The 55369-nt window shown below is 61.3% G+C and carries 60 protein-coding genes, 1 tRNA gene and 2 pseudogenes (2 of these 63 cut by a window edge); 21 read left to right on the top strand and 42 right to left on the bottom strand.

What is annotated here, in order from left to right; all coding sequences use genetic code 11:
- On the top strand, positions 1-565 hold the 3' portion of the coding sequence (locus BerOc1_RS09490) for a hypothetical protein (RefSeq protein ID WP_071545466.1). The gene continues 1262 nt to the left of window position 1, outside the view; 565 of the gene's 1827 nt are visible here — the last part of the coding sequence; its start codon lies off the left edge, out of view; its stop codon occupies positions 563-565.
- A 547-nt stretch (positions 566-1112) separates the two neighbouring features.
- On the opposite strand, the gene BerOc1_RS09485 is transcribed toward BerOc1_RS09490, so the two are convergent.
- The 3 genes from BerOc1_RS09485 to BerOc1_RS09475 form a co-directional block, all read right to left on the bottom strand.
- Complete coding sequence (locus tag BerOc1_RS09485) at positions 1113-2093, bottom strand: SPFH domain-containing protein (protein WP_071545465.1); 981 nt, start codon at positions 2091-2093, stop codon at positions 1113-1115.
- A gap of 2 nt (positions 2094-2095) precedes the next feature.
- A complete protein-coding gene (locus tag BerOc1_RS09480; protein WP_071545464.1) occupies positions 2096-2554 on the bottom strand; it encodes an NfeD family protein in 459 nt (152 codons plus the stop codon).
- A gap of 67 nt (positions 2555-2621) precedes the next feature.
- A complete protein-coding gene (locus tag BerOc1_RS09475) occupies positions 2622-3056 on the bottom strand; it encodes an MOSC domain-containing protein (RefSeq protein ID WP_071545463.1) in 435 nt (144 codons plus the stop codon).
- Positions 3057-3242: 186 nt separating this feature from the next.
- Here BerOc1_RS09475 and BerOc1_RS09470 point away from each other — a divergent pair, with 186 nt between their 5' ends.
- From BerOc1_RS09470 to BerOc1_RS09450, 5 genes are all read left to right on the top strand, one after another.
- On the top strand, positions 3243-3692 hold the full coding sequence (locus BerOc1_RS09470; protein ID WP_071545462.1) for a hypothetical protein: 450 nt from the start codon (positions 3243-3245) through the stop codon (positions 3690-3692).
- Between the two features lie 95 nt (positions 3693-3787).
- Positions 3788-4090 (top strand): ArsR/SmtB family transcription factor, encoded by a 303-nt coding sequence (locus BerOc1_RS09465; RefSeq protein ID WP_071547068.1) that lies wholly within the window; start codon positions 3788-3790, stop codon positions 4088-4090.
- 77 nt (positions 4091-4167) lie between these two features.
- Entirely contained in the window at positions 4168-5250 is a 1083-nt protein-coding gene (locus tag BerOc1_RS09460) for a permease (protein ID WP_071545461.1), read from the top strand.
- A 21-nt stretch (positions 5251-5271) separates the two neighbouring features.
- Positions 5272-5502 carry a thioredoxin family protein gene (locus BerOc1_RS09455; protein WP_071545460.1) on the top strand — a complete coding sequence of 77 codons (231 nt, stop codon included), beginning with the start codon at positions 5272-5274 and terminating at the stop codon, positions 5500-5502.
- A 24-nt stretch (positions 5503-5526) separates the two neighbouring features.
- Positions 5527-5901, top strand: coding sequence for a putative zinc-binding protein (locus tag BerOc1_RS09450; protein WP_071545459.1), 375 nt, complete (start codon positions 5527-5529; stop codon positions 5899-5901).
- An 85-nt stretch (positions 5902-5986) separates the two neighbouring features.
- Here the strand turns inward: BerOc1_RS09450 and BerOc1_RS19530 are convergent, their stop codons facing one another.
- The 13 genes from BerOc1_RS19530 to purD form a co-directional block, all read right to left on the bottom strand.
- Positions 5987-6112, bottom strand: a complete 126-nt coding sequence (locus BerOc1_RS19530; protein WP_504109387.1) for an RHS repeat-associated core domain-containing protein — start codon at positions 6110-6112, stop codon at positions 5987-5989.
- A 13-nt stretch (positions 6113-6125) separates the two neighbouring features.
- Entirely contained in the window at positions 6126-6668 is a 543-nt protein-coding gene (locus tag BerOc1_RS09445) for a hypothetical protein (protein WP_071545458.1), read from the bottom strand.
- A 50-nt stretch (positions 6669-6718) separates the two neighbouring features.
- Positions 6719-8068 (bottom strand): RHS repeat domain-containing protein, encoded by a 1350-nt coding sequence (locus tag BerOc1_RS09440; RefSeq protein ID WP_242652939.1) that lies wholly within the window; start codon positions 8066-8068, stop codon positions 6719-6721.
- Between the two features lie 563 nt (positions 8069-8631).
- The gene (locus tag BerOc1_RS09435; protein WP_071545457.1) at positions 8632-9975 is read right to left on the bottom strand and encodes a glutamine synthetase family protein; all 1344 of its coding nucleotides are present in this window, start codon (positions 9973-9975) and stop codon (positions 8632-8634) included.
- 204 nt (positions 9976-10179) lie between these two features.
- Positions 10180-11025, bottom strand: coding sequence for a DMT family transporter (locus tag BerOc1_RS09430; protein ID WP_071545456.1), 846 nt, complete (start codon positions 11023-11025; stop codon positions 10180-10182).
- A gap of 96 nt (positions 11026-11121) precedes the next feature.
- On the bottom strand, positions 11122-11964 hold the full coding sequence (locus BerOc1_RS09425; RefSeq protein WP_129586518.1) for a substrate-binding periplasmic protein: 843 nt from the start codon (positions 11962-11964) through the stop codon (positions 11122-11124).
- A gap of 49 nt (positions 11965-12013) precedes the next feature.
- Positions 12014-12433 (bottom strand): universal stress protein, encoded by a 420-nt coding sequence (locus BerOc1_RS09420; RefSeq protein WP_071545454.1) that lies wholly within the window; start codon positions 12431-12433, stop codon positions 12014-12016.
- A 102-nt stretch (positions 12434-12535) separates the two neighbouring features.
- The gene (locus BerOc1_RS09415) at positions 12536-13138 is read right to left on the bottom strand and encodes a glycosyltransferase (RefSeq protein ID WP_071545453.1); all 603 of its coding nucleotides are present in this window, start codon (positions 13136-13138) and stop codon (positions 12536-12538) included.
- A 40-nt stretch (positions 13139-13178) separates the two neighbouring features.
- The gene (locus tag BerOc1_RS09410) at positions 13179-13925 is read right to left on the bottom strand and encodes a hypothetical protein (RefSeq protein ID WP_071545452.1); all 747 of its coding nucleotides are present in this window, start codon (positions 13923-13925) and stop codon (positions 13179-13181) included.
- Positions 13926-13928: 3 nt separating this feature from the next.
- Entirely contained in the window at positions 13929-14426 is a 498-nt protein-coding gene (locus BerOc1_RS09405) for a type II secretion system protein M (RefSeq protein ID WP_071545451.1), read from the bottom strand.
- A 1-nt stretch (position 14427) separates the two neighbouring features.
- Positions 14428-14955, bottom strand: a complete 528-nt coding sequence (locus BerOc1_RS09400; protein ID WP_071545450.1) for a hypothetical protein — start codon at positions 14953-14955, stop codon at positions 14428-14430.
- Between the two features lie 153 nt (positions 14956-15108).
- The gene (gene purE, locus BerOc1_RS09395) at positions 15109-15591 is read right to left on the bottom strand and encodes a 5-(carboxyamino)imidazole ribonucleotide mutase (protein ID WP_071545449.1); all 483 of its coding nucleotides are present in this window, start codon (positions 15589-15591) and stop codon (positions 15109-15111) included.
- Positions 15592-15907: 316 nt separating this feature from the next.
- Positions 15908-17185, bottom strand: coding sequence for a phosphoribosylamine--glycine ligase (gene purD / locus BerOc1_RS09390; RefSeq protein ID WP_071545448.1), 1278 nt, complete (start codon positions 17183-17185; stop codon positions 15908-15910).
- Positions 17186-17631: 446 nt separating this feature from the next.
- Here purD and BerOc1_RS09385 point away from each other — a divergent pair, with 446 nt between their 5' ends.
- The 3 genes from BerOc1_RS09385 (at position 17632) to rbp (ending at position 19729) form a co-directional block, all read left to right on the top strand.
- Positions 17632-19140, top strand: coding sequence for an ArnT family glycosyltransferase (locus tag BerOc1_RS09385; protein ID WP_071545447.1), 1509 nt, complete (start codon positions 17632-17634; stop codon positions 19138-19140).
- Between the two features lie 223 nt (positions 19141-19363).
- Positions 19364-19440: transfer RNA gene (locus tag BerOc1_RS09380), tRNA-Met, on the top strand.
- 28 nt (positions 19441-19468) lie between these two features.
- On the top strand, positions 19469-19729 hold the full coding sequence (gene rbp / locus BerOc1_RS09375; RefSeq protein WP_071545446.1) for an RNA-binding regulator: 261 nt from the start codon (positions 19469-19471) through the stop codon (positions 19727-19729).
- A 65-nt stretch (positions 19730-19794) separates the two neighbouring features.
- Here the strand turns inward: rbp and BerOc1_RS09370 are convergent, their stop codons facing one another.
- Both BerOc1_RS09370 and BerOc1_RS09365 read right to left on the bottom strand, forming a co-directional pair.
- Positions 19795-21201 (bottom strand): MltF family protein, encoded by a 1407-nt coding sequence (locus tag BerOc1_RS09370; protein WP_071545445.1) that lies wholly within the window; start codon positions 21199-21201, stop codon positions 19795-19797.
- Positions 21198-22853, bottom strand: coding sequence for a PP2C family protein-serine/threonine phosphatase (locus BerOc1_RS09365; protein WP_071545444.1), 1656 nt, complete (start codon positions 22851-22853; stop codon positions 21198-21200). Before BerOc1_RS09365 ends, BerOc1_RS09370 begins: the two co-directional genes overlap by 4 nt.
- Positions 22854-23017: 164 nt before the next feature.
- Here BerOc1_RS09365 and BerOc1_RS09360 point away from each other — a divergent pair, with 164 nt between their 5' ends.
- Complete coding sequence (locus tag BerOc1_RS09360; RefSeq protein WP_071545443.1) at positions 23018-23188, top strand: DUF8462 domain-containing protein; 171 nt, start codon at positions 23018-23020, stop codon at positions 23186-23188.
- Positions 23189-23434: 246 nt separating this feature from the next.
- On the opposite strand, the gene BerOc1_RS09355 is transcribed toward BerOc1_RS09360, so the two are convergent.
- The 5 genes from BerOc1_RS09355 to BerOc1_RS19275 are packed head-to-tail and all read right to left on the bottom strand — an operon-like array spanning position 23435 to position 26861.
- Positions 23435-23794, bottom strand: a complete 360-nt coding sequence (locus tag BerOc1_RS09355) for a response regulator (RefSeq protein WP_071545442.1) — start codon at positions 23792-23794, stop codon at positions 23435-23437.
- On the bottom strand, positions 23794-24168 hold the full coding sequence (locus tag BerOc1_RS09350) for a NifB/NifX family molybdenum-iron cluster-binding protein (RefSeq protein ID WP_071545441.1): 375 nt from the start codon (positions 24166-24168) through the stop codon (positions 23794-23796). The genes BerOc1_RS09355 and BerOc1_RS09350 overlap by 1 nt, the downstream gene beginning before the upstream one ends.
- 22 nt (positions 24169-24190) lie before the next feature.
- Positions 24191-25069, bottom strand: coding sequence for an ATP-binding protein (locus BerOc1_RS09345; protein WP_071545440.1), 879 nt, complete (start codon positions 25067-25069; stop codon positions 24191-24193).
- Complete coding sequence (locus BerOc1_RS09340) at positions 25057-25923, bottom strand: ATP-binding protein (RefSeq protein ID WP_071545439.1); 867 nt, start codon at positions 25921-25923, stop codon at positions 25057-25059. Before BerOc1_RS09340 ends, BerOc1_RS09345 begins: the two co-directional genes overlap by 13 nt.
- Positions 25920-26861 carry a DUF134 domain-containing protein gene (locus BerOc1_RS19275; protein ID WP_242652937.1) on the bottom strand — a complete coding sequence of 314 codons (942 nt, stop codon included), beginning with the start codon at positions 26859-26861 and terminating at the stop codon, positions 25920-25922. Before BerOc1_RS19275 ends, BerOc1_RS09340 begins: the two co-directional genes overlap by 4 nt.
- A 197-nt stretch (positions 26862-27058) precedes the next feature.
- On the opposite strand from BerOc1_RS19275, the gene BerOc1_RS09325 reads away from it, so the two are divergent.
- From BerOc1_RS09325 to BerOc1_RS09315, 3 genes are all read left to right on the top strand, one after another.
- Positions 27059-27778 (top strand): substrate-binding periplasmic protein, encoded by a 720-nt coding sequence (locus BerOc1_RS09325; protein ID WP_071545438.1) that lies wholly within the window; start codon positions 27059-27061, stop codon positions 27776-27778.
- Positions 27779-27853: 75 nt separating this feature from the next.
- Positions 27854-28297: a PACE efflux transporter gene (locus BerOc1_RS09320; RefSeq protein WP_071545437.1), complete on the top strand. Its 444-nt coding sequence runs from the start codon at positions 27854-27856 to the stop codon at positions 28295-28297.
- Between the two features lie 2 nt (positions 28298-28299).
- Entirely contained in the window at positions 28300-28938 is a 639-nt protein-coding gene (locus tag BerOc1_RS09315) for a LysE family translocator (protein WP_071545436.1), read from the top strand.
- Between the two features lie 659 nt (positions 28939-29597).
- On the opposite strand, the pseudogene BerOc1_RS09310 reads toward BerOc1_RS09315, so the two are convergent.
- A pseudogene (locus BerOc1_RS09310) lies at positions 29598-30083 on the bottom strand (magnesium chelatase subunit ChlI family protein); the annotation flags it as partial.
- Positions 30084-30109: 26 nt separating this feature from the next.
- Here BerOc1_RS09310 and BerOc1_RS09305 point away from each other — a divergent pair.
- Entirely contained in the window at positions 30110-31903 is a 1794-nt protein-coding gene (locus BerOc1_RS09305) for a recombinase family protein (RefSeq protein WP_084641310.1), read from the top strand.
- 125 nt (positions 31904-32028) lie between these two features.
- On the opposite strand, the gene BerOc1_RS09300 is transcribed toward BerOc1_RS09305, so the two are convergent.
- The 13 genes from BerOc1_RS09300 to BerOc1_RS09240 form a co-directional block, all read right to left on the bottom strand.
- Entirely contained in the window at positions 32029-32241 is a 213-nt protein-coding gene (locus tag BerOc1_RS09300) for a hypothetical protein (RefSeq protein ID WP_129586516.1), read from the bottom strand.
- Between the two features lie 77 nt (positions 32242-32318).
- On the bottom strand, positions 32319-32996 hold the full coding sequence (locus tag BerOc1_RS09295) for a thermonuclease family protein (protein WP_071545432.1): 678 nt from the start codon (positions 32994-32996) through the stop codon (positions 32319-32321).
- A gap of 444 nt (positions 32997-33440) precedes the next feature.
- Entirely contained in the window at positions 33441-34823 is a 1383-nt protein-coding gene (locus BerOc1_RS09290; protein ID WP_071545431.1) for a hypothetical protein, read from the bottom strand.
- 14 nt (positions 34824-34837) lie between these two features.
- Positions 34838-35587 carry an outer membrane lipoprotein-sorting protein gene (locus tag BerOc1_RS09285; RefSeq protein WP_071545430.1) on the bottom strand — a complete coding sequence of 250 codons (750 nt, stop codon included), beginning with the start codon at positions 35585-35587 and terminating at the stop codon, positions 34838-34840.
- Positions 35588-35606: 19 nt separating this feature from the next.
- The gene (locus BerOc1_RS09280) at positions 35607-36860 is read right to left on the bottom strand and encodes an ABC transporter permease (protein ID WP_071545429.1); all 1254 of its coding nucleotides are present in this window, start codon (positions 36858-36860) and stop codon (positions 35607-35609) included.
- The gene (locus BerOc1_RS09275) at positions 36853-37563 is read right to left on the bottom strand and encodes an ABC transporter ATP-binding protein (RefSeq protein WP_071545428.1); all 711 of its coding nucleotides are present in this window, start codon (positions 37561-37563) and stop codon (positions 36853-36855) included. Before BerOc1_RS09275 ends, BerOc1_RS09280 begins: the two co-directional genes overlap by 8 nt.
- Positions 37564-37610: 47 nt before the next feature.
- Positions 37611-38108 carry a Spy/CpxP family protein refolding chaperone gene (locus BerOc1_RS09270; RefSeq protein ID WP_071545427.1) on the bottom strand — a complete coding sequence of 166 codons (498 nt, stop codon included), beginning with the start codon at positions 38106-38108 and terminating at the stop codon, positions 37611-37613.
- Positions 38109-38111: 3 nt separating this feature from the next.
- The gene (locus tag BerOc1_RS09265; protein WP_071545426.1) at positions 38112-38585 is read right to left on the bottom strand and encodes an anti-sigma factor family protein; all 474 of its coding nucleotides are present in this window, start codon (positions 38583-38585) and stop codon (positions 38112-38114) included.
- 67 nt (positions 38586-38652) lie between these two features.
- Positions 38653-39201: an RNA polymerase sigma factor gene (locus tag BerOc1_RS09260; protein ID WP_022661553.1), complete on the bottom strand. Its 549-nt coding sequence runs from the start codon at positions 39199-39201 to the stop codon at positions 38653-38655.
- Positions 39194-39931, bottom strand: a complete 738-nt coding sequence (locus tag BerOc1_RS09255; RefSeq protein WP_071545425.1) for an ABC transporter permease — start codon at positions 39929-39931, stop codon at positions 39194-39196. Before BerOc1_RS09255 ends, BerOc1_RS09260 begins: the two co-directional genes overlap by 8 nt.
- Complete coding sequence (locus tag BerOc1_RS09250; protein WP_071547066.1) at positions 39928-40908, bottom strand: ABC transporter ATP-binding protein; 981 nt, start codon at positions 40906-40908, stop codon at positions 39928-39930. Before BerOc1_RS09250 ends, BerOc1_RS09255 begins: the two co-directional genes overlap by 4 nt.
- A gap of 56 nt (positions 40909-40964) precedes the next feature.
- Positions 40965-41726, bottom strand: a complete 762-nt coding sequence (locus BerOc1_RS09245) for a sulfite exporter TauE/SafE family protein (protein WP_071545424.1) — start codon at positions 41724-41726, stop codon at positions 40965-40967.
- 208 nt (positions 41727-41934) lie between these two features.
- On the bottom strand, positions 41935-42222 hold the full coding sequence (locus BerOc1_RS09240) for an ArsR/SmtB family transcription factor (protein WP_071545423.1): 288 nt from the start codon (positions 42220-42222) through the stop codon (positions 41935-41937).
- 151 nt (positions 42223-42373) lie between these two features.
- Between BerOc1_RS09240 and BerOc1_RS09235 the strand changes: the two genes are divergently transcribed.
- Entirely contained in the window at positions 42374-42694 is a 321-nt protein-coding gene (locus BerOc1_RS09235) for a DsrE family protein (protein ID WP_242652933.1), read from the top strand.
- 378 nt (positions 42695-43072) lie between these two features.
- On the opposite strand, the gene BerOc1_RS09230 is transcribed toward BerOc1_RS09235, so the two are convergent.
- On the bottom strand, positions 43073-44014 hold the full coding sequence (locus BerOc1_RS09230) for a sulfite exporter TauE/SafE family protein (protein WP_071545421.1): 942 nt from the start codon (positions 44012-44014) through the stop codon (positions 43073-43075).
- 188 nt (positions 44015-44202) lie between these two features.
- On the opposite strand from BerOc1_RS09230, the gene BerOc1_RS09225 reads away from it, so the two are divergent.
- On the top strand, positions 44203-45264 hold the full coding sequence (locus BerOc1_RS09225) for a TOBE domain-containing protein (RefSeq protein WP_071545420.1): 1062 nt from the start codon (positions 44203-44205) through the stop codon (positions 45262-45264).
- Positions 45265-45420: 156 nt separating this feature from the next.
- On the opposite strand, the gene BerOc1_RS09220 is transcribed toward BerOc1_RS09225, so the two are convergent.
- A complete protein-coding gene (locus BerOc1_RS09220; RefSeq protein WP_071545419.1) occupies positions 45421-46149 on the bottom strand; it encodes a DNA-methyltransferase in 729 nt (242 codons plus the stop codon).
- Positions 46146-46634, bottom strand: a complete 489-nt coding sequence (locus BerOc1_RS09215; RefSeq protein WP_071545418.1) for a helix-turn-helix domain-containing protein — start codon at positions 46632-46634, stop codon at positions 46146-46148. The genes BerOc1_RS09220 and BerOc1_RS09215 overlap by 4 nt, the downstream gene beginning before the upstream one ends.
- Before the next feature lie 815 nt (positions 46635-47449).
- Between BerOc1_RS09215 and BerOc1_RS09210 the strand changes: the two genes are divergently transcribed.
- A complete protein-coding gene (locus BerOc1_RS09210) occupies positions 47450-48409 on the top strand; it encodes an integrase domain-containing protein (protein ID WP_071545417.1) in 960 nt (319 codons plus the stop codon).
- A gap of 197 nt (positions 48410-48606) precedes the next feature.
- Here the strand turns inward: BerOc1_RS09210 and BerOc1_RS09205 are convergent.
- Both BerOc1_RS09205 and BerOc1_RS09200 read right to left on the bottom strand, forming a co-directional pair.
- Positions 48607-49662 (bottom strand): annotated as a pseudogene (locus tag BerOc1_RS09205) (YifB family Mg chelatase-like AAA ATPase); the annotation flags it as partial.
- Positions 49663-49858: 196 nt separating this feature from the next.
- Positions 49859-51232, bottom strand: a complete 1374-nt coding sequence (locus BerOc1_RS09200; RefSeq protein ID WP_242652930.1) for a methyl-accepting chemotaxis protein — start codon at positions 51230-51232, stop codon at positions 49859-49861.
- 548 nt (positions 51233-51780) lie between these two features.
- Between BerOc1_RS09200 and BerOc1_RS09195 the strand changes: the two genes are divergently transcribed.
- From BerOc1_RS09195 to BerOc1_RS09180, 4 genes are all read left to right on the top strand, one after another.
- The gene (locus BerOc1_RS09195) at positions 51781-52209 is read left to right on the top strand and encodes an N-acetyltransferase (protein WP_071545415.1); all 429 of its coding nucleotides are present in this window, start codon (positions 51781-51783) and stop codon (positions 52207-52209) included.
- 186 nt (positions 52210-52395) lie between these two features.
- Positions 52396-54267: a sensor domain-containing diguanylate cyclase gene (locus BerOc1_RS09190; RefSeq protein WP_071545414.1), complete on the top strand. Its 1872-nt coding sequence runs from the start codon at positions 52396-52398 to the stop codon at positions 54265-54267.
- A 167-nt stretch (positions 54268-54434) separates the two neighbouring features.
- Positions 54435-55067: a LysE family translocator gene (locus tag BerOc1_RS09185; RefSeq protein WP_071545413.1), complete on the top strand. Its 633-nt coding sequence runs from the start codon at positions 54435-54437 to the stop codon at positions 55065-55067.
- A 163-nt stretch (positions 55068-55230) separates the two neighbouring features.
- On the top strand, positions 55231-55369 hold the beginning of the coding sequence (locus BerOc1_RS09180; protein WP_071545412.1) for a GNAT family N-acetyltransferase. The gene runs 1367 nt beyond the window's last position; 139 of the gene's 1506 nt are visible here — the first part of the coding sequence; the start codon lies at positions 55231-55233; its stop codon lies off the right edge, out of view.

The following is a 55369-nucleotide window of genomic DNA, read 5'->3' as shown; positions in this document are numbered from 1 at the left end:
CACCGTGGTCGACGGCCTGGGGGACACCTACTCCTACGCCGAGGTCATCGACGGCGGCGCGGGCGACGACGCCCTGTACGGGGGACAGAATTTCCTGACCGTCATCTCCGGCGGCGCGGGCGACGATTTCATCGTGGCCGGCCGCCCCCTCGGCCACGGCCTGGAGGAATCCCACGCCACCGACGAACCCGTGGGCCAGAGCTACATCCTGCCCGGCTCGGGCAACGACTACGTGCGCCTGGGCCAGGGGGCCGATTCCATCATCCTCAACCGCGAAGCCCTGGTGGACGGCGAAAAACTGACCGTGGAAAACTTCACCCCGAGCAACGGCGAGTCGCTCAACGCCGACCACCTCTTCCTGGCCGACGGCCTGCGACTGCAAGGCTCCTCCTACTCGGACGGCGACCTGCACCTGCTCATCGGCGACGGCTCCAACTCCATCGAAGTCACCCTCGTGGGCATGGAACCCGCCGCGCTCGACACCTTCCTCCATACCGGCTCCGAAGCCGATACCCTCAACGACCAGATCCAGGCCATCATCGACTCCGGCGGCCACCTGGCGTAGACGAGAAGAAGCCTCCGGCGGCTGGGGGAAGGGGAGAGAGGGAACCCTTTGAAAAGGGTTTCCCTCTCTCCCCTTCCCCCAGACCCCCCATCCCCTCTCACCCTCCTAAACTTTTTGTATGCGCATTCGCGCGTGCGGAGGAGCCAGAAAAGCTTACCTTTTCTCCGTAGTTTCGAAACGCCGCAAAACCGGTTTTTCAAGTTCAGCCATGCCCGCCTGCGGCGTTGGCAACCGTCCCGGAGTGATCGCGCCGGGCGGCCCTCCGAAACCCATGGACGTCCGGCGCGAACACTCCGGGACACCACCGGGCCGAGCTACTCCACACTCGCGTGGAACGAGCCGCCATTCCGCGCCCCCCTTCGCCGCAGGCGACACAAAAGGTTTGGGAGGGTCCAGGGAACCCTTTTCCCAAAGGGTTCCCTGGCCGTCGGAGACGCCCGCCCGGCGAGGTGCCCGCCGGAGGCACTCCCCACGTTCCCCCAGGCACGCGAAAAAGGCCCCGCCCGGTGATCCGAACGAGGCCTATTCGCGGGTACGGTCAGCGCGGTTATTCCACCTTGAACTCGGCCTGAGCGGGCTGGGCGGTCTTGCCGCCCTTGCGCATGGCGGTGTTGATGATTTCGGTGGCGGTGGCGACCATGCCGCCCATACCGGCGAGGTCGGCGGGGATGATCATGGTGTTGTTGGTCTTGGCCAGTTTGCCGAACTCGGAGACATACTGCTGGGCGACCTTGAGGTTCATGGCTTCGGGTCCGCCGGGCAGGTTGACGGCCTCGGCGACCTTGCGGATGCCTTCGGCGGTGGCGTCGGCCACGAGCAGGATTTCCCGGGCCTGGCCTTCGGCCTCGTTGATGCGTTTCTGCTTTTCGCCTTCCGAGACGTGGATGGCTTCCTGGCGCAACCCTTCGGCGCGGTTGATGCGCGACTGGCGGTCGCCTTCGGAAATGGCGATCTCGGCGCGTTTCTCGCGTTCGGCCTTCATCTGGGCCTCCATGGCGGCCATGACGGTGCCCGGAGGGGTGATGTCCTTGATCTCGTAGCGCATGACCTTGATGCCCCATTCCTGGGCGGCCTCGTCCACGGCCTGGACCACGGAGGCGTTGATGGTCTCGCGTTCCTCGAAGGTCTTGTCCAGGTCGATCTTGCCGATGGCCGAGCGCAGGGAGGTCTGGGCCAGCTGGGAGGCGGCGATGTAGTAGTTTTCGATGCCGTAGGCGGACATCTTGGCGTCCATGACGCGGATGTAGAGTACGCCGTCTATGGTCACGGACACGTTGTCGCGGGTGATGCAGGTTTGGGCCGGGATGTCCATGACCTCTTCCTTGAGGGACCGCTTGTAGGCGATGCGGTCGATGAACGGGATGAGGATGTGCAGGCCCGCGCCGATGGTCTTGGCGTATTTGCCCAGCCGCTCGACCACGAACTGGCTTTTCTGCGGCACGACCACGGCGGTCTTGATGATCAGGACGACCACCAGGAGGACGAACACCAGGGCCGTGATCAGGGAAGTCATGGTTGCGGGATCCATATCTATTGCTCCTTTTCCACCACAAAGGCGTTCAGGTCGTTTTCGTCACGCTTGACGATGCGGACCATGGAGCCCGGCTCCACGGCTTCGCCGCTCCGGGCGCTCCAGAACGAGCCCTGGAACTTGATTCTTCCGGGTTGGGGAGGACGGATGGCGTCCACGACCTCGGCCTGCTGGCCGATGACGTTCGGTTCCTTTTCGTCTTCGGCCTTTTCGCCGGTGAAGGTGGCGGCCATCATCTTGCGGAACAGGATGAGCAGGACCACGGACGAGACGCCGAAGACCACCAGCTGGACCGGAACCGTGGCCCCGAAAAAGGCCGTGCCCCCGGCGATGAACGCGCCCACGCCGAAAAAGACCACGATGAACGCGGGCACCGCCAGTTCGGCGATGACAAAGACCAGGCCCACGCCGAGCCAGATGAGCCACTGTATGTTTTGCGCCGAGGCGAAGTATTCCATGGGACCTCCCGGGTCACCATGAAAGCTAACGGATTCAGCGGGGTTTGTCGATACGGACCGCCGGCGGTCACGCGCCCCGGACGATGGCGATGCGGTCGCCCTTTCTGACGACCCCGCCCCGGACAACCCGGCCGAATACGCCCTCCTTCGGCATGATGCAGTAGCCCACCTGCTTGCGGATGGCGCACCCGTGGTGGCAGGTCTTGCCGATCTGGGTGATCTCGAGCTCGGCCTCGCCCACGGTCAGGCGCATGCCGGGCGCAAGCTCGGACGCGGCCACGCCCGTGGTGGTGATGTTCTCCGCGAAATCGCCCGCCTTGAGGGTCTCGAGCGCCTTCTTCATGTCCTCGATACGCTCCAGCGCGAGCAGGCTGACCTGCCGCCCGCTGCCGCCGTGGGCATCAGACTCCACACCGTAATCCTCGATGAGCGTGATCGCCTCGACCTCATGCTTTTTCTCGCCTTTCCTGTCGCTGATATTGACCGCCTGTACCGTTCCCATGGTTGCCTCCGGGGTTATATTCCATACTTGTGAGGTATAAAATTATCCCGAAACACCGGAAAGGCAAGCCCCACGGGTATTCCCCAGCCTTGTGCACCGGGCCTGTTGCACATTGTTGCGCCTGCCGCCCATCTGGGCTAGGGTGCTTTCGTTTCCGCCGCTTACCCCCGGAAATCAGAAATACCCATGAAAATCCGCACCCTCCTCTCGATACTGTTGCTCCTGGTTCTTGCCCTGCCCGCGCGTGCGCAGGACCCCGACTACCTGTCCATGATGGCCCAGGAATCGGAGATCAAGGCCATCGCCACCGTGACCAAGGTTCTGGCCGTGGCCCACAACGCCGACGGCACCCTCAACAACGTGACCTTCAAGAAGGTCTACGCCATCACCCCCTATGTGCCCGACTCCTTTGTCGGCGGCTGCAAGACCTTTTCCGGCGGCTGGCAGAAACGGGCCGAGGGCATGGTCTACTTCAATCCCCGGCCGGGCCAGAAGGTCTTCGTCACCGTGACCACCAACGGCGGGGCCATCACCAGCTTCACGCCCATGAACGCCGCCCTGGACCACGTGGTCCGCAACGAACCCCACCGGCTGGCCTACAGCCACGGCCGGGCCTCCATCGAACCCCGCGACTGAGCCCGGGCGACTTTTTCCCTTTTTTTACCCTCCCGCACTTGACTTGGACCAATGCTTGGCTATATTGCCAACTGTAGACCGTGGAGGTACGCGTGGTGCAGGAAATCGTATTGGCCGACCGTTTCGAGGAGCGGGCCAAGGTGGTCAAGGCCATGGCCCATCCGTCGAGACTGATGATGATCGACGAATTGTCGCGCGGCGAGCGGTGCGTTTGCGACCTGCGCGACCTGGTCGGGGCGGACATGTCCACCGTGTCCAAGCACCTTGCCGTACTCAAGAATGCGGGCATCGTCGAGGACGAGCGGCGCGGCAAGAACATCTACTACCGGCTGCGCGTGCCCTGCGTGATCAACTTCTTCCACTGCATCGAGTCCGTGATTGAGGCCAAGGGGAAGTAAGAGAACAGGGAATCCCCTGGGCGGTGTTGGATATTTTTTTGGGAAAACACTTGGCTGATTCGCCAAACGAGGTAAGCATGTCTGAACAGAACAACATCTCCTGCGCCTGCAACGGCGGCGCTCCCAAGGCCGTCAAAGACGAGGCCGGGGTCGGGCGCATCCTGCTCCTGCAGGCCCTGGCCGTGGCCGCCTGGTATTTCCTCTACCTGCAACTGCTGCCCTTTTCCGAGTGGTTCGCCTACGGGCTGCTGGGGCTCGATCCGGCAAGCCACCTGGGGTCGGCCGTGCAGTTCTTCGTCTACGACACGCCCAAGGTGCTCATGCTCCTGCTGCTGGTGGTCTACGGCGTGGGCATCCTGCGCTCGTTCGTGACCGTCAATTGGACCCGCGCCTTCCTGGCCGGGAAGCGGGAATCGGCGGGCAACGTGCTGGCCGCCGGGCTTGGCGTGGTCACGCCCTTTTGCTCCTGCTCGGCCGTGCCCCTGTTCATCGGGTTCATGACCGCGGGCATCCCGCTGGGCGTGACCTTCTCCTTCCTCATCGCCGCGCCCATGGTCAACGAGATCGCCCTGGTCCTGCTCTACGGGCTGCTCGGCTGGAAGGTCGCGGCCCTGTACTTCGCCACCGGCATCGGTATCGCCGTGGTCGCGGGCTGGGTCATGGGCCGCATGCGGCTGGAGCAGTACGTCGAGGACTGGGTGCGCGAGATCCGTGCGGGCGAGGCGGCCGAAGAACCGCACATGACCTGGAGGGACCGTTTCATCTATGCGCTCGAATCCGTGCGCGACATCGTGGGCCGGGTCTGGAAGTTCGTGGTCCTGGGCATTGCGGCGGGCGCGGCCATCCACGGCTACGTGCCCGAAGGCCAGTTGGCCGTGATCATGGGCAGCGAGGCGTGGTGGTCCGTGCCCCTGTCCGTGCTGCTCGGCATCCCCATGTACACCAACGCGGCGGGGATCATCCCGGTGGTCGAGGCCCTGCTCGGCAAGGGCGCGGCGCTCGGCACCACCCTGGCCTTCATGATGTCCGTCATCGCCCTGTCCTTCCCGGAGATGGTCATCCTGCGCAAGGTCCTCAAGCCCAGGCTCATCGCCGCCTTCATCGGGGTGGTCGGCTGCGGCATTCTCATCGTCGGCTATCTTTTCAACACTATCATCTAACCGATACAACAGGAGTTTAGCATGAAGATTCTGGTCATGGGCCCCGGCTGCCCCAAGTGTGAACAGGCCGAAAAGACCGTGCGCGACGCCGTTGCCGAAGCGGGCATCGCGGCGGACATCGAAAAGGTCAAGGATTTCCAGGAAATTGCCAAGTACGGCGTCTTCTCCACCCCGGCGGTGGTCATCGACGGCGAGGTCAAGGTGGTCGGCAAGGCCCCGTCCAAGAAAGACGTTCTCGGCTGGCTGAAGTAGCCGCATACCAAGGAGGAAGGCATCATGTCAGATTGCGGTTGCTCGTGTCAGGCGGCCCCGAAATTCGTGTTCTCCTGCTCCGGCGCGGCGGACGTCGGCGAGGTGGCGGACCAGGCCGCCCGGTCCGTGTCCCGGGAGGGAACGGCCAAGATGTTCTGCCTGGCCGGCATCGGCGGCCGGGTGTCCGGCATCGTCAAGTCCACCGAGGCGGCGCAAAAGGTGGTGGCCATCGACGGCTGTCCCCTGAACTGCGCCCGCAGGACCCTGGAGGAGGCGGGCTTCACCGGGTTCGAACACATCCAGCTCGACGGCCTCGGCTTCAAGAAAGGCGAGACCCCGGCCACCCCGGAAAACATCCAGACCGTGGTGCGGTCCGTTTCCGAAGCGTTCTCGAAATAACAACCCGCCTTAAAGTGAACAAAGCCCCCCGCCGCACACGTGTGGGGGCTTTTTCGTGGTCAAAATCGTGCTCTGCTGGACGGGCTCATCCTCCTAAGAGAAAGTGGACTGTCCATCTGCCGGTCCTGATGTCGTAGTCCCGCCAGCCGAAGCGGACGAAGCCCAGGTCCCGGTCGTGCAGGCCGCCCGCGAAGCCGATGGGCAGGTGCAGACTCGGGGTAAGGCTATTTCACTTGATCTATCCGCAGGTCCTCATGATAACATTTGTCGAACTTCGGAGTGTAATCGGGGTTGATGACGATAGCGGTATGCCCCTCGTATTCTTGCATGAACCCAAAGGGTTCCACCACTTCAAGCTGCAAGATTACATCCCCGGGAGCTTCCGGAAACGGCAGATCAAACACCATCAACGGACGTATGGAAACATCATCGTCTCCCCCCCACCCGCGCCGAACGACGGGCTGGGTTACACCACTGGCAAGTATTTCTCCATCGGATACGAACTGATACTTAAGTCGGCCTTCCCCGGTTGCCCTGGAATCCGACAGTTCCCGCCCAGGGACGGCAACCGCGACATCATAGCAGGTGTCATATTTGTATTTGAGGGGGATAGAAATTCGTTCCCCTTTCTTGAGGACATCAAACGGCACGTCCGCTATGGTTTCGTAAAATGTTTCATTGCGAAAAAACGCCTGAAACCAGTTGGTGTTATAGAAATAGACACCACCGGCGGATAACACCATCAATATGACGAGTACTTTTTTCACGACATCTCCAAAAATGGGCCGGAAAGCCTTCTTTCCAGCCCACTACTTTGTTATCGCATCTTGTCTCCGCGATTGAGTAATTCGTATCGATCTCTAAGCCTGTCCGCATAATCCTGGCAATTGTTCTTCTCCCCGCCGATGCCGCAGGCATTGTACTTTCCAAGAGGAGTGCTCGTTTCAGCGCGCCTCATTCTTTTGTCGTCGTACACTTTGTCTTCCAACTTGTATCGGTTGATGTCTTCTCCATCCATTTTACCATCCTGACCCAGCCCGATGTTGTCCCCTGTGCCATCTTCATAAAACCCCTGTTCATGAACGAGCTCCACGTTGTTCTTATCGTCCAGGCGCTTTGCCCCCTTCATCATCTGCCTTGCCAAAGGAAACGTCGCCGGGTTCAGCATGCCGAGTGCGGTCGCAGCTTGTGCCGGGCCAAAGCCCCTTAAGAGCTTTCCGCCTGGCATGTCCAGTTCGCGCTTTCCGAAACGAAATCCACCTTCCAACCCCATCGGATCAACCCCGTTCACCGGGTCATCCAGACAGTACCCGTACCAGTCCAGGTCGCCGCCCTTGTCGCCCAGCGGGTCCGGCGCGGTCCACCTGCCGGTCCTGACGTCGTAATCCCGCCAGCCGAAGCGGGCAAAGCCCAGGTCCCGGTCGTGCAGGCCGCCCGCGAAGCCGATGGGCAGGCGCAGGTCCGGGTTGGTGTCCTCGATGATGCCGCCGAACGGGTCGTACAGCACTTCCTTTATCACGTTGTCGTCCACGTCGGCAACCACGCGCAGGGAGCCGACCTGGTCGTAGAACAGCCCGGCCACGGTGCCGTCGTCGCGGCGCATGGCGAAGGGCGTGCGCTCCCCGTCGCGGTAGGCGAATTCGTATTGATGCCGCCCGTCATAAAACGCGGCCAGGCGCACGAAGTCGAGCCACTGGTAGGCCTCGACGAGTTGGCCGTTCCGGTACTTGGCCACGCGTTGCCCGTCCTCGTCGTGGGCAAAGGTGAAGGCCTTGTCGCGGTCCTCTTCCTCGGCCTTGAGCAACCGATAGTCCGGGCTGTACTCGTACAGGGTGTACACGCCCTTGTCCGACCAGATGGAGCGGAACCCGCGCTCGTCGTGCGAATACTGCCCGCCCCCCGCGCGCATCAGCCGGTTGTCCGGGGTGTACTGGTAGTCGCGGTAATTGGCCCCAGCCGTGGCGGGCAGATAATCCCGCACCCGACGGCCCTCGCGGTCGTACCAGCACTGGCAGATCAGCCGCCCGTCCAGCTTGGCCTCGGCCAGCCGCCCGCCGCCGTCATAGGCATAGGTCCAGGTGGACTTGCGCCCCCTGACCGTCTCGGTTTTCTCCACAATGCGCCCGTCCGGGCCGCGCCTCACGTCACAGGTATATGGTGCTGCCATGGCAACCTCCAGGTTTCGCCCCCGAGGCCCGTCCCCGGGAATCCCAACCAGCATACCCCCGGTTTTGACCAACACCCTGTTTTGTCCAAGAATGACGCCCAAAAGCACCCGATAAGCATAAAAAAGCAACTTGACAGGGGAGGAAGAATGCTTCCGGGCCTACAGCCGTTGGCGAGTCTTCGAGCCCTACGGATGAGGACAGCAGCGATCGGCCAGAGGGGAAACTTTCGAGAAAGTTTCCCCTCTGGGCTCCCCTTCAAAGCTTTTTGTGTGCCTTCGGCAAGCCCGTGCGAACGCCCCTCTCCCCCTGGAGCGACTCGGGTGCGCAGCACCCGACAACGGCTCTCTTGCCGCGCTATGGATAGGCTTGGGAGAGTGGGTCAGCTGTGCATTTTTCGAGGGTTCGCCTGACCGCAGCGTACCCCCTGTACGTGAGGATCAGGCGGGCCCTCGGAAAATGTGCAGATGGCCCGCTATCGCAAGCCGCCCCCCCTGCGCGAAAGCACAACAAAAAAGGGCCCGCTGCATCGGCAGCGGGCCCTTTTTGTTGTTGCTTGAGCGCCCTAAAGTATCGGCAGATACTTGTCCAATTCATACTCGGTGACCTGGGTGCGGTATTCGTCCCACTCGGCGATCTTGTTCTCGACCAGGGCGGTGTGCAGGTGCTCGCCCAGGACATCCCTCATGAAGGTGGACTTCTGCAGGTTCATGGCCGCCTCGTACAGGGAGCCGGGCAACGCCTTGATCCGGTTGCGCTTGAGCTGGCGGTCGTTCATGGCGAAGATATCCTCTTCGATCGGATCGGCCAGGGTGTAGTTTTCCTCGATGCCCTTGAGGCCGGCGGCCAACTGGACAGCGAAGGCCAGGTAGGGGTTGGCGGCCGGGTCCGGGCAGCGCAGCTCCATGCGGGTGGCGTTCTCCTTGCCGGGCTTGTACATGGGCACGCGCACCAGGGCCGAGCGGTTGCGCCGCGCCCAGGCGATGTACACCGGGGCCTCGTAGCCGGGCACCAGCCGCTTGTAGGAGTTGACCCACTGGTTGGTCACGCAGACGAACTCCGGGGCGTGCTTGAGGATGCCCGCGATGTAGGCCTTGCCCTCGCTGGACAGATGGTACTCGTCGTTGGCGTCGTAGAAGACGTTGCGCCCGTTCTTGAACAGGGACTGGTGGACGTGCATGCCCGAGCCGTTCTCGCCGAAGATGGGCTTGGGCATGAACGTGGCGTAGCAGCCGAACTTGCGGGCGGTCTCCTTGACCACCACGCGGTAGGTCATGGCCGTGTCGGCCATCTTCATGCCTTCCTGGTAGCGCAGGTCGATCTCGTGCTGGGACGGGGCGACCTCGTGGTGGGAGTACTCCACCTGGATGCCCATGGCGCCCAGGGCGAAGATGATGTCGCGGCGGATGTTGTTGCCCAGGTCCAGCGGCGGCGCGTCGAAATAGCCGCCCGCGTCCAGGGTCTCGGTGTCCTGGTCATCGGCGAACAGGAAAAATTCAAGTTCGGGGCCGACATAGAAGGTATAGCCCTTCTCAGCGGCCTGGGCCATGACCTTCTTGAGCACGAAGCGGGAGTCGGCCTCGAACGGGGAGCCGTCCGGGTTGACCACGTCGCAGAACATGCGGGCCACGGGCTTTTCCGAGGGTCGCCAGGAGCAGATCTGGAAGGTGGTCGGATCGGGCATGGCGACCATGTCGGATTCGTCGATGCGGCAGAAGCCGAGGATGGACGAGCCGTCGAAGCCCATGCCCTCCTCAAAGGAGGCCTCGAGCTCGCTCGGGGTGATCTGGAAGCTCTTCAGGGTGCCGAGGATGTCCACGAACCAGTACTGGATGAAGCTGACGTTATAGTCCTTGACCGCCTTCATCACGTCGTCCGCGTTTTTGCAGTTGAAAACAGGGATACTCATAAGACTCCTCCGGTTATGATGTTGGAGCAACGGGCCGTCCTCCTGGGCGCGGCCTCGGGCCGAAACGGCCATGCCGGTGCTTTCGAGATGATATGCCTAGATGTTTACCCGCTTTCCGGGCCCGCTATCAATAAAAATGTCCCTCAATTTGTTACGGACGAGGGAAAAGACGCCATTTTCGGGTGAAAAACCGGCTTCGGGCGGCTACCGGCCGAAACGCAGCAGGCAGGCCCCGAACAGAGTGCAGCCCGTGGCCAGAACCTTGGTCAGGTTGAGGCCCTCCTTGAGGCCGAACACGCCGAAAAGCAGGGCGAAGATGATACTGGTTTCGCGCAGGGCCGTGACCAGCGGGATGGGGGCCATGGTGAAGGCCCAGGTGACCAGGGCGTAGGCCGTGAACGAGGCCGCCCCGCCCGCCAGGGTGAAGCGCAGGTTCCGGGTCAGGGAGGCGGTCACCAGGCCGGGCCGGGTCAGGCGCATGTATCCGGCCAGGACCAGGCCGTTGAGGATGGTCAGGGAGCCGTAGAAGCCGAGCGCGGTGCCCGCCAGCCGCGCGCCGTGGCCGTCCACCAGGGAGTAGGCCGCGATGAACGCGCCGGTGCCGAGCGCCAGAAGCGCGGCCCGGCCGTTGCGCATGCCGTCGGTGCGCCGGGTCAGGGCCAGGCTCATGATCCCGGCCGCGATGGCCAGCACGGCGACCAGCTCCACCCCGGACAGGGATTCACCAAGAAACGCGGCCGAGACACCGGCCACGGCCAGGGGCGCGAACCCGCGCGCCAGCGGGTAGACGTGGCTCAGGTCGCCGAAGCGATAGGAGTTGAGCAGAAAGAGCTGGTAGCCCACGTGGAGTAGCGCGCCGATCAGGATGTACGACAGACAGGCCGGATCAGGCAGCGGGGAGAGGATCACCGCCGCCACGCCGAAGGGCACGTGGCCGAGGACCACGCCGGTCATGCCCGCGTGCTTGTCCGCCGTGCTCTTGACGAAGAAATTCCAGGTGGCGTGCAGCAGGGCCGCGCAGAGGACGACGAACATTACCGTGACGGACATGGCGGACTCGCGAAAGGATACAGGATTGAATTCACTTCCGGCGGCCGAAAAACCACCTGGAATAATTCAGGGAAGTATTGCCATATCCGGGCGTTGTCAATCGCGGCTCGGCCCGGTCGGCCCCGGGCCGCCCCCGGCCCAGTCCTTGAGCCCGTACTTGATGAGCAGGTGGTTGAGCTGGCCGGTGTTGCGCAGGGTATACATGCCCTTGTCCAGGATATCGGCCAGGATCCTGGACCGGTCCGTGTTGGCCGGGGACAGGCCGAAGAACAGCTCGCGGGCGTCCGCCTTGCTGCACCCGGCCAGAAGGACCCGGTCCAGCAGGTCCGCCCGCTGCGCGTAGTAGCCGATCACGGCCCGGCTGCCCGGGATGGCCTGGACCCGCCCTTCGGCGAGCATGGCCAGCAGGCGCACGCTGGCGTCTTCGCCGTGCAGGCCATGGAACCGCTCCGGGTGGCGCCTGACGTCGTCCAAGAACCATCGGGGGTAGTCGTGTCCCTGGACGTAGCCGGTGACCACGCCGCTCAGGGACTCCGGCCCGGTGAAGCGCCAGCCGGGGTCCAGGGTGAAGAAGCACAGTTCGCTTTGCCCCAGGGAGGTCTCGGGGAAGACGAAGTCGGGCAGCTCGTCCCGGGTCACGCCGATGAGGATGTCGGCCTGGCCCGAGCGCACATCGCTGACCGCCCGCTTGCGTGGCAGCCTGCGGTACTCCACCGCGAACCCGCGCCGCTCGAACACGGCCCGCAGCATCTCCACCGCATACCCCTCGCGGGCGGAACCCGGCGCGCCGTTGTACGGCATCCAGGTGTCCGAGACCACGACCACGCGCTCCTGGGCCGCAACCGGCCCGGCCGCGGCCAGGGCCAGCAGGCACAGGGCCAGACACCGGGCCAGGCGTCCTGCCCGGGCCCGGAAAAAGGGGACGGTTTCGGTCTCCATGGTCGGCATCGGTTGCGGTCGGCTGGTGCGGCAAGGGCCCCGGCAGGGGCTACTTGACCACCAGCACGGGCTTGGTCGTGGTCTGGAGGACCTTGTGGGTGACCGAGCCGAGGAACAGCCCTTCGAGATCGGACTTGCCCTTGGAGCCCATGATGATGACGTCGCACTTCTCGTTGTCGGCCACGTTGCTGATGACCTCGGCCACGTCGCCGCCGACGACCAGTTCCAGGAAGTCCACGTTGGCGTTGGTCAGCTTGGCCCGGTAGTGGGTCATGACCCCCTCGGCCCCCCGGTTCAGGTATTCGAGCAGTTCGCCCGCGTTGGGCTGGCCCAGACCGGTGGGCACGGTCCTGCGCACGGTCAGCAGGATGACGGTCGCCTCGCTTCCGGCCAGGTCGATGGCCATGTCGGCGGCGGCGTCGGACAGTCGGGACCCGTCAACGGGGAGGAGAATTCGGGAGATGTTCATGAGTCCGCTCCTTTGTGTTTCACTGTCAAATCGCGTCCTTTAAGCGGGAACGCGATTCAAGCATACACCATGGAGCGCGGCGCTGCCAACCCGATTGTATAATCAATCGGCCGGAATCATTCCCAAGAAGGCGAGAACGGCCCGGTCCCGCGCGTCCGTATCGGCCTGGTCCACGATCCCGGTTCTGGCCTCGGGCCCGAGCACGCCGAGCTCGCGGAAAAAGGTCTCGGCCTCGGCCGAGCGGAAACAGATGCCGTCACAGGACCTGAACCCGGCCCGGAACATGGGCCTGGCCAGCCGGGCGAGCAGCCGCCCCTTGAGCCCGTTTCCCCCGAAGGCGAAACCCGGCCCGTCCACCAGGGCGAAGACCGTCTTCTCCTCGCCCACCCAGGCCATGCGCGCGGCCAGAGAGCCGTAGATTACCGGCTTGGAGGCCATGGACAGGATGAGGTCCGGGCGGACGCGGTACAGGACCTGTTTCAAATGGAGCAGCGTGCCCAGGTCGCCCACAGGCGTCAGGCCGCGCGAAGACAGCGGATACATGGCGTATTCCGCGCCCAACGCCTCGAACCCGGCCGCCGCGTCCGGGCCGCTGCCCGGGGCCAGCGCGTTGACCGCGTGGCCCATGGACACCATGGCCGTCAAAAGGGAGCCGTATTCGGCCAGCAGGGTTTCGGCGCTCTCGTGGATGACGGCGATCTTCATGTCGATGCTCCGGCGGACGGTTTGCGACGGGATCGGCTCCCTACCAGACGGCGTCGGCCAGGGTGCCGTGCAGCTCGTAGGGGAACGTGTCCCGCCCCACGGTCATGTCGCCCTTGAGGTCGAACCGGGTGCGGAAGAGGTCGTCCGGATCGATGACCGCTGTGCCCGTGGACTTGTAGGCCAGGGGCAGGCGCATGGAAAAGTCGCGCACGGCCATGTCCCGGTTCTCTATCTCGGCGGTGAAGGCCAGGTCCTCGACCACCTTGTCGCCGGGCAGGACCAGCTGGGCCGAGCGCACGTCCACCCAGCCGTTCTTGGGCAGCCGCGCCCCGTCGGGCAGAAACAGGCTGCCCGAGGCGTGGAGCACGCCCTTGAGGTCGCTGTTGCCGAGCAGGTAGGTCAGGTCCATGTCGCCCTCGAAGTCGAAGACCCCGTTGGAGAACAGCTCCAGGCGGCACTGCGGCCCGCCCGTGTCCAGCCGGACCGAGGCCAGGGGCGAGAAGCCCATGGTCACGTAGGCGTGCTCGAAATGGAGCCGTCCCGGGGTCTGGGCCACGGATATCCTGAAGTCGAGCACCCGGAAGCCGAGCGGTCCGTCGCGGTCGATGGCGGACCAGCTCAACCCCACTCCTGGCAGGCTCTCGTCCAGCCGGGTCAGGGCCGAAGCCCAGATCTTGTCCCACGGCATGAACAGGACCACGCCGATGGCCAGGCCAAGCATCATCAGCACCATCCGGGCCAGGATGCGGCCGGGCAGGGACGAGAACCTGGTGCGTTGCGCGCCCATGCCCTACCTCGCCAGCACGAGGTGCACGTCCGCCAGACGAGGCTCCTCGGGGTTGCGGGTCAGGGCGAACTCCGGGGCCTGCAGGCTGGCCCGGTCGCGCACGTCCTGCAGAAAATCCGTGAGCATGATCAGGGTCAGGCCGTTCAGGGTCACCTGCACGCCATCCTGGTCTTCCGCGATACGCGTGGCGCGCAGGGAGGCCACGTAGTCGTTCAGGGAGCGGTCGTCGAGAATGCGCCGGACCGCCTCCTCCGGGCTGAACTGGACCAGATCCCCTTGGGCGGCCCGCAGGGTGGTGATCTCCCGGACCAGCGGCACCACCAGGCCGTACTGCTCCTTCTCGGCCGCGATATCCTGGCCGAGCGCCCCGGTGAACAGGGTCGCGCCCACGAAGACCGCGAAGCACAGTCCGGCCGTGCCGAGCAGGATGAACTTGAACAGCCGCTGCTGCGAGGCGGGCGGCCAGCAGGTCCACGGATATGTGCAGTGCTTGCGGGCCATGCTACTTCGGCTCCACGTTCAGGCTGAAGGACACGCCCCCGCCCAGTTCGTCGGCCTTGTAGACCGAAAAGAGGTAGCGGTCGTCGTCGGACAGCTTCTCCATGTACTGCGTGAACCCGGCCTCGTCGCCGCTGAAATAGCCGCGCACCCGGCCAGAAGTCCCGGTCAGGCCGACCCCGTCCACGCGCACCCTCTCCCCGGCCGGCTTGCTCAAGGCCGCCAGCACGCCCAGCGGGTCCAGGCCGATGCGCCGGGTCGCCATCAGCTTGCCGTGCTCGAACTGCAACCGTCCAAAGGGCGAGCCGCCGATGTCCGGGCCGAGCACCGAATGGTACAGCTTCTCGGTCTGCGCCCGGATAGTCTTAAGCTGCAGGTAATTCAGGTAATAACGCACACCCTGGCCGCCCAGGAACAGGCCGCCGATGACCAGGACCCAGACCAGGTTGCGGACAAACCGCCTGGAGGCCTTGCCGGACCGGAATTCGGGCGCCCCGTTTCCGGCGCTGCTCTGTTTCGTGGGTGTCGTCATGGTACCTGATCCGGATAATTACGCGAAAGCCCGAGACCGGGCAAGACGCGGGCCGCCCTGCACCGGTAATCCCCGGACGATCCGTGCGGCAAAACCGCGCAATCTCCGGCGCGGTCCCCTCTGCGGGGCACGAAAAACGGCCCGGAAATCCGGCTACAGGCTGGCCGCGGCCTTTTCCACCGAGTCCTTGAAGCCCTGGCGTGCGGCTCTGATCTTTTCGGCCACCGCCTCATCGTGCAGGGCGATGATCTGCGCCGCCAGCCAGGCCGCGTTCTTGGCCCCGACCTTGTCCAGGGCCAGGGTGCCCACCGGAAAGCCCGGAGGCATCTGCAATGTGGCCAGGAGCGCGTCCATGCCGCCCAGGGGCGAGGCGGTCAGCGGCACGCCCAGCACCGGCCGGATGGTCTTGGCAGCCACGGCCCCGGCCAGATGCGCGGCCAGGCCCGCCGCGCAGATGAACACCTGGGCCCCGTCGGCCTCGTACTCCTCCACCAACCGCGCCGTGCGCTCCGGCGTGCGGTGGGCGGACGAAACCGTGAACACGTGGTCCACGCCCAATTCCTTGAGCAGGTCCGAACACGGACGCATCTTCTCCTCGTCCGAAAGGGACCCCATGAAAATCACAACCTGCGGCATTACGCGCTCCTTGGGTGCGCCTCCGGCGGCCGGGGAAGGGGAGAGGGGAACCCTTTGAAAAGGGCTTCCCCTCTCCCCTTCCCCCGGACCCCCCATCCCCTCTCCCTTCCTAAACTTTTTGAGTCGCTTCGTGAGAGGTTGGTGGCCGGAAGGCGTCTTGTTAAATAGAAATATTACCGGGCTCGCACCTCTGCGCCGCCCTGATGGACATCCGCTTCGCTCCTCCTTCCCTGGCGGTGCAGCGCCAAAAAGTTTGGGAAGGGGGTCCAGGGGGAAACCTTTTTCAAAAGGTTTCCCCCTGGTCGCCGAAGGCAAACTATTTGCTCCGCTTGAGGCCCTTGTCGGCGATGTCGCGGCGGTAGAAGCTGTTTTCGAAATGGACCTTGTCCACGGCCGCGTAGGCTTTCTTGCGGGCCTCGGCGAGGTCGTCGCCCAGCGCGGTGACGCAGAGCACGCGGCCGCCCGAGGAAACGATCTTGCCGTCCTCGACCTTGGTGCCCGCCTGGAAGACCTTGATCCCTTCCATGGCGTCGGCCTCGTCGAGCCCGGTGATCTCCATGCCCTTGGGGTAGGAACCAGGGTAGCCCTTGGCGGCCATGACCACGCCGCAGGCGGTCTGCGGGGTGGAGACGACCTCGATCTGGTCGAGCTTGCCGTCGATGCAGGCGAACATGATCTCCAGCAGGTCGGTTTCCAGGCGCATGAGCAGGGGCTGGCATTCGGGGTCGCCGAAGCGGACGTTGTATTCGAGCACGCTGGGACCGTTTTCGGTGTACATCAGCCCGGCGTAGAGCACGCCCTTGAACGGCTCGCCCTTGGCGGCCAGGTGGCGCAGGATCGGCTTGATGCACAGCTCGGCGGTCTCGGCGTATTTTTCCTTGGGCAGGATCGGGGCCGGGGAATAGGCGCCCATGCCGCCGGTGTTGGGGCCGGTGTCGCCATCAAAGGCGGCCTTGTGGTCCTGACTGGACGGGAGCATGGCGTAGTTGACGCCGTCGCAGAAGCACAAGAACGAGGCTTCCTCGCCCTTGAGTGTCTCCTCGACGACCACGCGGTCCCCGGCCGAGCCGAAGGCCTTCTTGACCATCATCTGCTCCACGGCCTCGAGCGCCTCCTCTTCGGTGGCGGCCACAACCACGCCCTTGCCCGCGGCCAGGCCGTCGGCCTTGACCACGAGGGGCGCGCCCTTCTCCTTGATGAAGGCCACGGCGTCCTCGTACTCGTCGAAGACCCGAAACGGCGCGGTGGGCACGCCCGCCTCGGCCATGACGTTCTTGGAGAACGCCTTGGATCCTTCGAGATTGGCGGCGAACGCGTTGGGCCCGAAGCAGGGGATGCCCTCCTGGCGCAGCGCGTTTTCCAGGCCGAGCACCAGGGGCAGCTCGGGTCCGGCCACCACCAGGTCCACTTCCTCGGACCGGGCCAGGGCGACCAGGCCCGGGATGTCGTCGTCCTTGACCGGTATATTCGTGCCCACCTGGGCGGTGCCGCCGTTGCCCGGGGCGCACAGGATGGTCTCCACATTCGGGTTCTGGGCGAGCTTCCAGCACAGGGCGTGCTCCCGGCCTCCGGAACCGACAACAAGTATCTTCATGAGTTCCCCTCCAATCTGTTTTCGGGATGTACACGGTGTAAGGAAATTCACGCCTTTTTTCAAGAACTATGGCCCCTGCCTCCCGGCTCGGCGGGCCGCTTTCCGGGAGGCTTCTCGAGCGCGGGACGCGAGTCGGAAGCGAAGGGGCGCGTCAGGTGGTCCGCCCTGCCCCAACCCGGTGGCCGACGGCCCAAACCCCTCACCGGGCACTCACCTTTTCCCAACAAAACATAGACGAATACTTACCGCCATGCTAATCCACGGCAACGATATCCGCATTGGGAAAACCATGCCATTCCAGATAGCACGATAGATATGCGTACATGAATCATATTTATGGATGTGAAATGCCCGGCATTCACGGATGCAAATTCGAATTATGCGCGGCACAATCAAAACAATACAGTTCCTATAGCAATGCATTATACCATTGACGGCAGTAGGCCATGAACAAGACAACGACGGTATTCCTTGTCATCTCGCTATTTATATTCAGCCTCGCTCTGAATCTGTACAACAACGATTTTGACTATCACCTCCACCGCGACGAGCCCAAGAAAGTCAGATTCATAAAGATCGGCACCCAGGATTTCATGCATCCGACGTTCATGCTGAAACTGTCCAAGGCCATTAAAAAGATAACGAAATGCGACAACGAGCAAGAGCTTGCGGTCACCGGGAGAACCGTATCGGCCTTCATGGGCGCGTGCATCGTGCTCGCCGCCTTTTTCATTGCGCGGACTCTGTTGCCGGTCTCATTCGCCCTGCCGGCAAGCCTTTCCGTATCCGTTTCGCCCATACTCGTGGTCCATTCCCATTATCTTAAAGAGGATGTGTACTTCACGGCGCCGTTTTTGTTTTCATTGGTTTTTCTTATCAAGGCGGTGGAGACAAAAAAGGGCCTGCCAGCAATGTTATTCGGCCTGTCTTATGGGCTGGCGCTTTCCTCGCAATACAAATCAGCGCTCTTTCTTATTGTGCTTTTACTCATTCCCTTTATCGACAGAAGCATCCAAAAGAGTTGGTACGCGAAGAAGATCGCCGCATCCCTGGCCATCTCGGCCATGACGTTTCTGGTGATCAACTACAACATCTTCATCAATGCGGCGAAGGCATACAAAGGCATTTCGCACGAGATGGCCCATATCCAGACCGGCCACAGCATCCATTTTTATCCATGGGATTTCATGTTCCTGTTCCATTTCAAGAACAGCCTGACACCCGGGATGACGCTTGCCGCAACGGCCATTTGCACTTTGGGACTCCTTGTTTCGATGTATGGATGGAACAGATCATCCCTGATGGAAAAACTGCTGCTGTTGTGCATTATCATCTTCTATGCCGCCCACGAGATATCCCCGCTGAAACCGGCCCCGGATTTCATGCGCTACATGATCCCGATCGTGCCGATGCTCATCATCATGGGATGGCTCGGCATAGAAAGAGCGTACCGCCTGCTCTCCCCTTCCACGGGCACACTGCCGGGCTACGCCTTGCTGCTTGTCGCCGCGTTCTTCCTCTGCCTGATTCCCGCCTACGAAAGCGCACGCCTTGTCGCCAACCTCGTTGACGACACCCGCCTTGTGGCGAGTGAGTACATAAAAAGGCTCGACGGCGGATATGTTTATGAAACATACGCCTTGCCCCGCTATGACGATGAGGAGTTCATCGAATCCGCAGCGGATATCGACATAACCGAAGCAAGAAACAACGGCATTTGCCATATCGTCACCAGCAGCATGGAGTACGACAGATATTATTACGGGCTGCAATGCGACAAGGACCGGAACGAGGCGGTATACCGAAGGCATCGGGCGTATGAAAGGCTGTTTCGGTATCCGTATGTGGAGATCCACCCCAAATACAAGACCTTCGCCTTTTCCAACCCGACGATCAGGATAATCGACATCTGCGCCGGAGAAAGCGATGAACCGGCATCGGCAAGCACCCCGTAAGCGAGCCCTCCGCACCGGACGCCGGTCCGGTTCCGACCGTGGCTCCCGGCCCGCCGAGCCCCGTCCCGACAGGCTTTCCGACCCGAGCCCGTCCCGGGCGAAACAAATCGTCGACCCCCTGTTGACGAAAAGTGCAACACGTTATAATGGTTTGAGTAATCCTGTAACCGCGTGTTCGCCTTCGGTGGTGTGGGCGCGCGCAGCGAGCGGGTGTCGGAAGTGGCGCGGGGTGGAGCAGTCAGGCAGCTCGTCGGGCTCATAACCCGAAGGTCGGAGGTTCAAATCCTTCCCCCGCTACCAGGATCAATCTTGTTGGAGCCTCATCGCCATGAAAAGTATCTACGTCGGCAACATCCCCTTCAGCGCATCCGAAAACGACATGCGCGACCTGTTCGGAGAATACGGCAACGTCTCGGCCGTGAAACTCATCCAGGACCATGAGACCGGACGCTTCCGAGGGTTCGGCTTCGTGGAAATGGAGGACGCGGACGCGGCTGCGGCCATCGAGGCCCTGGACGGCTACGAGATGTCCGGGCGGCCTCTGAAGGTCAACGAAGCCAAGCCGCGCGCTCCCCGCCCCAGGCACTGATCCGGTTCGGACGATGTTCCCGCTCCCGGACGGCCCGGCCGCCCAGGGTCTGGGGTCGCGCCCCGTCACATGGCTTCGCGCCGCTTGAGCAGGATCTCCTCCGTCCCCTTGTAGGCGGCGTAGTACATCTGCACGTGGGCCACGTATCCCGTGGTCTCCCGGCCGATAAGGTCGAACGCGGCCCACTCGCAGTTACCGAACCACCGCCTGGGATCGAGGCCCATTTCTTCGGCCCGCCTGCGCACCTGGATGATCCGGTTCGGACCCGCGTTGTAGGCGGCCAGGGCGAAGTCCATCCTGGCCGTCGGGTCCACGTCGGAGAAATAGTTGTCCACCAGGTAGCGCAGATATTTGACCCCGGCATGGATGTTCCCGTCCAGGGTCGCGACGTCCTCGATGCCCACCTGCGGCCCGGCCGCGGTGGACGGTTTGATCTGCATGACCCCCACCGCGCCCGCGGAGCTCTTGCGGTTCATGTCGAAGCGCGACTCCTGGTAGGCCATGGCCGCGATCTTCAGCCAGTCGAAGTCGTACATCCCGGCGTATTTTTGAAAAAGCCTGGCCATGGGCCTGAGCTTGCCGATCTCCACCCGGGTGGTCGGGTCGGAGACGAAGTCGTCGTTCTCGTAGTAGCGTTTGAAGAACATGTTCCCGAGCAGGGTGCCCTGGCGCACGGTGGCCGCGAACCCGGACAGGCTCTTGCGCAGTTCGGGGCAGTCCTTGCGTACGGCCCAGGCCAGCTTGCCGTCCGTATGCACGGCCGCGTCCGGGTAGAGCCGAAGATTCGGATAGACCTTTTGCCACAGCTCGGCCAGGAACCGGTCGGCCACGGTGTAGGGAACCATGCCCCGAGCGGCCATTTCCAGCAGGTCCTCGGTGGCCAGATACGGGTCCGCGTTGACGATGCGCACCTGTTTTCGCCGCTGCTTTTTGAGCCGCGCGTTCAGGTCGGCCAGGTGCTCGGCGTAGCTAGAACCGGCCAGCACGGACGCCTTGCGGCCCGACAGGTCTTCGGCCGAGGCCAGGGCCGGACTCCCTGGCCCGCCGACCACGATCTCGCTGATTCCGGTGCGGTAGGGATCGGCGAAGGCCGCCTGGCGGCTGCGCTCCTCGGTCACGGTCAGGGCCGCGGCCGCGATGTCTCCCCGCCCGTCGAGCAGGGCCGGAAACAGTTCCTTGACCGTCACGGGCACGAACACCAGCCGGACAAGCTCCTTGTCGTAGACCGTGGCCAGGTGCTTCTCGTAGGCGCTCATCATGTCCGCCTCTAGCCCGCGCATGGCTCCTTCCTTCATGAAGAAATTGGTCCGGTTGTAGACCACCAGCACGCGGATGGGCCGGTGGTCCGCGATGATCTCGGGCAGGTCGCCCTTCCACGGTTTCTGGACCCGCGCCAGCTCGGCCGCGCGGACCGGGGCCAGGGACGCGGCCGCGATCAGGCAGGCCAGCAGGGCCGCGCGCGCCAGCCTCATGCATCGGCTCCGAACTTGATGACCACCAGGGTGACGTCGTCCTCGAGCTTGGCCCCGCCCGAGTGCTCCCGGACCGCGTCGAAAACCGCGTCCACGACCTCCCGGGCCGAAGCCATGGCGTGTCGGCGCAGGACCGTCTTGAACCGCTCCTTGCCGAACATCTCGCCGCCCGGACGCCGCGCCTCCCAGATGCCGTCCGTGCCGATGGCGACCAGCTGGCCGGACAGCAGGTCGCCGTATTCCTCGTTGTAGCACCGCTCGCGCTCCACCCCGAGGGGCAGCCCGGCGTCGACACCCAGCTCGGTGAAGGTGTCGTGCACCGGGCAATAGATCAGGGCCGGATCGTGGCCCGCGCGGACCCAGGCGGCCTTGCCCGCGGTCGCGTCCAGGCTCAGGTAGAACAGGGTCATGAACCGGCCCGAGCCGTACAGGTCCTCGGCCAGGTGGCGGTTCATCTCGGTGACGATCTGGCCGGGACTGCCCGGCTGACCCGCGCGCATGCGTAAAAAGCCCCGGGCCGTGGTCATGAGCAGGGCCGCGTCCACGCCGTGGCCCGAGATGTCGCCCACGGCCACGGACAGGACCGGGCGGTCCGGATCCACTGGCTCGAAATAGTCGAAATAGTCGCCGCCCGTGAGTTCGCTGGGCACGGACCGTCCGGCCACATCCAGGCCGGGGATGCGCGGCGCCCGGCGCGGCAGCAGGCTCTTCTGGACCTCGGCGGCCAGGTTCAGGGCCTTTTTCTGCTCGGTCAGGTCGGCCACGAAGGCCACGTTGCCCAAAAACCCGCCGCTCTCGTCGAGCAGGGTGTTGGCGTTGACCAACACCGGGACCTCGTGCCCGTCGCGGTGGACCATGGTGCCCTCGAAGCGCCGGACGGCCTTGCCGCGCAGCCGTTCGGCGCCGGACTCGAGAAAGCGCTGGTAGTCCAGGGTGGCGAAGTCGTGGGGCCGCCGCCCGACCAGTTCCTCGCGTTCGTAGCCGAGCATGCGGCAGTATGCGTCGTTTACCTCGCGGATGACCAGGTCGCGGTCCATGAGCAGATAGCCCTCGGCCGCGCCCTCGATGGTCCGGCGGAACTTGAATTCACTGGCCTCCAGGGCCTCCCGGGCCCGCTTGCTCGCGGTGACGTCCACCAGCACGCCCTGATTGTAAATCCGCCGTCCGTCCGCGTCCGTGACCACCGAAGTCTCGTCCGAGACCCAGCGGACCTCGCCGTCCGCCGTGATGATCCGGTACTCTTGGGCATACTCCTCGATTTCCTCCAGCCGGCACTGGTCGATCTCGGCGATCACCCGCTCCCGGTCGTCCGGATGAAGAAGGTCGTCGAATCCCTTGCGCCCGGACAGGAAGTCGGCGGCGGAAAAGCCCCATTGGCTCAGGTTTTCAGAGATGTAGACCAACCGGTGAGTGTCGTCGGCCAGCCGCCGGAAGACCACGGCCGGAGAGTTCTCGACAATGACGTTGACCACGCCCACGGTCTCGCGGGCCTCGCGCAGCTGCTCGATCTCCATTTCCAGCGCCGCGCCGCATGCGCCCTCGTCCGCGGCCCGCTGGGCGGCATCGCGTTCGTGGCATCGCGCAAGTTCGGCGCGCAGGCGCTCGATCTCGTCGAGCAACTCCTGTGGGGACATGGTGGCGGGTTCGGCCATGGGACTCCTGGGCAATGGGATGGAATATGTCCGGCGGAGGCCGGGGCCATGCCGTATTTCTACCTTTTCAGTCCCCGGTTGGCAACAGTGCCGATTTTGTGTTGACAAAGACCCTTTTGTCGGGAATGATTCCTATTACCAACACAAACAACGGGAGTTTTTTGATGAAAGATACGGTTCTCAAAGCCATGCGGGCGGCCGGCAAGCCCGTGCGCCCGGGCGACATCGCCAAGGAGCTCGGCGTGGACAGCAAGGAAGTTTCCAAGGCCATCAAGGCCCTGAAAGAAGAGGGATGCGTGGTCTCGCCCAAACGGTGCTACTACGAACCCGCCTAGATAACCAAACGTCACACCCTACCTTACCTCCTCCATAATGAAGTCCCCGGTCTCATGCCCCCGAGACCGGGGCTTCTACTTATCGGGTGACTTCGCCTCCGGCGGGCCCTCGCCGGGCAGGCGTCTCCGACGGCCAAAGGTGACAATGGGAGTGTAAAGGGCTCGCCCTTTGCCCGGCGACGAATACGGCAAAAGGCCCTCCCGGGATGTTCCGGGAGGGCCTCTTCAATTCATTCGTCCGCAAATCTAGATACCGGACATCCTCTTGGCGAGCTCCACGCCGTCTTGTGCGCCGGGAGTCGTGGGCAGGGGCATGAGCACGCCGTAGCCCTCGGCTTCCTCGTGGAACTGCTCCTCGCTCATGGAGGTGACCACGGCGGTCAGGGTCATGGCCGAGACCATCATGATCTCGCGCACCAGATCGAGCGGCTTGTGGTCGGGCAGTCCCTCGTCGATGACCACCAGGGCCGGGGCCTTGGAGGCCACCCGGTCCAGGGCCGTTTTCCCGTCGGGGGCCACGGCCACGTCCTGCCCGCTTTCCTTGGCCAGTCCTTCCGCAAAGCCGGTCAGGGCTTCGGGCCGGGCCGTTGCCAGCACGATGGCCATTAGTGACCGCCGCCGCAGGTCTGGTCCACGGTGAACTCGGGCAGGGAGTCGCGCAAAAACGCCTCCACGGCCACGTTCACGGTGGGCGCGCCCGAGCCGTGGTAGACCTGGATGCCGACCTGGTTGAAGCCCATGAGCGGGCGCATGCCCATGCCGCCGGAGATCAGGGCCTGGACCTTGTTGTCGGCCAGGTAGTTGACCGGGGCCATGCAGCCGCCCTGCACGTGCGGGCAGCTCGGGACCACGGAGACCTCTTTCACGGCCCCGTCCTCCACGTCCACCAGGGTGTACATGGCGCAGTGCCCGAAATGGGCGTCGATGGGGGCGTCCATGCCGCCGGGTGCGGCGGACGGGATCGCAATACGTGTATTCATTGTAAAACTCCTTTTAAATAGTTTAGTTGCATGTATCCAACAGGGCCAGGATTCCGGCCCAGGAAGCGTTGAGTATGGCCGCGAGCTCCGCATTGTCCGTCTCGGTCAGGACCTTGCGTTCGAGCATGGCGTCGACCACGGCCCGGTCATGGGGGAACCGCCCGGCCAGGGTGTACCCCTGGGCCGAACTCCACGTCTCGATCTCCTCGGTCATGGCCGGGTTCACGTCCCACTTGTTGACCAGCACGGCCACCTTGGTCCGGAACCGGCCGCACAGCTCGGCCACGCGCTTGAGATCGTGCAGCCCCGAGGGCGTGGGCTCGGTGACGATCACGGCCAGGTCGGTCCCGGCCATGGAGCTGATCACCGGGCAGCCGATGCCGGGCGTGCCGTCGCACAGGACCAGGTCGAGCCCCCGCTCCTCGGCCATGGCCCGCCCCTTCTGCTTGAGCAGGGTGACCAGGCGGCCGGAGTTCTCCTCGCCGGGGAAGAGCTGGGCGTGGACCATGGGACCGAACCGGGTGTCGGACACATACCACTGGCCGCAGTGCTTTTCCGGGAAGTCGATGGCCTGCTCCGGGCACAGGGCCACGCAGACCTTGCACCCCTCGCAGGCCAGGGAGTCCACGCGGTAGGCGTCGCCGTCCTCGCGGACGGCGTCAAACCGGCACAGTTCCGCGCACTGGCCGCAGCCCACGCAGCGGGCCGGGTCGATGACCGCCTCGTGGCCGGAGTGGAACGGCTCCTCGCTGCGCACCTGCGGGGCCAGGAGCAGGTGAAGGTCCGGGGCGTCCACGTCCAGGTCGCAGAGAATGGCGTTTTGTGCGAGGTGGGCGAACGCCCCGGCCATGGAGGTCTTGCCCGCGCCGCCTTTGCCGCTGATGACCACTATCTCGCGCATGGGTCACCTCCGGCGACGGCGGCGCGCATATGTTCGCGCAGGCCGGTGAATGTTCCCTCCAGCTCCTTGAGGGCCTCGGCCACCACCTCGCCGCGCGAGTAGGCCTCGGCCACCTCCCTGGAATAGGGAATCTCGGCCCAGACCGGAATGTCGTTCTCACGGCAGAAGTCGCGCACGGCGGTGTCGCCCAGGTCGGCCCGGTTGATGACCGCGCCCATGGGTTTGCCCAGCGGCGTGAACGCCTCCCAGGCGAGCTTGAAGTCGTGAAACCCGAAGGGCGTGGGCTCGGTGACCAGGACGATGCAGTCCGCGTCGGTCACGGCCGCGATGGCCGGACAGCTCACGCCCGGAGGGGCGTCGATGAGGATGTCGCCCTTTTCCGAGAACTCGGGGAAGAGGCGGCGCACTTGGCGCATGAGCGGCGGGCTCATGGCCTCGCCCACGCGCAGGCGGCCCATGACGAAATCGTGCCGCCCGGCCGTGCCCCGGCAGATCTCGCCCAGCTCGCGGCGGCCCGGAAAGAGCGCGCCCTCCGGGCAGACCGCCAGGCAGCCGCCGCAGCCGTGGCACATGTCCGCGAACACGAGCAGGGTGTCGGCCATGACCGTGATGGCCTTGAACTGACAGATGTCCGCGCAGGCGCGGCAGCGGGTGCACTTGGACTCGTCCGCCTCCGGGACCTCGATCCAGGCCTTGCCGACGTCGGTCAGCTCGGGCTTGAGAAAGAGGTGCAGGTTGGGCTCCTCCACGTCCAGATCCACCAGGGTGGCCGGTCCGTCCCACAGGGCGGCCAGGGACGAGGACACCGTAGTCTTGCCCGTGCCGCCCTTGCCGCTGGCAACGGCGTAGATCACTTGTTGCCTCCGGCCGGGGCGTTGGCGTTGGCGGCCATGTCGACCTCGCCCGCCACGTACTTTTCCACGGCCTGGCGCACGGTCAGGTTGTCCACGTCCTGGCCCACGGCGATGCCCGCCGCTTCCAGGGCCGCAAAGGCCTTGGGCCCGACGTAGCCGGTCAGCAGGACCGAGGCGCCCGCGTTGGCCACGTTCTCGGCGGCCTGGATTCCGGCCCCCTGGGCCATTGCCTGGGAGCCGCCGTTGTCCACGTACTGGACCACGGCCATGGTCTGCGGGTCCACGATGGCGAAACCGGCCGCCCGTCCGAAACGGGGGTCGACGCGGTCGTCCAGGGTCGGTCCCTCGGTGGTCACTGCTATCCTGCTCATGGCTGTATCCTTGATTTGCTGTTGTTCGCCGGACCGTTGTCCGGCTCCCCGGCCCTGGCCCGTTCCCGCGCCCTGGCCCATATTCTGGCCGCCCATGCCGCGACCCTGGCCTCCCACGCCTCGGCCGCGGCCCATTCCACGGCCGCGTCCGCCCATGCACCGTCCGCCGCCGCCCGCGCCGCGCGGTCCGGTTCCGTCCATTCCGGGCATACTTTCATCTCCGATGGTTTCGGACACTCGGTCCGGTGACAACTTGGGGCACTCCCAGGCGTCCTCGGCAAAGGCGTAATGGCCACCCTCGATGCGGATGGCCTGCCCCTCCGCCAGGGCCGTGGCCACGATGCGTCTGGCTGCGCCGAGCACCCTGCCGAACGTGGCCCGGGAAACACCCATGGCCTGCGCGCCCTCCTCCTGGGTCAGCCCCTGGGCGTCGGCCAGCCGAAGCGCCTCAAGCTCCTCCAGGGTCAGGGTCGCGTTTTGCAATTCGCGCATGGGGATGCCCTGCGGCTTGTAATATCTCGCCCCGGGTTCCCGCTGCACGGTCCGCCTGATCTTTCGCCTTCCCATCGGCCCTCTCTTGTATGAACGTTTACACAGATGAAGATACGCTCAGGTTTTCCGGAGTCAAGGATAAAAATGAGCATATGCCCAAAAAAACTTCACCGAGGCCATATAGACCCCTCCAAAAATCATTGACTCGCCGAACGATTCCGAGCCAGCTTCGACGGGTGAGAATCCCAACGCTCGTCATTGCGCTGCTCGCGATGCTGCTGCTTCCCGCTTCCGCCCGTGGCGTGGAGCCCGCCGAACGGATCACCGAGGTCGTATCCGCCGGTCCGTCCTGGGAAACCTTCACCAACAGGGACGGCACCGGGCTGTACCACGAGGTCCTGGACGCGGTCTTCGCCCTGTACGGGGTCACGGTGCGGCACGAGTACGTGCCCTCGGAACGGGCCGACGAGTTGGTCCGGCTGGGCTGGGCCGACATGATGCTCTGCGACGACCGGGCCGACCCGCCCCTGCGCCTGGCCCGATACCCCCTGTACGTCAACGACTACCACGTCTTCTTCAACAAGGAGCGGATCGGCCCGTGGAAGGGGGCCGAGTCCCTGCGCGGCAAGGAGATCGCCGCCCAGAAGGGGTTTTATCACGACTGGGATTTCCCGGTGCCCGTGCGCATTCGCGAGATGGCCTCCGGGGTCAAGTGTCTGGAAATGGTCCTGCTCGGGCGCTCGGACTTCTACGTGGACGACATGGCCTTCATCCGGGACTCCCTCGCCAAGGAGGCCGCGTTCGACCGCGGCGCCTTCGACATCCGCAAGGCGGGCCGCCGCTCCTACCACCCCATGCTCAACACCACCCCGCGCTCCAACCGGGTCGTCAGGATGTACGACGACGGCATGCGCACCCTGCATGAACGGGACGCGCTGAGGCCCATCTACGAGAAATGGGGCCACACCTATCCCGACTTCGACAGCTACTGACCTCCGCCTGCCCCCATCCCCGCCCCTCCCCTGCACCGTGGACAACCGCGCCGGGCGGGTGTAATCACCAGGGCCATGCGCACCCATGCGGACCGGCTCCGCCACACCCTGCTCTACGAGCTCTTCGGGCTCATCCTGTGCACGCCCCTGGCGTCCTGGGCGCTGGGCCGCGACCTGCTGCGCGTGGGGCTGCTGTCCGTGTCCATGTCCGCCGCGGCCATGATCTGCAACTACCTGTTCAACCTGGCCTTCGACCACCTGCTGCTGCGCCTGGGCCGACCGCTGAACGTGCGCCCGCCCTGGCTGCGCGCCTTGCATGCCCTCAGCTTCGAGGTCTCCCTGACCCTGCTGACCGTGCCGTTGATCATGTGGTGGCTCGACCTCTCCCCGTGGGCCGCCCTGCTCACCGACATCGGCTATACCGGCTTCTTCCTGGTCTATACCTATCTCTACAACTGGGCCTATGACGCGGTCTTCCCCATGCCCGCCACGCCCGCAACGGAAACCGCTGGAGACTAGCCATGTTCGGCGTCCACGACTTCGTCCTCTTCGTCCTGTCCGGCCTGCTCCTGAACATCACCCCGGGCCAGGACGTCTTCTACATCGTCAGCCGGGGCGCGTCCCACGGCTGGAGGATCGGCTCCGTGGCCGCGCTGGGCGTGGGCACCGGCTGCTTCGTCCACGTCTTCGCCGCCGCGCTCGGCCTGTCCGCCATCCTGGCCACCTCGGCCATGGCCTTCTCCGTGGTCAAATACGCGGGCGCGGCCTACCTCATCTGGGTCGGCCTGACCATGTGGCGCAAAAACGGCGATGGCCACGACGCCGACAACAACGAGTTCTTCCGCGTCAACGTGCGCAAAATCTACTCCCAGGGGTTCTGGACCAACGCCCTCAACCCCAAGGTCGCCCTGTTCTTCATGGCCTTCCTGCCCCAGTTCGTGGCCACGGACGCGCCCAACAAACCGCTCGCCTTCCTGCTCCTCGGCGTGGTCTTCACCATCAACGGCACCCTGGTCAACCTCGCCTACGCATGGTCCGCCGCCCACGTCTCCGCCCGCCTCGGCAAAGGCGGCTCCTTCGGCACCTGGGCCAAACGCGCCGCCGGCACCCTGTTCATCGGCCTCGGCATCCGCCTGGCCATGTCCGACCCCGTCAGCTAGGCGGTTGCTCCATATTGGTCGTTAAGGGGAGGCCTCCGGCGGCCCCTTCGGGGAGACCAGGGCGCTGCCCTGGACCCGCTTAAGGCCGAGGGCCTTAAGAATCCCATGTTCGCTTCGCTCAGAGACGTGCGAGCGCGGAAGGCTGGCTCTGGACGCCTTCCGCCGTGCCGGTGTGCGATTTCGGCCAGAAAAAACGGATGAAACGGCGTGCTTCTTCACCAAAAGAAGCGCGCCGTTTTTTCTGCCCGGAATCGCGGATTTTTCTATTGGGGAAGGGACTAGCCCGTTAAGAAATACGCCGCCCGAAAACGCCGCAAAACCATTTTATCGAGTTCCGTCCACGCCCGCCTGCGGCGTTGGCAACCGTCCCGAAGGGATCGCGCCGGGCGGCCCTCCAGACCCCGTGGACGTCCGGCGCGATCCCTTCGGGACACCGCACAGCCGCGCTCAGCCTCCCCCATACAAAGAACGCCCTCCCACAACACAATCCCCCCATCCCCGCGACCGCACGCACTTGCCGAAGGCACCCAAAAAGTTTGGGAGGGGGTCCAGGGGGCAACCCTTTTCAAAGGGTTCCCCCTGGCGGGGTCCGGGGCAGCGCCCCGGCCGTCGGAGACGCCCGCCCGGCGAGGGCCCGCCGGAGGCCTCCCCGGCCCAGTCTAGCTCGCGCCTTCCCTGTCCATGCTGCGGTAGTTGATGGCTTCGGCCAGGTGGTCGGGCCCGATGCTGTCGGCTTGGGCGAGGTCGGCGATGGTCCTGCTGATGCGCAGGATGCGGGTGTAGGCGCGGGCGGACAGGCCCAGGGTTTCGACGGCCTGGCGCAGGAAGCGGTGTTCGGCCTCGCCCAGGGCGCAGAATTCCTCCAGAGCCGCGCCGTCGAGTTCGGCGTTGAGGGAGAAGTGGCGGCCTGCGAAACGATCGGCCTGGATTTGCCGGGCCTGAAGGATGCGAGCGCGCATGGTGGTGGAGTCCATTTCGGAGCGGGTCTGGCGCAGGTCTTCGTAGGGTACGGCGGGCACGTCCACGTGCAGGTCGATGCGGTCCAGGAGCGGGCCGGATATCTTGCTTCGATAGCGCTGCACGGCCAGCGGCGAGCAGGAGCAGGGGTGGGTCGCGTCGGACAGGTAGCCGCAGGGGCAGGGACTTGTTTTTATTTGGACAACATATTAACATGCTAGACATGTCAAAATCAAACAAGAAAAAAACAAAGGCATACAGCTATATAAGGATGTCGTCAAAAAAACAGCTTCATGGCGACAGCTTGCGAAGGCAACTTGAGGCGACACATAGATACGTGAAAGCCAACGGGCTTGTTCTCGATGATGATCTGCGGGACCTTGGTGTTTCGGCATACACCTCGGCCAACGTCACCGAAGGGGCGCTGGGACAGTTTCTGTCTCTTGTTCGCGAAAGCAAAATCCCATGCGGTTCGGTCCTAGTCGTCGAGTCGTTGGACCGAATTTCCCGCGCCAAGGTTCTGGACGCTTTCGACGTTTTCCGTGAGATCGTCCGCGCGGGCATAAAAATCCATACTCTTGAAAACGGGAAAACATACACTCACGAGAACATCAACGACAATTTCAGTGATCTGCTAATTTGCCTCGGGATCATGGCGAGGGCGAACGAGGAGTCCGAGCGGAAATCCGAACGGCTCGGTGCGATGTGGGACAACAAGCACCGTTTGGCTAAAAGGGGGGTCCCGATCGGCGGTCTCCATCCGGCGTGGGTCGAGTATTCCGCTGACCAGGGCAAATACATCCTGATCCCGGAAAGGGCTGAGTTAATCAAGCGGATGTTCGCGGAGACGATCACCGGGTACGGAAGACGCATGATCGCCATGCGTTTTAACGAAGAGAAGATTCCGACTTGGGGCCGTTCCAAGAATGGTTGGTCGGCTTCATACGTTGGCAAAATCGTCGATGAAAGATCGGTTTTAGGTGAATACCAGCCGTACACTGGTGGTAAACGCCAAGGGGGGAAGCGGGTTCCGTTCGGCGACCCCGTACATGGCTACTGGCCCCGGGTGATTGACGAGGAGACATGGCTTAGGGCAAGGGCTGCTTCCAAGCGGAGGAAATTGAAGCCCGACACGGGAGGGAAGGGGAAAAAGGGGTTTGTGACCAATATTTTCAGGAAAGTCGCTCGTTGCGGATTGTGTGGGTGTGCCATGCGTTTGCGCACTGCCCGTCCCAAAGACAAATATCTCGTTTGTGATGGCCGGAGTCGCGGGACGAACTGTGAACACGCCTCATTCCACCAGTATGCCCGGATTGAACAAGCGCTCCTTGATGGCCTCCTGCGAGAAATCGACCTGGACTCCATCGGCGAGGAAAAGACAATCCATAAGCCGGACCTTCAGGAGGAACTGAAAAAGGCGCAAGCCGAACTAGCGGAAAGCACGAGAACCTTGGACAAGCTAGTCGAGTCTTTCGGGGCCGACTCCATCCCGCAAGTCGAGCAACGCATCCGGGACATGCACGAGGACGTTAGGGGTTGTAAGGAAAGAATCCTAGACCTTGAAGATCGACTTGCAGAAAGCCAGGTAAAGCCGTCTATCAAAAAAAGGCAGTCCAACATCACGGCCTTGGCCGAAAAGTTGAAAAATGCAGATGAAGAAGAAGCGTCAAGACTTCGCGGGGAGTTGACCGCCGAGTTGAGACGGGTTGTCCGCAAAATTACTTTTTTCCCAGATCGGGTAGCTGTTTTTGAAATCGGTGGCGAACATACAGATATGCCTGACAGGACCCTATATTATGCATGTTTCTGTCCACCGCCACGAAGAGTAAATGAAAAGGTCGTCTGGCAAAGATTCATTTATAAAAAATCCGTACCGCCTGAATCCATTGTAGCAGGTGGTCCATTTGTTAAGCTAGATGGAACTCCCGCTCCACCGGAGCAGACACACTATGACTGGGATCTTGAGGACTTGCAAAAGTGGATAGCTACTCGATCAAAGCAACTGTAAAAACCGGCTACATTTTCCACAGAAAGACCCTTGAGGCGTTCAATTCTCCTTGCCCTGTGCTGGAAATGGCTTTTTGGGTCTTCTTTGGGCAATTCAGGAGGTTGCCGCATGGTAACCGCCACTCCTCACTTCAATCTGTCCTTGCCGAACACGGCCTCAAGCAGCCTCTCGACCTCGGCTTCCTTGGAGACATATTCCGTGAACCCGTCGGGCATCTCAAGGAGGAGTGCCTCGAATTCGTGGCGTTTCATCTTGGCCTGCTTCCACGGGGCGCTGCCAGGTAGCATGATTTTGAGCAGTTGAGCACATCCCATGGCCGACGTTCGTTGGTCTTGCATAATTTCTTCTTCATGCTCATCCCCGCACAATGCTGTACCTGATGCCCTTGCCCTGATGAAGGAAGCCACTCTAGGGGTCAGGGGCTGCATATCTGGCAGGGTTTGTACCCAGCCCGAATCGCATCCTTGCGCTTCTCGAAGTTTTCAACGCAGTTCTTGCAGTCGTAGTGGCGACATCCAGGCCGGTGAAAAACGTGACTGCTGATGTTTCCATGATACACAGTGCCCGAGGCGGCTTGGTATTTGGGTGCAGGAGCAAGCGCGTCACCCTTAACCCCACCTCCCCGTCGCCACTCCCAAGGTGCTTGCGGTGACGGACTGGCCCACAGGCCCACGCCCGCAACTCTGGCCTTTTGCTCAAACATAAGCCAGTTGTCACATGTGGGCTTTTCTCGGCAGTAAATGAGGTAAACCCAGGCCATGCCCGCTCGCACAAGGGCTTCACACACGTCTTGGTCATCAACGAAGATGTGGGCGACGGTCCGACCGTACCTGTCCTGGGCCATGGGCTCCATGTCAACGATCTTACCGAATACCAGCGATGTAAGATTCTGCTTGGCTTTGTTGCCGAAGTCCTGCCTGCTCTCGGGGGCATCGATGCCGTAGAGCCGAACCTTGATGGTCGTATTCCCTTCGGCCAACACCGTGATGGTATCGCCATCAGCTACCCCGACGACTTTGCCCATGAAAGCGTGAGACAGGCCGGTGAAAAAAAGAAGGATTAGGAGTAGGATCGAGAGAAATCTATTAGCCATGTGGGCCCCAAGGATTAGTTGATCTTGGCGCTCTTGTATCCCCTCCGGCCCTCTGGCTCAAGGTTTCAAACAGATACGCTGTTGCGGGCAAACCCTGTGCCAATGATAATTTTCCATCATTGACACAGGTGCAGTAGACCTTGTCGCTTGCGCTCAAGAATGCTGAGAACACGTTCACGGACAGTCGGCGCGCTGCACTCGGTCATGGAAACGTGCTGGTCGACCAGTGATGAGATCCACTTTGAATTCTTGTTAACGGCGTGAAAGGCCGTAAACAATCAACCGGAAGGTTGCTTACCTACGTTATTTCAATGGGTTGAAGACGCCATATTCACCACAAAAACCATAGTTGCCGTTGAAAATGACACTTGGGTGACACGCAAAATTTGCCGGAAAGAGAAACGGGGGGGGAATTGGTGCAAGCTCAATAATTCGGTGTTCGGATCAAAAATAGTACACGCACCGGAGTTCGCCCTTGGCTGCGTTGAGCTTGTTGCCGAACTCGGTGTCGGAGCCCCCGATCGGCAGGATGAGGCGGGGCCTCAACTCGATGTCGGACGTGAGCATGTAGGACGCTTCGGGGTTGAGGGAGAGGCTTCGATCCCCGAGGTTCATGATCACGGTCGCTGTCGTGTTCAGGTAGAGGATGTCGAAAGGTTCTTTTTGGGACACGCGGAAATATAGATAGTCCTGCCCGACGCTGCTCCGGTTGTAATCGGACGATACCTTTTTGCTTTTATTCAGGTCGGCGGCGTTCCCCGTGGCCTGATACGTGTCGTACGCCGTGTGGACATAGTCGTAGTAGGTTTCTAGTTGCGAAGCGGTGTACCCCTCTCCGTTGTGGTAATATTCAAGGAGATAGGTCGTTTCGTCCTCGGTCAGGTATCGGGCACCAAGAAGAAAGCTCCAAGCGTCGTATTTGTCAACGCTGCGGGTTCCGTCATCGTGGAACACCGTCTTCTCGTAGCCCAACCGGACCGCCGTTTCGCCGTGGATGGCGAAATTGTCGGTGAGGTTCATAGCAAAGTCGAAGCCGAGGGACGTATCATAATAGTCTCCGGCCATGACCATGACGTCTAGGTCCACATCGGAAAGCAGGAAGTAGAGCTTCCCCCCGTAGAGAACGCTGTCATCCGAGGCCAGCCCCGTGTTTACCCGCTCCCATACGGGAACAACTACCGGAGTGAACGCAAACGTCTTCAGTGGACCGTCAAAACTGAAGATGGCGTCGGCGACGCTCATGACGTAGCCCTCGCGGCTCTGGTCCGGGTCGTCCACGTCCTTGGGACGGCTGGCGAAGCTCACGGGGTTCCAGGCATATCCCTTGCCCCATTTGAGGACCTTTTTCCCGGCTTCCAGCGTGAATCTCGGGTCCGGCCTCCAGGCGGCCACGCCTTCCTCAAGCATGACCTCCCCGGCCCAATGCTTGTCGTCCTTGAAAAACCGTTCCGACGGTTCGTCCGGTTCACTGGCCGCCGACAGGGGCAACTGGCTCCATCCGACGTCGGCGCGCGGGCGGGCATAGAACCCGAACGTCTCGTACTTCAGGGATAGTTCGGGCTTGAGCTGGAACAGCAGGTCCGCCTGGAGTTCGTCCTTCGGGGAATCGAAGAAGCGTTGCTCGTACACCGCAGAATCCCTGTTCAGAAGACGTTCGTACATCCGAAGCTCGGCCTGCCCCCAGAACTCGAAGTGCTTTTCTTCCGTCGCGGAAATATCAAAATCCGCATCATACAGGGGCTCATCCTGGGCAAGGGCCGAAGCCGAGGCAGCCAGGATGAGCGCCATGCAGAAGAACGGCCCGAGCCATGTACCTGCTTTCGTCATTCCGTTTCCCGCCATCACTGACGAAGGGTTTCAATCCGCGGCAGGTAGTTGAGGGTGAAGACTTCATCCGAGAAATCCCTGGCCTTCATCCGGGCGAAGATCATCACCGAGAGGTACCCCTTGTGGAGCGGGCTGTCCGTCTCGACAATGGCCGGGCGGACGAACCCGCCGCCGAAATCGGTCATCTTCTTGAAATGCAGGGTCTTGATCAGCATCCCGGACGCCGCGAGACACTTGATCTCCGTCGGAACCAACCGGTCCTTGGCCACCAGCATCTCCAGCCTGTCGTAGGCAACCTCGTTGGTCTTCGCCTTCAGGCGAAGCAAATAGGCGTCACCGCTTTCCTCCAAGGATTCGGGCGTATATTCGGCGCTGTAGTCTAGGCGCATGATATCGGCATTGTTGAAGATGCCACCCGTTACCGATTGGAGGCTGGTTATCCTGACCGGCTTGGCCACGCTCGGAATGTGGAGCCACATGTTGTCGCCCAGGCGCAAGGTCCCGCGTCCCTTGTCGCTGGAAGGCTCCAGGAAGACGGAGGCCACCATATCCTGGCCTTTCTTGATGGTGTAGAGGACGTATTCCCTTTTGCTCCCGTCCGGCTCGATGTTGATGAGCTTGCGGTAGGATTCGTAGCTGACCGGGGCGAGGTTGCGGTCCACGGCCAGGAGCACTTCCCCGGCGTCCATGGCTGACGCCGGCCAGCCCCCGGCAAGGACGAGACAGACGGCGGCAACGGACAGAACGTATTTCAAGTAATGCATTTGTGGTATCCTCATGATGTTATACGTGCCCGAGCGCATCGACGGGTTCCATCCGGCTCGCCTTCCACGCGGGTTGCAGCGCCGCCAGGGCGGAGGCGAGCAGGACGATGGCCGACAAAAAGAGCATTTCGCCGGGATTGATGTCCGGGCGCACGATCAGGTTGTCCATCCGTCCGAAGGAGAAGGCAACTCCCGCCGCCTTGAAGGCCAACAAACCGCCCACGCCCAGAATCAGGCCGAGCGCCGTCCCCAGCACGCCCAGGAGCACGCCCTCGGCCACGAAAAGCGACATGATCGTTCCGGGGGATGTCCCCATGGCGGCAATGGTTCCGATTTCCCGTACGCGCTCGAAGACCGACATCAGCATCACGTTGAGCACGCTGATAAGAACGATGGCGACCATGACGATCTTCACCGTGACCAGCATCAGGTCAATCATGTTTGCGATGTTGGAGAACGGCGACAGCTTGTCCCAGGTGTGCAGTTCGAAGGCGGGCTGGCCCTTCTTGTTCTTGACCTCCCCGAGCGTTGCCGCGAGCGACGCTGCGACAGGCTTCAGCTTGTTGAAATCGGACACCCTGACCACGATTTCCGTGACTTCGCCCGGTTCGGTGCGCAGGAGGCTGCGGGCGTCTTCGATGTGCATGTAGGCGTCCTTGCCGCCCGGTCCCATGAGGTCCTCGATGATTCCGGCAATCTGGAATTCCATGCCGTTGACGGAGCCGTCCTTGTTGGTGGCAACCAGCACCACGGAGTCGTCGGGCTTCATCCCCAGGCTCTTGGCCACCTTTTCGGGAACCACGACCTGGCCCTTTTCGAGCAGTCCCTCGCCGGGACCGGGGGCTCCCTGCTTCATCCTGTCAGCCAAGGCCGTGCAGACAGCCAGCTCCCGTTTCGGATCGACAGCCGAAAGCCTGACGTTGGTGCTTTCCATGTAATTGCTGAGGACCGCACCGAATTTCAGTCTGGGCGCATAGGCTGTCACACCGGGTGTCGCTTCGAGCATTTCCGATATTTTTTGGTATGCCGGCCCTTTCATGTTCAGGTTGAGGGGCATCGTGTCGATGGACGAGAAGTACCCCTTTCGATGGATTTGCAGGTGGCCGATGCTTGAATCTGTGATGATGCCGATCATCATGGACTTGAACGACCCGGCCAGGCCTGAGAACATGACCACCATGCACACGCCGATGACGATGAGCAGAGAGGTGAGGGCGGTACGCCGTTTGTAGCGAGTAAGGTTGCGCAGGGCGATCTTGAATATGTTACGCATGGTCTTTTCCTCCCTGGTACAGCGGGTTTCCGTTCAGCAGCCTGCCGTCCTCAATGCCGTGCACCACGTCGGCGTGTTCGACGATGCGCGGGTCGTGGGTGGAGAAGACGAAGGTGGTCCCGTAGGTGTCCCGCATCTTTTTCATCAAATCTATTATCTTGTGGGCCGTGTCGTGATCGAGGTTCGCGGTGGGTTCATCGGCAAGCACCACGTCCGGGTTGGTCACCAGCGCCCGGGCCACGGCCACGCGCTGTTTCTGTCCGCCCGATATCTGGTCCGGCCGCTTGTCCTTCTGGTCGGCCATGCCTACGGCCTCCAGCACGGCCATCACGCGTTCCCGCCGCTCGCCTGCGGGGGTCCGGGAGATCATGAGCAAGGGGTATTCGATATTCTCATACACGCTCAGGACCGGGATGAGATTGAACGACTGGAAGATGAAACCGAGATGCTTGCCGCGAAAATTCGCCGCCGCCTTCTTGTCCAGGGTGTCCACCCTGGTGTCGGTCACGCGGACCTCCCCGGAAGACGGCTTGTCCATGCAACCGATGATGTTGAGCAGCGTTGTCTTGCCGCTTCCCGAAGGTCCCACGAACGTGACGAGTTTCCCTTTTTCGATGGACACGGTAACCTGTTTCAAGGCTTCGGTTTCGACCTGACCCGTCAGGTATTTTTTCGAAATGCTGTTCAGCTCGATCAGCGACATGATTTTCTCCTGTACGCATGACTCAGGGGCATCCCCCGGTCGTGCCGTTAATTGCGTTCCGGTTTCCCGCCGGTCATTACACCAAATCCGGGACCACGGCCTCCGTAATTCTGAATCGCCTGTATCAGCACGGAGAACTGATCCGGCCGCAACACGTCCTTTTCACGGAGCAGAAGTCGAAGCACTTCGTCTTTCATGCCGCCCTGATTCGAAAGAATTCTTTGCTGGATAGCCTGGATCGCCTCTTCATCGGCAACGGGTTCGGCCAGCAACTCCAGCACCCGCTCTCGCAACTGCACCGTTTCCCGGCGAATACGATCGGTGTTGGTCTTGAAGGCCAGCACGTTGGGCTCCAGCGCCTTCCATTGTTCGGGAGTCACCTGGACCCCTTCATACCGCGCCGTAAGAAGTTGATCTCCCGAACGGCGGGGCGCTCCTGACGGCGCCGGATCTTGTCCTTGAAAATACTGCATGCCCCAGAACAGGACAAAGGCGATGTTCAATCCCACAGACAAGGCCAGCAACGACCGTTTCAGATAATGCATGGATTACAACCTCCCTCCGCCGTCGAATCCGGCCAGCACCGCGGCCTCGATCGATCCGCCGGGGGCCGCGCTCAGGGATGCGAAGACCGCATTTTCCGTCCGCAGGGTGGACTGTTCCGAAATTGGTCCGCCATGGCTGTTCCACCCGAGCAATCCTCCCAGAAGCAGACCGATCGCCAAGGCGGATGCCGTGGCGGTCGGCCCCAGCCACCTACGGGCAATCGCCCGGAAGCGGCTCGTGTCACGGGCATCGAAATACTCTCGTGAAGCCCGGGCCATGATCCGGTATTCCAGGTCGCCCGGCATCTCCGGGGTGCCCGGAGAGGCAAGCGGTGCGTCCAACGCCTCCAACTCGGCAAGGTGGGCGCGGCAGGACGCGCAACCGTCGAGATGGCGTTTCATGTCCCACAGCTCCCGCCCGGACAGTTCACCGTCCAGGTAGGCAGAAAGACGTGTATGGCAGTTTCGGCAAAGCATGTGTGTCGACCTCATTTTTATTAAACGATCCAAGTTCGGAAAACCCCCGCCTTCGATCGAAAAAAGTTCAGCGTGATCCCAGTTTCTCCCGCAACGCCTCGCGTCCCCTGGACAGCAGCCGCTCGACACCCTTCCGCGACGTTTCAAGAACCACGGCCATTTCATCATAACCGAGCCCTTCGTAGTATCGAAGCACGACGGCCATGCGAGGTCTGGGGGGAAGGGAGTCCAATGCCCGGCGCACGCGGGCCGCGTTCTGGCTCGTCATCAGCGCCTCCTCCTGTCCGGGAGACGAGTCGGCCAATTCCGGATAGTCGTCCGCCTGTACGGGCTTCTCCCTTTTGGCATGATCCAGGCAGAGCCGGGATATGATGACGTGGAAGAACGTCTTGAAGCGTGCGGTACGGCGATAGCGGCCCGACGCGACAAGCAACTTGATGAAGGCGGCCTGAACAATATCTTCGGCCTCGTCCCTGGATCCAATGAAACGATAGGCCACGCCCCAGGCCCAGGACTGGTGCCGTCGGACGAGTTCGCCGAAGGCCTGCCGGTCCCCGTTGCCCGAGGCTTCCAGCAGGGCTTCGTCCGGAAGTTGCGATCGGGACCGATCAGGCAATCCACCGCCTCCTGATGTTTCGAAGGCTCGCCCAGAACAGCGCCGCACAGAACAGGCCGAGTACAGGCAAGTCCAGGTACCATGGCAGGATGTGGCCGCCATGGACAGCACCATGCAGGACGTCGGCCCCGTAAGTCAGGGGCAGGACGTAGGACACGGGTTGGAGCAGGGCGGGCAGCCTCTCGATGGGAAAGAAGAGCCCGCACAGGAAGATCATGGGGAAACGGAAGAAGTTGGAAAAGGTCTGCGCCTCGAACACCTCGCTGACGGCCACTGCGATGAACAGTCCCTGGAACGTGGAGGCCACCGCGATGAGGATCACTGCGGGGATGAACTGCGCCCAGGCGATCCCGGCGAGGTCGGTCAGGAACAGAGCCATGATCACGGGTACAAAGGCATTGCACACGCCGAAAAAGATCGCTCCGCTCGTCTTGGCAAGCATGAGCAGCTCAAAGGACATGGGGGCCAGCAACAGCCGTTCGAAGGAGCGGTTTTTCTTCTCGAAGGTCACCGTGACCGCGAGCATGGAGGTGGTGCCGAACAGAATGGAGATGGCCACCACGCCGGGAAGCAGTTGCGGAATACTTTCCAGCCCGCTCCCGGAGCGGATGAAGAACATGGCCGTCCACGCCAGGGGGAAGATGATGCCCCAGCTCACGTTCGGCGGTTTCAGATAGTAGGTTCGCATGTCTTTTGCCAATATGTTCCAGAAGGCGATCAGCTTGTTCATTTCTTTCCCCCCTTCATCTCTTTCTCGTGATGCATGGTGCCGGATTCTATGCCCGTTATCTGCACGAAAACATCTTCAAGAGAGAGGCGCACCCGCCGCGCCTCCGTGACCGTGAATCCCTGTTCCTCGATTCGGCGCACCAACGGCCCCACGTGCACGGGGGAGTCCGATTCCACACGGATCGAATGTTGCTCGGGGGGCGAGATGACCAGCGGGGGGAAGGCCTGGCTCAATCCTTCACGAACCGTTTCCGTCAAGGCCTCCTGACAGGTGATTTCGAGGACATGCCGTCCTTGCAGGGGCTGAATCAGGTGTTCCACCGAGTCGATGCCTACGATGCGCCCGGCAACGATGAAGGCGATGCGGTTGCAAAGCCGCTCGGCCTCCTCGATGTAGTGGGTGGTCAGGAAGATGGTCGTCCCGGCGTGGTGCAGGTCGGCCACGAGCTGGCGTATCTGGCGTCCGCTGGCCACGTCGATGCCCGTGGTGGGTTCGTCGAGGAACAGGATGTCCGGACGGTGGATGATGCCCGCCGCGATGGTGAGCTTCCGCTTCATCCCCTTGGAGTACCCGCCGAACTTTCGGTCAGCCGCCTTGGCGAGGTCGAAGTCGCGCAGCAGCGCCCTTGCCCGCGCCCGGCGCTCGTCCTTCCGGATGCCGTACAGCGATGCGCAGAAACACAGGTTCTCGAATCCGGTCAGCTCGGGGTAGAGGTTGCTTTCGTCAGGGACCACCCCTATCAGGTGCTGGGCGGTCCTAGGGGTTGTGGTGCAATCGACGCCGCACAGGCGAATTACCCCCGAGTCCGGGCGGGCCAACCCGGTCAGCATGTTGATGGTCGTGGTCTTTCCTGCCCCGTTCGGCCCGAGGAATCCGAACAACTCCCCCCGCTCCACGGCGAACGACACGCCGTCCACGGCCTGCACGCCATCGAACCGTTTGCTCAGGTCTTCGACCGCTACTGCTTCATTCTTCATCAGGATGGCCCCCCCCCGAACTAATTCTTGTTTCAATCTGCTCTTTACCGTATTCATCAAACCCCCGAAAACCACTGATGCAACAGTTTGGCGCACAACCCGAACAGGAGCAGGCTAAACAGCAGCCTGACCGTCCGGCCCGTCAGCCGGGCATTCATGAGCCGCGCCCCGGCCTGACCGGCGATAAAGGCGACCACCGCCGCAGGCAAAAGGAAATACCAATCGACCTCCCCCATGGAAGCGTATCCCATGAACCCGGTGAGCGAGGAGAAGCAGACGATGAAGGTGGATGAAGCGGCAGCGGTCTTGGTCGGCGTCTTCAGGGCGAAGATCAGCAGGGGAACGATGAAAACCCCGCCGCCGACTCCAAGCAGCCCGGCCATCAAGCCGGTGACCGCGCCGATGGTCGCCCCGCCGATGATTTTTGTTGCTTTTGCCCGTTCAACCGTTCGGTTGTCGCCTTTGGGTGAAAATAGCATGCGTATCGCCGCCAGAAAGAGAATGACGGCCATGATCATCAGGAACGGTTTCGTCTCGATTCGGGTGTTCAGGTAAGCGCCGAGCGGCGCGGCCGCTGCGGAAAATAGGATCAGCGGGATCGAAAGGGAGAAATCGACCATCCCCTTTCGCGAATAGGCGTACGCCGCCGACCCCGCCGCCGTGAGGTTCAGGAACAAGGATGCCGCAGCCGCCTGGGCTTTCGCCATACCCAGGAGCACGAACAGCGGCGAGAAGACAAGCCCGCCGCCGAGGCCGACCATGGTCAGTAGGAGTGAGATGAGAAATATGCTCGCAAGCAGGACAACGGGAACAGTCATATGCGATCCTTGACGATGTGTTCAGGTGATTGTTTGCGGCAGGTCGGGGACTCGTGCCCACCTAGATGGTGTACCGTTTCAATCTGTTGATCGGAAAAAGTCGCATCGCGACCGCTTCGGCATTTCTGCCGTACCGACCGAATTGCTCCCCAGGCAATCTTTCGGCACGAGTTGCGGGTTTCTCCACAGGTTGTCTATTCATACCATTTCACAACAAATTTGGCATGCTGAACACCCCGTTCGCGAGGGACCGCAATTCCGTCATGGTCTGCCGGTTAATCCCGTAATGCACGAAATAGCCCTGCTTGTCCGCGACCACGAGGTCCGCATCCCTCAGGATGCGCAGGTTCTGGGACACAGCCGACGGAGTGATGCCCAACCTTTTTGACAAGGCGTTCACGCACAAAGGCCCGCCTTTCAGCAACTCCAGCATCCGGATGCGGGTGTCGACCGAGAGGACTTTGAATATTCTGGCTTGTTTCTCATAATTGACCATACGTACCTCGATCTGTTTAAGAGTCTATGCATATACTTATTTAAAAATGGCGTAAAGTCCCCCATTTCCAACAATGGCCTTGCCGAGGTTTTTGTTCAACTTCGCATGGAAATAATCTATGCTTAGGCAATGTCAAATAGAAGGAGCCTCTATGCAGGTCTTGATCATTCTTTCCAGCAACGACCCGGAAGTGAAATGGAACGCTGTCCGTTTCGGTAACTTCCTGTTGAACGAGGGCGAGGACGTCACGTTGTTCCTGAACGCCGGTGCCGTTGATTTGTATGCGGGCGATTCGGAAGCATTCCCGATCGCCGAACAGGCGAAGATGTTCGCCCTGAGCGAGGGCGTGCTGGTAGCCTGAGGGAAGTGCCTGAGCATCCACGGGGTGGATGAAAGCGAATACGTCAAGTTGTCCAGCATGAAATTCCTGTATGCGGAAATGATCAAGGCGGACAGGATTCTCAACTACTAGATGATACGTGGCAGGCACCTTGGGAAAGGTGCCTTCCACGTCTTCGGAGAAACATTGTCGATCACATTTGCAAATGAGGTGGGCACGCAACCGCAAGACCCTCTGCCAAAAAGGATACACTATTTTTTGTTTGTAATCGCATAGATGTGATTCTTGAGTTCAATATGAAAATTTAGACGACAACGGCAAACTGAATCCTGGTCATCCTGGTACTGAAGATTCTCCGGACATTTGCTGCATGCATTAATCTCTTCAAGGAGTCGCCGAATATGATCGGGATCGTGGCTTTCTCCAATTTGCTTGAGAATGTCTTCAATATCTCTCTTCGTACACATAGCATCGCCTCCTGAAGGGGAGCGGATTGTCGGCTGCTGTTCTTCAATATTCAAAGAAATTAAGGATGTATTTGATTGCAGTAAACACCATGACACCCGCCAGCATCCACTTGATGGCCTTGGCTGACACAAACTTTTGACATCGAGCCCCAAGATACATTCCCGCCATTCCACCTACTCCGAAAAGAATTCCCAACAGCCAGTCGGGGGCCACGGAAAGATTCGGATAGAATGGGGCGATGGCCTGATAAAAAACGACGCCAGCCACTGATGTGACAAAAGTACCCATCAGTGCGGCCCCTGCGACGACATAGACGGGAAGTTCGAAAAAAGTTATAAAAAACGGGGCAATTATTGATCCTCCCCCTATCCCGTAGATTCCCCCTACTATGCCGACAATGAAACTGAGAAGCAAAATTCCCCAGAATGAAACATTATAGGCATCTCCGTAGAACGTGAACCCCAGTCGCTTTAGATTGAAACAAGTGACTGTCGTGGCGGGCGAGGCTGCCGCCCCCCCAGGACTGGTATTACGTTTGACCATTTCCCGAAAGCGTGCTTCGCTTTTTTTCTTGTTCCCACCATTTGAGTTCCCCAGCACGTCCCTCACCATTTTAAACCCGATATAAAAGAGCACACAGGCGGCAAACAGTTTGAAATGTTTCGGATCCGGCAAATAGAGCACCCTTACCATGGCGCCGATAAAGACGCCTGGCAGCGTGCCGAAGACAACAATCCACGTCAGCGGCCACACCATTCGTTCCTCGCGCCAGTAACGATATACTCCGCTTGGGATGGCAACGACATTGAACACCTGGTTGGTGGCGCTGACCGATGGATTCGTATACCCGATGAAGGACATCTGAAACGGCAAGAGCAGAAAGGCACCGGAAACGCCGCCCATTGAGGTGAAAAAAGAAATGACGAACGCCACAAAAGGTGGAATCCAGAGCGCGACTTCGATATCAGCAGTTTGGAAATACATGGAATCGACCGCCTTTTTGTGAAAACATTTGTCAACAGTCACGAAAGTATTTATATTCGTGACAGTAAAACTTCGACAAGTCAATACCAATGTGAGCGAGGTCGAATGATTATCGCCGGGCTTTCTTCAAGATGACATGGTATTTTCGGGGGCAAGCAGCAACTCTCAGCAATCAAAGGTTCATAGCAATGACAGGTTTCAACCGAAGTGATGATGGACGGATTCTCTCTATTGCGGAAGGCGAGGAGTGCCTGAGTCACTCCCAACTTAATCGATTAGAGGATTCTTTCCGGGAATGGGCTGAAAAACCAAAACGCGACGATGTTCGTTTGTCCAGACTAAGCGTTTTGCTCATTTTCCTTTTGGTCAGGTATACGGGCGCAAAGTTGAGCGAAGTATTATCGATCAACATACATACCGATCTCGATTGGGCTCGCCATCTGGTGATTTTTCGTTCGAATGGGAATGAGAATGCGGAACCGAGGGAAGTTCATATTTCACAATCTCTTGCCGACGAGATCAGGGGGAAGATCGACACCTTGAAATCTCACAAGGAGTCGGAAAGACTGCTTGATTTGGACCCTGGTTTTGTTCGGCGCAAATTTTATGAACGGGCTTTGGAATGTGGGTTTCCAAAGCGGCTGGGCGGTCCGGAAGCCATCCGCAAGGCGAGAGGCGTGGAGTTGATGCAAAGCAACATCCCCTTGCCCGCTGTGCAGATGATGCTGGGGCACTCCACCCCCAATCTCACCTCGTCCTATGTCGCGTTCTCCAAGGATGAAATTCAAGCTGTTGCTCAGCGTTTTCTGGAAAAGGAATCCGGCCGCAAAACAAGCGCACGAAATAGTTTTTTTGGAAAAGTGTCAGAAATATTGAGGGGCGACATACAAACACGCGTCGTTATGGAAACCCTAGAAGGAAACTCCATCATCACCGTAATCACGAATGACAGTTTGGAGCGGCTTGGCTTGAGCTTAGGCAGATTGATCACAGCCGAGGTAAAGGCTCCGTTGGTAATCTTGCATGGCGGTGAAGCATCTCCGAAATGCAGCACGGAAAACAGACTCAGGGGAGTGGTGACCAGAATAACCAATGGAGAGGTCAACACGGAATTTATCGTCAAGATTTCTGAAACAACTGAAATATGCGCCCTTGTCACTTCCTCCCCAAGCTCACCCTTTGAATTAAATGTTGGAGACTGTGCATGGGCATTGTTTAATTGTTCCGCCGTGGTGCTTCACGTTGACTGATGACCTCCTCCCGCTGGTTTTCTCGATTTGTATTATACAAGACTACAAGGGCTTTTCTGGGAGCCACCCCTTGAAGTCTGCTTAAAATAAACTGGACTCTTAAGACACGTTGCGCCGCACGTTGAATTGGCATTTGCGGGTAAAGACAAAAGGGACTCACTCTTCCCCTAGAATCCTGTCCCATGCCGCAATGTGGTTTCGGAAGCCGTACTCGACCATCTCGAATTTTCTGCCCAAATTTTTGGCTGCGACCCCAAGCGTTCCGGTGCCGGCAAAGGGATCAAGAATGGTGTCGCCCTTTTTGCTCAATGCGGTAACCAGAGTCTCAATTACCGACAATTTTTTTTGAGTTGGGTGAAGGGTTTTTTCGCCCTTCTTGGTTGACCATTCCTCGTCTGGGTCAGGCATCATCCGTTCATTCCCTGATGTTTTTCCAGCGACCACATAATTTTTATAGCGGTCTTCCATGTCGAAGTATGCATTTTCTGAGCACACATGTAGCCCAAGTTCGAAGCTTTCCTGGAACATCCCCTTGTTGGTGCCTCGCGAATCCGGTTTGCACCAAGCATACTTGCGCAACCTGGTAAAATAGCGGGAAAGCTCACGATACCAATCGCCGAATTGGAAATCCGAGCAGAACACAAAGACATTGCCGCCAGGTTTCAGAACGCGATGGAATTGATAGGCCAGAACGTCGATCCGTAGCTTTTTGCAATCCCAATCCTTGCCGGCAATACCGATCTCGTAAGGTGGGTCGGTGATTATGGCCTCGTACCTGTGGGCAGGACAATTCCCCAAAAAAAGGAACGCGTCCTTGTTGTGAATGTCGCCGTCCTTAGACGAAGAGGTTACCCCAAGATGGTCTTGTTTCCGTAAATCTATCATGAGTCACCTGCCACCGGTTTCCCATATGTTGGTTTTTGGTTCTCCAAGATAAATTCCCGCATTCGATCAAGCGATTTTGAGCTCAGTCCCGGATTGAGAATTTTGCGACGCTTGGCTCGTTCTTTGGGATTTGCAATCGTGTGGCAACTGTTGGCGGCATTAGCCATTTCCGGGTCATTCTCCAGTATGCTCATCAACGCCCGATATGTGTCGTTGTGCATGGTGACGAGAACGATTCGAACGAACTCCGGAACAGGAAGATCATAGGCAAGGGAGAAGTCGAGTACCCGATCCAGTGGAATCGAAGCGTCCCCCTTTTCGATCTGGGATATGAACGAGCTGGAGCACCCCAATTTCTGGGCGACCCATCTGAGGGGTTTGTGCCGATTCTCCCGGACAATCTTCAGATAAAGCCCGACTTCTTCTTTCAACAATTGTTCCGGGGTCTTCACAGGGGTGAGGTCAACGTCGTCATCTTCGGCCATGGTTAATCAACCACCTTATTAACAGCGTTAAGCAACTAGTTGCTTAACGCTGTTAATAAATAAGTTGATAATCAGTAGCAAGGGATTTGTTGCTTTTTTGGGGTGGATGCGTGAGCAGGGACCTGAGGATATCCCTTGAGCCGGAGTCGAACCCGCCATCCCTCTCGCCGTCGCCTGCGGTAATCACGACGCAAGTAAAGTCGTCGGGGCAAGGCCGGACCGCGAAGCGTCCGCCCGTAGGGCTTGGCCTTGCCCCGGCGGCTGCTTGCGCCACGCTCGCGGATAATCGGCGGGAGGGGAAGAAATCGTGCCGTCGGAGCTTGCGCGAGGGTTGAGGGGCGTCATATGGTTGGGCATATCCACAGGATAAATCGGTCACCAGAAGGAGGTAAAACGCGATCAGGCGCGTTCATAAGTTTTGACGAAGTCTAAACTGATGACGCATGAAGAAGCCTTGTGCTTCAACGATCCACGCGCCGTTTTCCAAACAAACGGCCATTTCCAAATCCAAACACGCAGGCTGTAACGCAGCACCCGCCGATGGTGGAATGGCAAGTATCTACGCTTGTCATTGCCGCACTTCCCCTACGGCTGCCATTAAGTCCGCAAGACGTACGCGCTTGCGGGGCAGCACCCCTTATTGACTGGGTCTTCCGGAATCTTCTTCCAATGGGAAACGGGCATTCATTCTTCCCTTAGCTGGTGATGCGTGGCGGGTTTACCGCCACAGGCAGGTCTTTCCCGGATAACGGGAAAAGTCCGATCTGCTTGGCCCCGGGGCGCTGCCCCGAACCTTTAACGGAAGGAGAATTCCAATGGGAAAATCCGACAGCCTTAAGTTTGCGGTGAACCGGGCAACCTTGTCCGGGCAAAAAACGAAACAACACCGAATCCGCCAGACTGCCCGCCATTTCGTCGATGTTTTGCGCCAGGCGAACATGGGGATTGAAAAGTGGACCAATGTATCCAACAAGCATTTCCAGCGCGTGGCGGATGCCATGCGTGCGGACGGTGTGGGCGACGGCAGGATTGCCGAAGTCTTCACCGCGGCACGCCACATCTGCCGCGCTTACGGAAACGATCAGATCAGCGAAAGCAACGCGACCTTCGGGGTCAAGCGCGGGTCCATCGCCAATGCGATGTCCCGTGCGGTCGCCGCGGATGTCTTCCAAGGCACCCTGACCCGCATGCGGAACGACAAGTCGTATCCGCACGCGGGTCGGGCGGCGGCGCAGATCGACCTGATGTACAACGTGGGATTGCGCCGGGAAGAATCAGCCAAGCTGGACTTGCCTAACGACTGGGACCGGGAAAACCATAGCCTTCTCGTTCAGTATGGGACCAAGGGCGGCAGGCCCCGAACCCTGTACGGCTTGTCCCGGCAACAGGAAGCGGCCCTTAAGCGGGCCGAAGAATACGTGTCCCCTTCCGACCGAAAGGGCATCAACAATCTCATGCCCGAAGGCATGGGCGACGAATGGCTGCATCGGCTGGATTATGCAGCCAGAAAGCACGGCCTGACGGGCAAGGATGCCGGGGGTACCCTGCATGGCCTGCGTCACGAACGCTTTCGACAGATGTATGTGGACCATACGGGCTTCGAACCGCCGAACCAGTACGATAGCGTTCAGGCATTCCACGAAGCCGCCCAGGCCACGGCCGGGGACGACTGGCCCCGGCTCGACGACGAAGCACGCGACAACATCGAAGTGGCGGCGGGGCATTCGCCTGGCCGTCGGGACGTATCGAACGCCTATCTTGGCAGTTCCCGTTAGAAGAAACCCCGCCATTTCCGGCGGGGTTTCTTTCGGGCGTGAGGCTTTGCTCACGCATGGAGTGCGGCTAATACTGTACTCGGTTACAACTAGGTAAGGAAAGGAAAAATAAAATAGGGGTTTATAAAACTACATCTGGAGCAAATTTAGCGCCTCGCCATGGGAAATTTTATGTTGGCCAAAAGAAAATATAATTAGGGATTCATGGCGGCCACGAGCATGACATCGGCCGGGTATTTGAGGGTCATGAGCGAACGGGAGATGGACACCTCGCCGTCCTCGAGCGGCTGGCGCAGGACTTCGAGCACGGACTTCTTGAATTCGGGCATCTCGTCGAGAAAGAGCACGCCGCGATGGGCCAGCGAGGTCTCGCCGGGCTGGGGGTAGCGGCCGCCGCCGACCAGGCCGACGTCGGAGATGGTGTGGTGCGGGGTGCGGAACGGACGGGTGACCATGAGGGCCTGGTCAACGGGCAGCAGCCCGGCCACGGAGTATATCTTGGTCACTTCCAGGGCCTCGTCGAAGGACAGCGGCGGCAGGACCGTGGGGATGCGCTTGGCGAGCATGGTCTTGCCCGAGCCCGGGGGGCCGATGAAGAGCAGGTTGTGGCCCCCGGCCGCGGCGATCTCGATGGCCCGCTTGGCGTGTTCCTGGCCCTTGACCTCGCCGAAGTCGACGAGATGGGTGGTCCGTTCGTTCCACAGGGTGTCGATGTCCACGCTGGCCGGGGCAATGGCGTCCTCGCCCAGGAGCATGCGCACCACCTGGCCGAGGTCGGCGGCCCCGATGACCTCGAGGTCCCCGGCCACCGCGCCTTCGCGGCCGTTGGCCTCGGGCACGATGATGCCGTGGCCGCCCTGTTCGCGCGCGGCCAGGGCCAGCGGCAGGACGCCGGGCACGGCCTTGAGGTCGCCGCTCAAGGAGAGTTCCCCGGCCAGGAACCAGCCGTCCACGGCCCGCTGTTCGATGACGCCCATGGCGGTGAGGATGCCGATGGCCAGGGGCAGGTCGTAGCCGCTGCCCTCCTTGCGCACGTCGGCCGGGGCCAGGTTCACGGTGATCCGGGCGGGCGGGACCTTGAAGCCGCAGTTCTTGAGGGCGGAAAAGACGCGCTCCTTGGATTCGCGCACCGCGCCCTCGGCCAGGCCGACCATGGTGAAGGCGGGCATGCCGGAGCGCGAGAAGTCGACTTCGAGCTGGACGGGGTAGGCATCGATGCCGCGCAGCGCGGCGCAGTGGGCGGTGGAGATCAACGGATGTTCCTTTGTGTTGTTTTGCATAGAGTTATAGGCAAAACAACAGACTGTAAAGGACCGGCCATATAGAAACGGCCGTCACCCGTTCGCTCCTCCGGGCGCGCACGCGCGGACTTCCCGGAAGGCCGATACAAAACGCCGTTCAACCTCTCCCCCGAAACGGCGCCTTGCCGGTCGGCGGCCCCCCTCTCGGTCAGCCCCGCATCTCGTCCATGACCCGCCGCAGTTCTCCGGCAAGCCGTGCGAGATCACCAACGGCCTGCGCGGATTCGTGCATGGCCCGGGAGGTCCCGCTGGCGACCTCGTTGATCTCGCCGGTGGAACGGGTGATCTCCTCGCTGGCGGCGGACTGTTCCTCGGCGGCCGTGGCGATGGACTGGATGTTGGCCGACGTCTGGCCCGACAATTCCACGATCTCGGACAAGGCCTCCCCGGCGCGCTTGGTGGTATCCACGGTTTCGGCCACGACCTTGACCGTGGCCCGCGTGGTCGCCACGTTGGCTTCGGCGGAACGCTGGATGGCGCTGATGTTGCCTTCCACGTTCTTGGTGGCTTCCATGGTTTTCTCCGCCAGCTTGCGCACTTCGTCGGCCACCACGGCGAACCCGCGTCCGGCCTCCCCCGCCCGGGCGGCCTCGATGGCGGCATTGAGGGCCAGCAGGTTGGTCTGATCCGCGATGTCGGTGATCACGCCCATGATGCCGCCGATGGATTCGGCCTGTTTGCCCAGTCCGTCCATATCGGTGGCCAGCCTGTTGGCCTGGGTCTCCAGGGACGCGATGCCCTCGATGGCGGCGGTCACTATCTGCGCCCCCTTCTCGGCCTGCGTCCGCGCCTTGTCCGACAGGTCGGCGGTGCTGGAGGCGTTTCTGGCGACTTCGAGGACCGTGGCGTTCATCTGCTCCACGGCCGTGGCCACCTCCGCGGCCAGCTTCCGGGTTTCCTCGGAGGCCTGGGAGGAGAGTTCCACCTGGGAGGAAATCTCTTCCGAGGCGGCGGCGAGTTGATCGGAAATGACGTCCGCCTGCCCGGCGATCCGGGTGATCATCTCGTTCTGTCCACGGATCTCGTCTTCCTTCTCCTTGAGTGCGGTCATGTCGAGATAGAGACAGACGCCCCCGAAAACCTTCCCGTGCCTGTCCTTCAAGGCATAGACGTTGGCCAGAACATGACGGCTGCCGCCTTTGTGCCCTTTGATCTCGACCTCGAGATTCCTGAAGACCTGCCCCTTGTGCATGGCCTTGCCCACCGCTGTCTCGCGCTTGGGATCATTGTAGAAGATCTCCGCCAAAGTATGTCCCAGCTGATTTTCGACCTTGCCGTCGATCTGCAGCATGTCCAGGGTGTGCTGATTGGTGAAGAGGGCGCGCTCCTCGGTGTCCACCAGCAGGAACGCCATGGGCAACCCTTCGAGGATGCCGTTGGCCAGTCCCTTGTTGTACGCCAGGCCGTTCGCCAGGTCCTGGAGCGCGGCCGCGGGCTCGCCCTCGCCCAGCAGCTCCGTGAAATCGACCGCCTCGTCGTTTTGGACACGTTGCAGCCCCTCCATCAGGGGCCGGCGGTCCATACACTCGCGCGAGACAAAAAACAGCGCGCCGACGGCGACCAGGGAGAGCGCCGCCCCCGTCGCCCAGCAAGGGGCGGGCGGGACCGCCCAATAGACCTGTGCGACGCCGCAACTCAAGACAATCATGCCGACAAGTGCGGCCATGGCCGCCAACAACCGGGGAGTAATGCCTGTTTTCATCCGGACCTCTGTATGCGCTTTCGATTTCCCGCAGGACATCCTTGTTCAAATGCCCAACGAGTACGGCAATGTAGTTATTCCGTAAAGTATAGACATGCCCCGGAATGCATAATTCCGGATTCGGGAAGGATTCAATCCCTCCCGTGGTGAGGCCGGGCATGCCGGAGCGCGCGAAGCCGACTTCCAACCGGACCTTGTCCGCGCGGACGGCGCAGGAGATGGTATGGCCTGCATGGAGCCACCACGAGTACGGCTCGCCAAAAAGCGGGTCCCCTGCTATAAGGCCGCAACATCCCGCTATACCGAAAGTTGCCACGCATGACATTGCCGAAAGAACGTCTTACATACCGCCAGGAACAGGTAGTACAATGATACGAGACTATACGGAAAGCGACCTTGAAGCCGTTTTGGAGATTTGGCTTCAAGCCTCGGCTAAAGCGCATGATTTCGTCGGCCGGACTTACTGGGAGTCCCAACTGGGCAACATGCGCACAATATACATCCCGGCATCCGAGAACTATGTGTACGAGACGGATTCGGGAATAGCCGGTTTCTATTCGCTGCACGAAGACATGCTGGCGGCGATTTTCGTTGCGCCCGAACATCAGGGCCAAGGTGTCGGCAAGGCCCTGCTCCATCATGCCAAAAGCCAAAGGACGCGGCTGCGTCTCTCGGTCTACCAAGAAAATCAGGCAAGCTGCGGATTCTATCTGTCACAAGGGTTTGCCGTAGTCGACGAACAGCCTGACGAGCATACGGGCCATCTCGAATACACCATGATTTTCCCGGCGGGATAGCCCGTTCCGGCGAACAGGTCCGCCTCGGTTAGCGCCACCCTCCTCTCGCGCGGACTGTGCCCGGCTCCTCCTGCCGCCTTTGCGGGAAATCCGACATGCGTTTTGAACATCCCGGACAAGCCGCGCCCAGCCTATAATTGACGGCGAAACCCGTTTGTGCAAACCGTACGATACGGAATAACCAATATGCTCGTCATCGAACTCGACATACGGACCCTGTCCATCATCACCGTGGTTTTCTCGCTGGGATTCGGCTCGGGACTGGTCGCGTTCGGCGCGGCGCGCCCCATCCTCTCCGGCCTGAAGCAGGTGGGATTCGGAATGTTGTCCATCGGCCTGGCCTTTCTGTTGATCGGCCTGCGCCACCGGATACCCCAGGCCTGGTCGCTGGTGGTCGCCAACTCGGTGCTGGTACTGGGCTTCATGCTCATGAACCGGGGCATCCAGGGATTCCGGGAAATACCACGCTCCGACACCTGGCCCACGGCTGCGGTCGTCGTCTTCAATACCCTTTCATTATTATATTTCTCCTACGTCGAACCGTCCTTCACCCAGCGGGTCTTCTGGGTCTGCCTATCCCTGTCCGCCCTGTCAGGGATATGCTGCCGGAACGTCATCAGGCGGGGCACCATCAACACGATGATGCCCCAAAAGGTGCTCGCTCTGGGGTTCGGCCTGTTCGGCGCGTTCATGCTCCTGCGGGCGCTCTGGGCCCTGGACGAACACGCCCTGCAGGATTTCATGGCGGCCGGGACCATTCACCAGCTGGCCTTTCTGGCCATGATCATGCTGCTGGTGACGGTCGCCTTCGGACTGATCTGGCTGGCCAGCGAATACCTGTTCCAGGAGTTGAAACAGTATGAACGGATCATCCTGACCTCGCCGGAAGGGATCGTTCTGGTGGACGCCGATGGGCGATACCGGATGGCCAACGACGCCAGCCTCAAGTTCGTCGGCCTCCACCGGGAGGAATTACTGGGCAAACGCTCTCTCGATCTGTACGGCAAGGAATTCTATGAAACGGTGACGCTGCCCAACATCAGGAAGGCCTTTGCCGGGGAAACGAGCGCGACCTCTTCCTGGGTCGACCACCCGGACGGCGGCAAGGTGTATCTGACCATCACCTATTACCCCGTGCCCGACACCCGGGGCAGAAATTCCTTTGTGGCCATCCATATCAAAAACATGACCGAGCTGCATTTTGCGCAAAAGGAGAAGCAGCGCATCTTCGATCTGTCCCTGGACATGCTGTCGGTCATCGGGATGGACGGGGTCCTCCGGGAAGTGAACCCGTCGTGGACCGGGACGCTCGGCTGGAGCCAGGCGGAACTGCTGCACTCGAACTGGGCGGATTACGTCCACCCGGAGGACGCCCCCAAGACACGGGAAACGGAAGACGCCCTGAAGAGGGGCGAACCCGTGGTGGACTTCGTCAACCGGCTGCGCACCAAAGACGGCCTCTACCGGCACATCGCCTGGATGGCCTCCCCGGACGTGGAGAACCGCCTCATCTATTGCGTGGCCAGGGACGTGACCAACAGGGTATCGCGGGAAGAGGAATTGTTCGTCATGTCCACGGTGGACCCCCTGACCGGTGCGCACAACAGACGGTTTTTCATGGAGAAGCTGGACGAGGAAGTGGAACGGGGCCAGCGCTACGGCACGCCGTTGTCGCTGCTCGCCATCGATATCGACCACTTCAAGAAGGTCAACGATACCTACGGCCACTCCGTGGGCGACAAGGTCCTGCAGCGCTGCGTGGATACCTGCAAACAGACCCTGCGCTCCTCCGACACGTTCGGACGCCTGGGCGGCGAGGAATTCATGGCCATCCTCCCGTTCGCCGACCACGGCACCGGCCATGACACGGCCGAACGACTGCGGCTGGCATTGAGCCGCTGCACCCACGGCGGCAAGGACGGCCTCCCGCCCTTCACCGTCAGCATCGGCGTGGTCCAGCTCGAAAGGGACGACACCGCCGACAGCTTGCTGAAGCGGGCCGACGAGGCATTGTACCGGGCCAAGGAAAACGGCCGCAACCGGGTCGAAAGGGGGTAACCCCGCCCGGGCCGTCCCGCCACCTCGCAACGGAATCCTGCCAAGTACAGTAATCCCGAACTGTTATCGCATCGGTCCGGCAAGCGTCCTTCCCGGATTGACCCGACCCCGCCTCTCCGCTAGTATCCCCGGCTTTTGGATCGAACCAGCCCCAAGAGCCGCGCCGTATGATCGACCTCGCCATCTTACCGGTATTTCTCGTCACCGTCCTGCTCCTGGCGATCTCGCCGGGCCCGGATCTCGTGCTCATCACCACCTATGCCTCCACCCGAGGCTTCCGGTCCGGCCTCATGCTGTCCATAGGGATCTTCATCGCCGGGATACTGCAAACCCTGCTGGTCACGTTCGGCCTGGGCAAGTTGCTGGAGGCGGTGCCGTCCCTGGCCCTGCTGGTCAAGGTCGCCGGGGCGCTTTACCTCTCCTGGCTGGGCGTCAACCTGCTCCTGAGCTGGCGCAGGAATAGGAGCGGGACTCCGGCGGTTCGGCAGGCCACGGGCCAGAGCAGCCGGAGGCTTGTCTGCCGGGGACTGCTCAACAATATCATGAATCCGAAGGCGCTGATCTTCTTCAGCATGTTTCTCCCGCAGTTCGCCGACGCCCACCACGACGTCGCCACCCAGATTTTCCTGCTGGGGACCCTGCTGAGCGGCGTCGTTTTCTGCATCAACACCTGCTTCGCCTTTTCCTTCAGCAAGCTGGGCTCGGTGATAGGACGGAAGCTGAAGCTGGGCCGGCATATCGACGCGCTGCTGGGGATCATATTCCTGGGCCTCGCCGCTCGCCTGGTCACCAGCGAATAGCGGCCCGCAACGGTTGCGGACGCCGCGACGGCGGCCAGGACGATCCCACCCGTGCGGACAAGGGACCGAAGAAGCCGCTTCCCTTTGCGCTATACCCCCGTTTACTCGGACCGGAGATCACGCTATGGACGTGGCTTCCTGAATCATTACGAGGGAGGACCCGATGACCGATACCGCCGAAAACACGACAGGTCTCTTCCTGGCCAAGCTCTCGCTGCCCGTGCGCAAGTGCATGGCGAACACGGCCCGGGAGTGCGCCGGGAACGTGGCCGGGGTTTTGTCCCTGGACGAGAAGGAGACCT

Source organism: Pseudodesulfovibrio hydrargyri (assembly GCF_001874525.1).
GTDB lineage: Bacteria > Desulfobacterota > Desulfovibrionia > Desulfovibrionales > Desulfovibrionaceae > Pseudodesulfovibrio > Pseudodesulfovibrio hydrargyri.
Note: the sequence above shows the minus strand (reverse complement) of the source record. Positions and strands in the feature narration are given on the sequence as shown.

Bases quoted from the DNA above. Each gene is read 5' to 3' on its own strand.
- BerOc1_RS09300 (WP_129586516.1), bottom strand. From the start codon at position 32,241: ATGCAAGACCAACGAACGTCGGCCATGGGATGTGCTCAACTGCTCAAA.
- BerOc1_RS09385 (WP_071545447.1), top strand. From the start codon at position 17,632: ATGAACAAGACAACGACGGTATTCCTTGTCATCTCGCTATTTATATTC.
- BerOc1_RS09230 (WP_071545421.1), bottom strand. From the start codon at position 44,014: ATGTATTTCCAAACTGCTGATATCGAAGTCGCGCTCTGGATTCCACCT.
- BerOc1_RS09425 (WP_129586518.1), bottom strand. From the start codon at position 11,964: ATGGAGACCGAAACCGTCCCCTTTTTCCGGGCCCGGGCAGGACGCCTG.
- BerOc1_RS09190 (WP_071545414.1), top strand. From the start codon at position 52,396: ATGCTCGTCATCGAACTCGACATACGGACCCTGTCCATCATCACCGTG.
- BerOc1_RS09355 (WP_071545442.1), bottom strand. From the start codon at position 23,794: ATGGCCATCGTGCTGGCAACGGCCCGGCCCGAAGCCCTGACCGGCTTT.
- BerOc1_RS09350 (WP_071545441.1), bottom strand. From the start codon at position 24,168: ATGAATACACGTATTGCGATCCCGTCCGCCGCACCCGGCGGCATGGAC.
- BerOc1_RS09220 (WP_071545419.1), bottom strand. From the start codon at position 46,149: ATGATAGATTTACGGAAACAAGACCATCTTGGGGTAACCTCTTCGTCT.
- BerOc1_RS09325 (WP_071545438.1), top strand. From the start codon at position 27,059: ATGCTGCTGCTTCCCGCTTCCGCCCGTGGCGTGGAGCCCGCCGAACGG.
- BerOc1_RS19275 (WP_242652937.1), bottom strand. From the start codon at position 26,861: ATGGGAAGGCGAAAGATCAGGCGGACCGTGCAGCGGGAACCCGGGGCG.
- BerOc1_RS09245 (WP_071545424.1), bottom strand. From the start codon at position 41,726: ATGACTGTTCCCGTTGTCCTGCTTGCGAGCATATTTCTCATCTCACTC.
- BerOc1_RS09295 (WP_071545432.1), bottom strand. From the start codon at position 32,996: ATGGCTAATAGATTTCTCTCGATCCTACTCCTAATCCTTCTTTTTTTC.
- BerOc1_RS09440 (WP_242652939.1), bottom strand. From the start codon at position 8,068: ATGGCAGCACCATATACCTGTGACGTGAGGCGCGGCCCGGACGGGCGC.
- purD (WP_071545448.1), bottom strand. From the start codon at position 17,185: ATGAAGATACTTGTTGTCGGTTCCGGAGGCCGGGAGCACGCCCTGTGC.
- BerOc1_RS09200 (WP_242652930.1), bottom strand. From the start codon at position 51,232: ATGGACCGCCGGCCCCTGATGGAGGGGCTGCAACGTGTCCAAAACGAC.
- BerOc1_RS09280 (WP_071545429.1), bottom strand. From the start codon at position 36,860: ATGCGTAACATATTCAAGATCGCCCTGCGCAACCTTACTCGCTACAAA.
- BerOc1_RS09275 (WP_071545428.1), bottom strand. From the start codon at position 37,563: ATGTCGCTGATCGAGCTGAACAGCATTTCGAAAAAATACCTGACGGGT.
- BerOc1_RS09455 (WP_071545460.1), top strand. From the start codon at position 5,272: ATGAAGATTCTGGTCATGGGCCCCGGCTGCCCCAAGTGTGAACAGGCC.
- rbp (WP_071545446.1), top strand. From the start codon at position 19,469: ATGAAAAGTATCTACGTCGGCAACATCCCCTTCAGCGCATCCGAAAAC.
- BerOc1_RS09435 (WP_071545457.1), bottom strand. From the start codon at position 9,975: ATGAGTATCCCTGTTTTCAACTGCAAAAACGCGGACGACGTGATGAAG.
- BerOc1_RS09195 (WP_071545415.1), top strand. From the start codon at position 51,781: ATGATACGAGACTATACGGAAAGCGACCTTGAAGCCGTTTTGGAGATT.
- BerOc1_RS09370 (WP_071545445.1), bottom strand. From the start codon at position 21,201: ATGAGGCTGGCGCGCGCGGCCCTGCTGGCCTGCCTGATCGCGGCCGCG.
- BerOc1_RS09255 (WP_071545425.1), bottom strand. From the start codon at position 39,931: ATGAACAAGCTGATCGCCTTCTGGAACATATTGGCAAAAGACATGCGA.
- BerOc1_RS09405 (WP_071545451.1), bottom strand. From the start codon at position 14,426: ATGGCCCGCAAGCACTGCACATATCCGTGGACCTGCTGGCCGCCCGCC.
- BerOc1_RS09215 (WP_071545418.1), bottom strand. From the start codon at position 46,634: ATGGCCGAAGATGACGACGTTGACCTCACCCCTGTGAAGACCCCGGAA.
- BerOc1_RS09485 (WP_071545465.1), bottom strand. From the start codon at position 2,093: ATGGATCCCGCAACCATGACTTCCCTGATCACGGCCCTGGTGTTCGTC.
- BerOc1_RS09450 (WP_071545459.1), top strand. From the start codon at position 5,527: ATGTCAGATTGCGGTTGCTCGTGTCAGGCGGCCCCGAAATTCGTGTTC.
- BerOc1_RS09345 (WP_071545440.1), bottom strand. From the start codon at position 25,069: ATGCGCGAGATAGTGGTCATCAGCGGCAAAGGCGGCGCGGGCAAGACC.
- BerOc1_RS09460 (WP_071545461.1), top strand. From the start codon at position 4,168: ATGTCTGAACAGAACAACATCTCCTGCGCCTGCAACGGCGGCGCTCCC.
- BerOc1_RS09415 (WP_071545453.1), bottom strand. From the start codon at position 13,138: ATGAAGATCGCCGTCATCCACGAGAGCGCCGAAACCCTGCTGGCCGAA.
- purE (WP_071545449.1), bottom strand. From the start codon at position 15,591: ATGCCGCAGGTTGTGATTTTCATGGGGTCCCTTTCGGACGAGGAGAAG.
- BerOc1_RS09400 (WP_071545450.1), bottom strand. From the start codon at position 14,955: ATGACGACACCCACGAAACAGAGCAGCGCCGGAAACGGGGCGCCCGAA.
- BerOc1_RS09290 (WP_071545431.1), bottom strand. From the start codon at position 34,823: ATGACGAAAGCAGGTACATGGCTCGGGCCGTTCTTCTGCATGGCGCTC.
- BerOc1_RS09315 (WP_071545436.1), top strand. From the start codon at position 28,300: ATGTTCGGCGTCCACGACTTCGTCCTCTTCGTCCTGTCCGGCCTGCTC.
- BerOc1_RS09420 (WP_071545454.1), bottom strand. From the start codon at position 12,433: ATGAACATCTCCCGAATTCTCCTCCCCGTTGACGGGTCCCGACTGTCC.
- BerOc1_RS09265 (WP_071545426.1), bottom strand. From the start codon at position 38,585: ATGCTTTGCCGAAACTGCCATACACGTCTTTCTGCCTACCTGGACGGT.
- BerOc1_RS09240 (WP_071545423.1), bottom strand. From the start codon at position 42,222: ATGGTCAATTATGAGAAACAAGCCAGAATATTCAAAGTCCTCTCGGTC.
- BerOc1_RS09250 (WP_071547066.1), bottom strand. From the start codon at position 40,908: ATGAAGAATGAAGCAGTAGCGGTCGAAGACCTGAGCAAACGGTTCGAT.
- BerOc1_RS09305 (WP_084641310.1), top strand. From the start codon at position 30,110: ATGCTAGACATGTCAAAATCAAACAAGAAAAAAACAAAGGCATACAGC.
- BerOc1_RS09475 (WP_071545463.1), bottom strand. From the start codon at position 3,056: ATGGGAACGGTACAGGCGGTCAATATCAGCGACAGGAAAGGCGAGAAA.
- BerOc1_RS09270 (WP_071545427.1), bottom strand. From the start codon at position 38,108: ATGCATTATCTGAAACGGTCGTTGCTGGCCTTGTCTGTGGGATTGAAC.
- BerOc1_RS09480 (WP_071545464.1), bottom strand. From the start codon at position 2,554: ATGGAATACTTCGCCTCGGCGCAAAACATACAGTGGCTCATCTGGCTC.
- BerOc1_RS09210 (WP_071545417.1), top strand. From the start codon at position 47,450: ATGGGAAAATCCGACAGCCTTAAGTTTGCGGTGAACCGGGCAACCTTG.
- BerOc1_RS09410 (WP_071545452.1), bottom strand. From the start codon at position 13,925: ATGGGCGCGCAACGCACCAGGTTCTCGTCCCTGCCCGGCCGCATCCTG.
- BerOc1_RS09185 (WP_071545413.1), top strand. From the start codon at position 54,435: ATGATCGACCTCGCCATCTTACCGGTATTTCTCGTCACCGTCCTGCTC.
- BerOc1_RS09320 (WP_071545437.1), top strand. From the start codon at position 27,854: ATGCGCACCCATGCGGACCGGCTCCGCCACACCCTGCTCTACGAGCTC.
- BerOc1_RS09360 (WP_071545443.1), top strand. From the start codon at position 23,018: ATGAAAGATACGGTTCTCAAAGCCATGCGGGCGGCCGGCAAGCCCGTG.
- BerOc1_RS09470 (WP_071545462.1), top strand. From the start codon at position 3,243: ATGAAAATCCGCACCCTCCTCTCGATACTGTTGCTCCTGGTTCTTGCC.
- BerOc1_RS09365 (WP_071545444.1), bottom strand. From the start codon at position 22,853: ATGGCCGAACCCGCCACCATGTCCCCACAGGAGTTGCTCGACGAGATC.
- BerOc1_RS09430 (WP_071545456.1), bottom strand. From the start codon at position 11,025: ATGTCCGTCACGGTAATGTTCGTCGTCCTCTGCGCGGCCCTGCTGCAC.
- BerOc1_RS09285 (WP_071545430.1), bottom strand. From the start codon at position 35,587: ATGCATTACTTGAAATACGTTCTGTCCGTTGCCGCCGTCTGTCTCGTC.
- BerOc1_RS09225 (WP_071545420.1), top strand. From the start codon at position 44,203: ATGACAGGTTTCAACCGAAGTGATGATGGACGGATTCTCTCTATTGCG.